This is a genomic window from Affinirhizobium capsici (assembly GCF_977018625.1).
Genome location: NZ_CDRNXD010000003.1, coordinates 113,826 through 163,583, shown reverse-complemented (window position 1 = coordinate 163,583; position 49,758 = coordinate 113,826). Strand labels below are relative to the sequence as shown.

48 protein-coding genes and 4 pseudogenes (1 of these 52 cut by a window edge) are annotated in these 49,758 nt (G+C 59.0%); 17 read left to right on the top strand and 35 right to left on the bottom strand.

Going from position 1 to position 49,758, the window contains the following annotated elements:
- Positions 1 to 257, bottom strand: a pseudogene (locus AC0JZ1_RS03460) (hypothetical protein); the annotation flags it as partial.
- On the opposite strand from AC0JZ1_RS03460, the gene AC0JZ1_RS03455 reads away from it, so the two are divergent.
- Positions 256 to 660, top strand: a complete 405-nt coding sequence (locus AC0JZ1_RS03455) for a hypothetical protein (RefSeq protein ID WP_471881039.1) — start codon at positions 256 to 258, stop codon at positions 658 to 660. The pseudogene AC0JZ1_RS03460 and the gene AC0JZ1_RS03455 sit on opposite strands and share 2 nt — an antisense overlap.
- Here the strand turns inward: AC0JZ1_RS03455 and AC0JZ1_RS03450 are convergent.
- From AC0JZ1_RS03450 to AC0JZ1_RS03435, 4 genes and pseudogenes are all read right to left on the bottom strand, one after another.
- Positions 645 to 1,115: a hypothetical protein gene (locus AC0JZ1_RS03450; protein ID WP_471881038.1), complete on the bottom strand. Its 471-nt coding sequence runs from the start codon at positions 1,113 to 1,115 to the stop codon at positions 645 to 647. The genes AC0JZ1_RS03455 and AC0JZ1_RS03450 overlap by 16 nt on opposite strands.
- Positions 1,112 to 2,880 (bottom strand): annotated as a pseudogene (locus AC0JZ1_RS03445) (ParB N-terminal domain-containing protein). Before AC0JZ1_RS03445 ends, AC0JZ1_RS03450 begins: the two are co-directional and overlap by 4 nt.
- A 337-nt stretch (positions 2,881 to 3,217) precedes the next feature.
- The gene (locus AC0JZ1_RS03440; RefSeq protein ID WP_173412787.1) at positions 3,218 to 3,532 is read right to left on the bottom strand and encodes a hypothetical protein; all 315 of its coding nucleotides are present in this window, start codon (positions 3,530 to 3,532) and stop codon (positions 3,218 to 3,220) included.
- Positions 3,533 to 3,826: 294 nt separating this feature from the next.
- Positions 3,827 to 4,624 (bottom strand): annotated as a pseudogene (locus AC0JZ1_RS03435) (AraC family transcriptional regulator); the annotation flags it as partial.
- 74 nt (positions 4,625 to 4,698) lie between these two features.
- Here AC0JZ1_RS03435 and AC0JZ1_RS03430 point away from each other — a divergent pair.
- The gene (locus AC0JZ1_RS03430) at positions 4,699 to 5,634 is read left to right on the top strand and encodes an NmrA family NAD(P)-binding protein (protein ID WP_471881037.1); all 936 of its coding nucleotides are present in this window, start codon (positions 4,699 to 4,701) and stop codon (positions 5,632 to 5,634) included.
- A 193-nt stretch (positions 5,635 to 5,827) separates the two neighbouring features.
- On the opposite strand, the gene AC0JZ1_RS03425 is transcribed toward AC0JZ1_RS03430, so the two are convergent.
- Positions 5,828 to 7,858: a helicase-related protein gene (locus AC0JZ1_RS03425; RefSeq protein ID WP_471881036.1), complete on the bottom strand. Its 2,031-nt coding sequence runs from the start codon at positions 7,856 to 7,858 to the stop codon at positions 5,828 to 5,830.
- Positions 7,859 to 7,963: 105 nt separating this feature from the next.
- On the opposite strand from AC0JZ1_RS03425, the gene AC0JZ1_RS03420 reads away from it, so the two are divergent.
- Positions 7,964 to 8,920, top strand: coding sequence for an IS481 family transposase (locus AC0JZ1_RS03420; protein WP_471881035.1), 957 nt, complete (start codon positions 7,964 to 7,966; stop codon positions 8,918 to 8,920).
- Here the strand turns inward: AC0JZ1_RS03420 and AC0JZ1_RS03415 are convergent.
- The 5 genes and pseudogenes from AC0JZ1_RS03415 to AC0JZ1_RS03395 form a co-directional block, all read right to left on the bottom strand.
- Positions 8,915 to 11,959: pseudogene (locus tag AC0JZ1_RS03415) on the bottom strand (DEAD/DEAH box helicase family protein); the annotation flags it as partial. The gene AC0JZ1_RS03420 and the pseudogene AC0JZ1_RS03415 sit on opposite strands and share 6 nt — an antisense overlap.
- 101 nt (positions 11,960 to 12,060) lie before the next feature.
- A complete protein-coding gene (locus tag AC0JZ1_RS03410; RefSeq protein WP_471881034.1) occupies positions 12,061 to 12,462 on the bottom strand; it encodes a DUF3085 domain-containing protein in 402 nt (133 codons plus the stop codon).
- 13 nt (positions 12,463 to 12,475) lie between these two features.
- On the bottom strand, positions 12,476 to 13,084 hold the full coding sequence (locus tag AC0JZ1_RS03405; RefSeq protein WP_471881033.1) for a DUF1419 domain-containing protein: 609 nt from the start codon (positions 13,082 to 13,084) through the stop codon (positions 12,476 to 12,478).
- A 141-nt stretch (positions 13,085 to 13,225) separates the two neighbouring features.
- Positions 13,226 to 14,191, bottom strand: a complete 966-nt coding sequence (locus tag AC0JZ1_RS03400; protein ID WP_471881032.1) for a DUF3991 and toprim domain-containing protein — start codon at positions 14,189 to 14,191, stop codon at positions 13,226 to 13,228.
- Between the two features lie 215 nt (positions 14,192 to 14,406).
- Positions 14,407 to 14,583 carry a hypothetical protein gene (locus AC0JZ1_RS03395; protein ID WP_025419229.1) on the bottom strand — a complete coding sequence of 59 codons (177 nt, stop codon included), beginning with the start codon at positions 14,581 to 14,583 and terminating at the stop codon, positions 14,407 to 14,409.
- Positions 14,584 to 15,078: 495 nt separating this feature from the next.
- Here AC0JZ1_RS03395 and AC0JZ1_RS03390 point away from each other — a divergent pair, with 495 nt between their 5' ends.
- Positions 15,079 to 15,930, top strand: coding sequence for a DUF3800 domain-containing protein (locus AC0JZ1_RS03390; protein WP_140831979.1), 852 nt, complete (start codon positions 15,079 to 15,081; stop codon positions 15,928 to 15,930).
- Positions 15,931 to 15,970: 40 nt separating this feature from the next.
- On the opposite strand, the gene AC0JZ1_RS03385 is transcribed toward AC0JZ1_RS03390, so the two are convergent.
- From AC0JZ1_RS03385 to AC0JZ1_RS03375, 3 genes are read right to left on the bottom strand one after another with little or no spacing between them, the layout of a single operon-like run.
- On the bottom strand, positions 15,971 to 19,228 hold the full coding sequence (locus tag AC0JZ1_RS03385; protein ID WP_471881031.1) for an error-prone DNA polymerase: 3,258 nt from the start codon (positions 19,226 to 19,228) through the stop codon (positions 15,971 to 15,973).
- The gene (locus AC0JZ1_RS03380) at positions 19,225 to 20,736 is read right to left on the bottom strand and encodes a Y-family DNA polymerase (RefSeq protein ID WP_471881030.1); all 1,512 of its coding nucleotides are present in this window, start codon (positions 20,734 to 20,736) and stop codon (positions 19,225 to 19,227) included. The genes AC0JZ1_RS03385 and AC0JZ1_RS03380 overlap by 4 nt, the downstream gene beginning before the upstream one ends.
- Positions 20,657 to 21,409 (bottom strand): ImuA family protein, encoded by a 753-nt coding sequence (locus AC0JZ1_RS03375; protein ID WP_471881029.1) that lies wholly within the window; start codon positions 21,407 to 21,409, stop codon positions 20,657 to 20,659. Before AC0JZ1_RS03375 ends, AC0JZ1_RS03380 begins: the two co-directional genes overlap by 80 nt.
- 282 nt (positions 21,410 to 21,691) lie before the next feature.
- Between AC0JZ1_RS03375 and ligD the strand changes: the two genes are divergently transcribed.
- From ligD to dinB, 3 genes are all read left to right on the top strand, one after another.
- A complete protein-coding gene (ligD, locus tag AC0JZ1_RS03370) occupies positions 21,692 to 22,759 on the top strand; it encodes a non-homologous end-joining DNA ligase (RefSeq protein WP_140831734.1) in 1,068 nt (355 codons plus the stop codon).
- Between the two features lie 60 nt (positions 22,760 to 22,819).
- The gene (locus tag AC0JZ1_RS03365) at positions 22,820 to 23,593 is read left to right on the top strand and encodes an SOS response-associated peptidase family protein (protein ID WP_140831736.1); all 774 of its coding nucleotides are present in this window, start codon (positions 22,820 to 22,822) and stop codon (positions 23,591 to 23,593) included.
- A gap of 118 nt (positions 23,594 to 23,711) precedes the next feature.
- Positions 23,712 to 24,812 carry a DNA polymerase IV gene (dinB, locus tag AC0JZ1_RS03360; RefSeq protein ID WP_167507777.1) on the top strand — a complete coding sequence of 367 codons (1,101 nt, stop codon included), beginning with the start codon at positions 23,712 to 23,714 and terminating at the stop codon, positions 24,810 to 24,812.
- A gap of 270 nt (positions 24,813 to 25,082) precedes the next feature.
- Here the strand turns inward: dinB and AC0JZ1_RS03355 are convergent, their stop codons facing one another.
- From AC0JZ1_RS03355 to AC0JZ1_RS03345, 3 genes are all read right to left on the bottom strand, one after another.
- Positions 25,083 to 25,991, bottom strand: coding sequence for a 3'-5' exonuclease (locus AC0JZ1_RS03355; RefSeq protein ID WP_246085229.1), 909 nt, complete (start codon positions 25,989 to 25,991; stop codon positions 25,083 to 25,085).
- A 225-nt stretch (positions 25,992 to 26,216) separates the two neighbouring features.
- The gene (locus tag AC0JZ1_RS03350; protein ID WP_471881028.1) at positions 26,217 to 26,984 is read right to left on the bottom strand and encodes a hypothetical protein; all 768 of its coding nucleotides are present in this window, start codon (positions 26,982 to 26,984) and stop codon (positions 26,217 to 26,219) included.
- A 110-nt stretch (positions 26,985 to 27,094) separates the two neighbouring features.
- Complete coding sequence (locus AC0JZ1_RS03345; protein WP_140831987.1) at positions 27,095 to 28,021, bottom strand: LysR substrate-binding domain-containing protein; 927 nt, start codon at positions 28,019 to 28,021, stop codon at positions 27,095 to 27,097.
- A gap of 151 nt (positions 28,022 to 28,172) precedes the next feature.
- On the opposite strand from AC0JZ1_RS03345, the gene AC0JZ1_RS03340 reads away from it, so the two are divergent.
- The 4 genes from AC0JZ1_RS03340 to AC0JZ1_RS03325 all read left to right on the top strand — a co-directional run bounded on the left by AC0JZ1_RS03340 (position 28,173) and on the right by AC0JZ1_RS03325 (position 30,612).
- On the top strand, positions 28,173 to 28,718 hold the full coding sequence (locus tag AC0JZ1_RS03340) for a sugar ABC transporter (protein ID WP_140831989.1): 546 nt from the start codon (positions 28,173 to 28,175) through the stop codon (positions 28,716 to 28,718).
- A 6-nt stretch (positions 28,719 to 28,724) separates the two neighbouring features.
- A complete protein-coding gene (locus tag AC0JZ1_RS03335) occupies positions 28,725 to 29,051 on the top strand; it encodes a hypothetical protein (protein ID WP_140831740.1) in 327 nt (108 codons plus the stop codon).
- A gap of 20 nt (positions 29,052 to 29,071) precedes the next feature.
- Positions 29,072 to 29,935 carry an MBL fold metallo-hydrolase gene (locus AC0JZ1_RS03330; RefSeq protein WP_140831743.1) on the top strand — a complete coding sequence of 288 codons (864 nt, stop codon included), beginning with the start codon at positions 29,072 to 29,074 and terminating at the stop codon, positions 29,933 to 29,935.
- Between the two features lie 101 nt (positions 29,936 to 30,036).
- Entirely contained in the window at positions 30,037 to 30,612 is a 576-nt protein-coding gene (locus AC0JZ1_RS03325; protein ID WP_471881043.1) for a winged helix-turn-helix transcriptional regulator, read from the top strand.
- Here the strand turns inward: AC0JZ1_RS03325 and AC0JZ1_RS03320 are convergent.
- The 3 genes from AC0JZ1_RS03320 to AC0JZ1_RS03310 are packed head-to-tail and all read right to left on the bottom strand — an operon-like array spanning position 30,503 to position 32,327.
- Positions 30,503 to 31,063 carry a GNAT family N-acetyltransferase gene (locus AC0JZ1_RS03320; protein ID WP_140831748.1) on the bottom strand — a complete coding sequence of 187 codons (561 nt, stop codon included), beginning with the start codon at positions 31,061 to 31,063 and terminating at the stop codon, positions 30,503 to 30,505. The genes AC0JZ1_RS03325 and AC0JZ1_RS03320 overlap by 110 nt on opposite strands.
- A 2-nt stretch (positions 31,064 to 31,065) precedes the next feature.
- Entirely contained in the window at positions 31,066 to 31,410 is a 345-nt protein-coding gene (locus tag AC0JZ1_RS03315; RefSeq protein ID WP_296069468.1) for a type 2 periplasmic-binding domain-containing protein, read from the bottom strand.
- Between the two features lie 50 nt (positions 31,411 to 31,460).
- Entirely contained in the window at positions 31,461 to 32,327 is an 867-nt protein-coding gene (locus tag AC0JZ1_RS03310) for a LysR family transcriptional regulator (protein ID WP_208758250.1), read from the bottom strand.
- A gap of 95 nt (positions 32,328 to 32,422) precedes the next feature.
- On the opposite strand from AC0JZ1_RS03310, the gene AC0JZ1_RS03305 reads away from it, so the two are divergent.
- On the top strand, positions 32,423 to 32,884 hold the full coding sequence (locus AC0JZ1_RS03305) for a cupin domain-containing protein (RefSeq protein ID WP_471881027.1): 462 nt from the start codon (positions 32,423 to 32,425) through the stop codon (positions 32,882 to 32,884).
- A gap of 64 nt (positions 32,885 to 32,948) precedes the next feature.
- Here AC0JZ1_RS03305 and AC0JZ1_RS03300 read toward each other — a convergent pair whose 3' ends face one another.
- From AC0JZ1_RS03300 to sdhC, 4 genes are all read right to left on the bottom strand, one after another.
- Positions 32,949 to 33,857, bottom strand: a complete 909-nt coding sequence (locus tag AC0JZ1_RS03300) for an alpha/beta fold hydrolase (protein WP_471881026.1) — start codon at positions 33,855 to 33,857, stop codon at positions 32,949 to 32,951.
- Positions 33,854 to 34,309, bottom strand: a complete 456-nt coding sequence (locus tag AC0JZ1_RS03295) for a DUF1330 domain-containing protein (protein ID WP_471881025.1) — start codon at positions 34,307 to 34,309, stop codon at positions 33,854 to 33,856. The genes AC0JZ1_RS03300 and AC0JZ1_RS03295 overlap by 4 nt, the downstream gene beginning before the upstream one ends.
- Before the next feature lie 22 nt (positions 34,310 to 34,331).
- Complete coding sequence (locus AC0JZ1_RS03290) at positions 34,332 to 34,973, bottom strand: DUF2239 family protein (protein ID WP_445543569.1); 642 nt, start codon at positions 34,971 to 34,973, stop codon at positions 34,332 to 34,334.
- 690 nt (positions 34,974 to 35,663) lie between these two features.
- Positions 35,664 to 36,053 (bottom strand): succinate dehydrogenase, cytochrome b556 subunit, encoded by a 390-nt coding sequence (gene sdhC, locus AC0JZ1_RS03285; RefSeq protein ID WP_140831762.1) that lies wholly within the window; start codon positions 36,051 to 36,053, stop codon positions 35,664 to 35,666.
- A gap of 79 nt (positions 36,054 to 36,132) precedes the next feature.
- On the opposite strand from sdhC, the gene AC0JZ1_RS03280 reads away from it, so the two are divergent.
- Positions 36,133 to 36,747 (top strand): TetR/AcrR family transcriptional regulator, encoded by a 615-nt coding sequence (locus AC0JZ1_RS03280; RefSeq protein WP_471881024.1) that lies wholly within the window; start codon positions 36,133 to 36,135, stop codon positions 36,745 to 36,747.
- 90 nt (positions 36,748 to 36,837) lie between these two features.
- Here the strand turns inward: AC0JZ1_RS03280 and AC0JZ1_RS03275 are convergent, their stop codons facing one another.
- Positions 36,838 to 37,731, bottom strand: coding sequence for a LysR family transcriptional regulator (locus AC0JZ1_RS03275; protein WP_428191314.1), 894 nt, complete (start codon positions 37,729 to 37,731; stop codon positions 36,838 to 36,840).
- A gap of 99 nt (positions 37,732 to 37,830) precedes the next feature.
- Here AC0JZ1_RS03275 and AC0JZ1_RS03270 point away from each other — a divergent pair, with 99 nt between their 5' ends.
- Together AC0JZ1_RS03270 and AC0JZ1_RS03265 are read left to right on the top strand one after the other, a co-directional pair.
- Positions 37,831 to 38,622 (top strand): alpha/beta fold hydrolase, encoded by a 792-nt coding sequence (locus AC0JZ1_RS03270; RefSeq protein ID WP_471881023.1) that lies wholly within the window; start codon positions 37,831 to 37,833, stop codon positions 38,620 to 38,622.
- A 287-nt stretch (positions 38,623 to 38,909) separates the two neighbouring features.
- Positions 38,910 to 39,482, top strand: coding sequence for an alpha/beta hydrolase (locus AC0JZ1_RS03265; protein WP_471881022.1), 573 nt, complete (start codon positions 38,910 to 38,912; stop codon positions 39,480 to 39,482).
- 166 nt (positions 39,483 to 39,648) lie between these two features.
- Here the strand turns inward: AC0JZ1_RS03265 and AC0JZ1_RS03260 are convergent, their stop codons facing one another.
- A complete protein-coding gene (locus AC0JZ1_RS03260; protein WP_471881021.1) occupies positions 39,649 to 40,476 on the bottom strand; it encodes an oxidoreductase in 828 nt (275 codons plus the stop codon).
- A 77-nt stretch (positions 40,477 to 40,553) separates the two neighbouring features.
- Between AC0JZ1_RS03260 and AC0JZ1_RS03255 the strand changes: the two genes are divergently transcribed.
- Entirely contained in the window at positions 40,554 to 41,498 is a 945-nt protein-coding gene (locus AC0JZ1_RS03255) for an AraC family transcriptional regulator (protein WP_445543575.1), read from the top strand.
- Between the two features lie 83 nt (positions 41,499 to 41,581).
- Here AC0JZ1_RS03255 and AC0JZ1_RS03250 read toward each other — a convergent pair whose 3' ends face one another.
- Positions 41,582 to 41,959 (bottom strand): hypothetical protein, encoded by a 378-nt coding sequence (locus AC0JZ1_RS03250; protein WP_471881020.1) that lies wholly within the window; start codon positions 41,957 to 41,959, stop codon positions 41,582 to 41,584.
- Between the two features lie 306 nt (positions 41,960 to 42,265).
- Between AC0JZ1_RS03250 and AC0JZ1_RS03245 the strand changes: the two genes are divergently transcribed.
- The gene (locus AC0JZ1_RS03245) at positions 42,266 to 42,871 is read left to right on the top strand and encodes a hypothetical protein (RefSeq protein WP_445543577.1); all 606 of its coding nucleotides are present in this window, start codon (positions 42,266 to 42,268) and stop codon (positions 42,869 to 42,871) included.
- Positions 42,872 to 43,072: 201 nt separating this feature from the next.
- Here AC0JZ1_RS03245 and AC0JZ1_RS03240 read toward each other — a convergent pair whose 3' ends face one another.
- From AC0JZ1_RS03240 to AC0JZ1_RS03205, 8 genes are all read right to left on the bottom strand, one after another.
- Positions 43,073 to 43,954 (bottom strand): LysR family transcriptional regulator, encoded by an 882-nt coding sequence (locus AC0JZ1_RS03240; RefSeq protein WP_471881019.1) that lies wholly within the window; start codon positions 43,952 to 43,954, stop codon positions 43,073 to 43,075.
- Between the two features lie 31 nt (positions 43,955 to 43,985).
- Positions 43,986 to 44,744, bottom strand: coding sequence for an amino acid ABC transporter ATP-binding protein (locus AC0JZ1_RS03235; RefSeq protein ID WP_471881018.1), 759 nt, complete (start codon positions 44,742 to 44,744; stop codon positions 43,986 to 43,988).
- Positions 44,741 to 45,430, bottom strand: coding sequence for an amino acid ABC transporter permease (locus tag AC0JZ1_RS03230; RefSeq protein WP_445543684.1), 690 nt, complete (start codon positions 45,428 to 45,430; stop codon positions 44,741 to 44,743). The genes AC0JZ1_RS03235 and AC0JZ1_RS03230 overlap by 4 nt, the downstream gene beginning before the upstream one ends.
- Complete coding sequence (locus AC0JZ1_RS03225) at positions 45,423 to 46,115, bottom strand: amino acid ABC transporter permease (RefSeq protein ID WP_471881017.1); 693 nt, start codon at positions 46,113 to 46,115, stop codon at positions 45,423 to 45,425. Before AC0JZ1_RS03225 ends, AC0JZ1_RS03230 begins: the two co-directional genes overlap by 8 nt.
- Before the next feature lie 69 nt (positions 46,116 to 46,184).
- A complete protein-coding gene (locus tag AC0JZ1_RS03220) occupies positions 46,185 to 47,009 on the bottom strand; it encodes an ABC transporter substrate-binding protein (RefSeq protein ID WP_445543682.1) in 825 nt (274 codons plus the stop codon).
- Between the two features lie 58 nt (positions 47,010 to 47,067).
- Positions 47,068 to 48,273: an aminotransferase class I/II-fold pyridoxal phosphate-dependent enzyme gene (locus tag AC0JZ1_RS03215; protein WP_471881016.1), complete on the bottom strand. Its 1,206-nt coding sequence runs from the start codon at positions 48,271 to 48,273 to the stop codon at positions 47,068 to 47,070.
- Positions 48,270 to 48,950 (bottom strand): RraA family protein, encoded by a 681-nt coding sequence (locus AC0JZ1_RS03210; protein WP_471881015.1) that lies wholly within the window; start codon positions 48,948 to 48,950, stop codon positions 48,270 to 48,272. The genes AC0JZ1_RS03215 and AC0JZ1_RS03210 overlap by 4 nt, the downstream gene beginning before the upstream one ends.
- A gap of 320 nt (positions 48,951 to 49,270) precedes the next feature.
- A protein-coding gene (locus tag AC0JZ1_RS03205; RefSeq protein WP_471881014.1) for a glutathione S-transferase family protein crosses the window boundary here: on the bottom strand, positions 49,271 to 49,758 show its 3' portion. 199 nt of this gene lie beyond the right edge of the window; 488 of the gene's 687 nt are visible here — the last part of the coding sequence; its start codon lies off the right edge, out of view — the gene reads right to left on this strand; its stop codon occupies positions 49,271 to 49,273.

The window sequence follows — 49,758 nt, the reverse complement described above, 5'->3', positions numbered from 1 at the left end:
CCGACGATGCGCTTCAGATGGATCTGCATGGCCCTCTCGCCCAACCCTTCGGAGAGGCTGTCGGCGGTCTCGACGATCAGCCGCTCATGCAGGCTGCGGATGCCGTCGCTGTCGACGACCCTGGTACCGAAGCTTTCGGCGATCTTGAGTGCCTGGATGGCGTCTGGGCAGGAGAGGCGGACCATTTCGAGGGTTGCTCCTTTGCGGAGTTGCGAGATCCGTGCGTTGGAGCGGTTGGGAGTCGCGGGCTTGGCCATGTCTGTTCCTTCCTTGGCTACCGAAGCGGTTCCGGCCCGTGCCGGTCTGCCCTTCGATGCGGACGACCAGAACCGGCAGAGGACGGGCGGCTTCACAGGTCAGATCCGGCTGAACCAGCAGGGCAGGTTTGAGGGCCAGCAGGTCTTGACCTGCTTGAGAACGCGGGCCTGCCCTCGCGCAGTGAGGTTGGGTCGGCCGCAACGCGGCGCGACAGCGGCCTTGAAACGACCGGCCGCCGGTTCAGACCGCAGCGAAGAAGAAGGGCAGTCCGGCACGGTCCGGATTTCTGTCTCGAGGGGCAAGGAACGGTTTATGGCCATGCCCGCCATCCCGCCGACATCGAAGCCCGGCAAGTTCAGCACCAACATCTCCGTTTCCGGGCGTACCTATGTCGCCGGATGATGCGTAGGCACATCGTCGCGATGCTGGAGTTCACTGATGACCTGCTCTTGCATCGCGTGCCTGCAGGTGATCATGTCGAGCTCGACCCAGCGCTCGAAGATGAGGCGGTCAATGAGCTCCCGATAGTAAGTACGAGGGCCGGATCTTCGACGCGTCCGGCTCTGGACGTTCACTGTCGTCGCCTGCCTACTCGCGCGCGCCATAATCTGCCGGGTCAGGCATTCCAGATGCCGCTGGGTCTCTCGCCGGGCGCCGATTGCTTGCGCCAGCGGTTTCGAAGCGCGGATGTCGATCATGTCACATCCCCGGGCTTCGGCAGCCGATGAAGAAGGATGGCCAGTCATTTTCAGCGTGTTGCGCGAGATTGACGACGAAGCCGTCCGCGCTGGTGGCAGCACCCACCCCCGAAAATCGGGGGTGGGTGCTGCCATGTTCGACTGGCAGGCGGCGGTCATGCTGCAGCCCTCTGATCGAAGTCAGCGTCGTGCTCTTCGTCGTCAGACAGATCCGGATCCTGCAGATCGTTCTGATCCGCAGCCTCATCGATTTGCCGTTCCTGATCCTCGGCGGGGTCGTCAACACGATCGCCTTCGTCATCATGCGGGGCCGTGCCGATGGTATCGGTGGGAGAGCTTGCCCGGATCCAGTCGAGCAACTCGTCGGCTGGTGGGGAAAAGCGCGCAGACTCATGAACGAAGTGTTCGTTAGCGAAATGCTCGACCAGCGCTGCGCGGGTCTCAAGAACCTTTGGCCGCGGCTGCAGGGACGCCTCGGCGCACGATGCTTCCAGCGCCTGGCGCGACAGGCACAAAAGGAACTCCTCCGAGCCCATGTTCGGCAAGAACTCGTCGGCGCCGATTGCCTCACCTGCAATACGGGACACCATGCCGCTGTTCGACATGCCCCGGCGGCAGGAGAGAACATCGATCAGCACCGAGCGAGCGGAGACGCGAAGCGTATCCTGATCGAAGGCGAGCTTGCCCTGCTCATCAAATAGGGAGGCGGCATGGCGCGAGAAGCGCTTGCCGCCATAGAAGGTCCCATCTGCACCGGAGTCGACACGGACATTCTGCCCGGCAAAGGCCAGCACCATCAGCGCCATCAGCATGTCATCCTCGATCGGCGCGCGGCCGAGCGCATCGTGCAGGGCGTCGGTGCGAAAATCGCCGATCATGTCGTGGCCCTTCTGGGTCACGTCGGGGCGAGCCTTCGGCGAGGCGATCGCATCGCCGTCATCGTTGCTCGCGGCGGATTCGCCTGCTCCAGCGCCCTTCGGTTTTGGCGCCTCGGGCATGCGGTAATGCACGGTCTGCACCTTGCCATCGCGATCGAGATAGAGTGCCGTGTGGTCGGACTTGGACGGCTTGCCGTAGACCTGAGACGCCTTCTTCGGCAGCTCCGGCTGGCCCCAGCTGTTGACCTCGACGATGGCACCACGCTTGGGAAGGTTGGCGGTCATCCACTCATGCTGGGCGCCGAGAAAGCCTTCGACATTGGTCGTGTAGCGACCGTCCTGGTCGGCTGGCGCGAAGAGGTCTTCGACCCACTCGATGCCATAGGCTTGAGCCAGATCGTCACCGAAGTTCGCATCCCGGGCATACATGCGCTTCTTGGTCAGCGCATTGGCGATCTGCCACCACGGAGCGGTGTCGCCCTTCTTCGGCTTATGCGCCTTCCAGACCTCCTTCTGGTCCACCTGACCGGCGGCGGCAATGATCCGCAACTGCTGCTCTGACGGCATGTCGCCCAACGCCATCTGTTCGAGCATGGCCGGCAGGACGTTGGCAAGCAGTCGCAGCTTTCGGATCTGGCGGACGGGAAGCGCGAGAGCGACTGCAATCGCCTCCTCGGTCCAGCCGAGAGCAACGAGACGTTCGATGCCGCGCCACTGATCGACCGGGTTAAGAGGCTCTCGCACCGAGTTCTCGCCATCGATCGCATCGCGCCCCAAGAACGAGGATTATCGTTGGCGGCATCCACGACGAGGATTTCGATTTCTTCCAGGCCGGCGGCGATGGCCAGTCGCACGCGGCGATGGCCGGCGTCGATGATATAGCCGTTGCCACCATCGGTTTCGGGTGCGACCACCGGTGGCTGGACGATGCCGACGGCCTTGATCGTCGCCAACATCAACGCATCGGCCTGCGGCGACGACTTCGTCTGGCGCATCCTGTCAGGGTTTTCCTTCAGAGCGCGCGGGTCAACCTTCATGATCTGCATGGGATTTGTCCTTGTCTAGAGGGTTCCGGACCGGCACCTTGCCAGCCCTTCCTGTCTTCATTTTTCGAAGACACCTCCCGGACCGCCGAGCGGCCGGACTGCCGCAACTGCGGCCGAGCATCCCTGCTGCGTAGGTCGAGCGGGGCTAACAGCCCTGCGAAGGACAAGCGGACGGTATGACGCAGGCGGCGGTTGAGCGAAAGCGGCGGCAGGAGGACCGATCTGCGACCGGTTCACCTTCCTGCTTTTCTTCTCAATCCCCTCTTATCAATTCGAACCGACGCTCGAAGGCGATGGAATGGTGGCAGCAGCCAAACTTCGAGCTTCGAGGGCGGGATTAGGTTCGGCGCCCCAGAAGGGCCAGCGCGTCCGCCTTCATGCGTTTCAGGATCAGTTTCCTGCTTTCTGGTGCAGTAGGACCGGCTTCGGGGATAGCAGCAGCAGGCGATGGATCGGCAGCCTCGGAGCGCGAAAGCGGGAGAGGCTCTTCGACCACTGCGGCCACGATAACGTGCGTGATCGTCGTTTCATCCGATTTTACCGAAACGGTAACCTGTCCTCCAGAGCGGAGGCGGTCGACGCCCGCTTGAGCGGCCTCCTGCTCGTCTTGAGCTTCGACCAGCGATGTCTGCGTCACCAGGAAATATGGCATGTGTCCCTGCGATGTGTTTTTATCGCTGATCTCATCGGCAAGCGGTTGCGGTCAAGATGCTGCACCTCCTGAGCGGCGGACGCCTCCGATAGAAAAAAGGCGCTCGACCCGTGAGGGGAGCGCCTTCTTCTGTATCCCGGGACAATGTCAAACGCCGCGGCGATTGCAGCGAGCAGGACATCGTCTCATCGGGAAGTGATGGTCAGATATTATCGGCGAAGAGCAATTTCGAGTCGAGATCATGGATGAGGGCTGATTGATTGAGCCAGACGCGCGTTCAGCGATCAAAAGCCGATCGGTAAAGTAACGCGATGGTGTGGTGCCAAGCACCTTCTTGAACATGACGATGAAGGCCGTCGTGGATTCGTATCCCAAGTCACCTGCCACCTGCTGGACTGTTGCGCCGCCGGCCAGTTCCCGCAGCGCGATGACCAGATGCAGCTGGCGCCGCCAACGGCCGAAACTTAATCCTGTTTGCTCGACCATAAGTCGTTTTAATGTTCGCTCACTGACGGCGACATGCTCAGCCCATTGGCCGAGGGTTCGGCGGTCGCTCGGATTTGCCAGGAGCGCCGCAGCGATCGAGGCGATCTTTGGATGAGTGGACACGGGCAGTTCCAACCTCTCACGCGGCATCAACGCGAGTTCATCGAGCATGACCCGCACGAGCCGATCGACATGAGCGTCGCGCGCGCCGCTTTCTGACAGGTCCGCCACTCGGTGGATCATCTCCCGAAGCATTGGCGATACCGAAAGCGTGCAACATTCGTCCGGAAGCATGGCCGCGCCGGGCTCGACGAAAAGGTATGTCAGACGAGCATTGGGTGTGACCTTATTGCTGTGAGGAACGCCGCCGGGCACCCAGAGTCCACAGTCGGGCGGAACGACCCACATCCCACTTTCCGCTGTGCAGGTCACCGCGCCATGCAGCGCCAGGATCAGCTGACCCTGCGGGTGCTGATGCTCCACCCCCTCGGCTTCATAGTCGGCGAAGTCCACCCTGAACGCCATCGCCGGGCCCTGCGATAGGCTCAGATCGATAGCGGTACTGCACAGTGGCTTATCCGAAGGTTGGCCCGATTTCGAGATCATATGGCATTATCTCCACTTTTGCCCGACAAGCAATCCGTTAAAAATCGGCTCACCAAATTTTAGGAGATATGACCATGCGCATTGCCGTGGTTGGCGCGACCGGCAGGATCGGCGCCAAACTTACAGAGAACCTCTTGGCCAAAGGCCATTCCGTCAAAGTTCTTTCGAGAGGAGGGCCTGCTCTCGACGCGCTTGTCGCGAAAGGCGCTGAACCGTTCTTGGGTAGCTTCGACACAGGGGATGGTGAGCTTTCCAGGTTCTTCGAAGACGCCGACGCTGCGTTCCTGATGGTCAAAACCCTTTGGGCGGCAGAGGACTTTCATGGGCACTACCCTGCGGTAGCGCTTCGGTTTTTCGACGCACTTCGGGATTCCCCCGTGAAATTTGCCGTGAGCCTGACCGCAATGGGGTCCGAGATCGGTGGAAACACCGGCCATTTCCAGGGCTTCCATATCCTGGATCAGATCCTCAATCGGTTACGCGACATCAAGCTTGTGCATCTGCAGGGTGGCTGGTTCATGGAGGACCTGTCCAGGTGGGCGAACGCGATCGCGCAATACGATAGGATCGGTTTCACGCTCGCTCCCGATGTCAAGGCGCCCTGGGTTTCCATTCAGGACCTCGCGGATTTTGCGGCAAAAGAGTTCGACACGCCGAGTGACCAGCACCGGACGGTAAAGCAACTGGGCATTGATTACACGATGCCCGAGATCGCCGCGATCGTCGGCCGGGTACTCGGTCAAGAGGTGGACTATCGCTTTGTCGATCCGATCGATCACGAGGTCGAAACGGTATTCCGGGAGAGGTTCGGAACGCTCGATCGGTGGGTCTATGACAAGAACACGGCGGCGGCTCTTAACGATGGGCGGGTCAAGTTCCGCGATGATCGTCCGGCTCTGCCCACAACAATGGAAAACTTCGCCAAGGACACCCTCAGACCGCTGATCGAGAAGGCGCGGATGGAAGGGCCCAAACCGGAGACTTTCCTGACGTGGAGCTCGCAAGGATAATGCTGCGTTAGATCTCAACGAAGAACGAAAAAAATGGGCCTGCGGAAACCGCGGCCCATGAAGTGTGGAGATCTATAACCTCCAGAGGGGAACAGCTGCTGCGACGGAACTGGGAGGTGACCGTCATATGCATCAGCTGGAGGCGTCATGCCTGATTTTTGACCAGCGGGGAAACATTTATTGTGCAACGCAGCTATGCAGCAGCCGCGATGGTCTCGTGGTCCAGATCTGCCGCCAGTTGAGCCTCGATTGCCCGTAGCGTCAGCCGCTTTTCCTTGAGGTCGTCTGCGAACGCGAAAGCGCCTCCGTCCCGGGAACGGTAGGAAACCAATCGTCGCTCGGCATCTTCAAGCCGCCGGCGATACTGGTACACTTCGTCGTCGAAGCCGCCGAGTGCGTGCTCCAGCCGTAAGATTGCCCCAAGTGGTGTGACCGTGATCGCCAGATCGATCTCGTAGTCTGCGCCAGTACGCTGGAGCAGCGTCTGGTATCGATAGCCATCGCCCTTGCCGAAGCGCTCGCCCTCGTAGACCAGATCGAAGCCGCCGATCGTGGCCAGATGCACCTCGCCTTCTCGCTGCAACTGCAGAAGCGTGAGGATCTCCTTCATCAACGCCCGACCGGCCTCCTTGCGCTCGGTATATTCCTGACCGAGCACCATCATCGCAAACGCATGACCACCGGTCGGCCGGAGTCGTGCAATGTCCTGCCCGATTTCGCAAATACGCCGGGTTGCTACCTCGATCTCGCGCTCCGCATCGCGCAGCTGCCGACGGACGGCATACTGATCGTCCTCATGGGCGGCCCTCAATCGTTCAAGCCGGGCAATATCGGCCTCCAAGCCTGCCTTTTGCATCAGCCGCTCGTCGCCAGAGGCGATGGCCTTTGCCATTGCAAACTGGTTGGCAGCGCCCTCACCGATATCCTCCAGTCGCCGGATCGACGTATCACCAGACAAAGCGGCAGCGATGAACCTGGCCTTGCGCTCATTATTTTGCCACATGGAGGCGTCGAGTGAGCCTTCGGTAGCATAGGCGAATATATCGACCTCCTCGTGCTGATTGCCCTGGCGAACGATCCGTCCCTCCCGCTGCTCGATCTGCGACGGCAGCCATGGCACATCGAGATGGTGGAGAGCCTTCAGGCGGAGCTGCGCGTTGACACCGGTGCCCATCGTCTCCGACGAACCGATCAGAAATCGAACCTTGCCGGCGCGGACATCACCGAACAGCCGCTGCTTCGCCTCGGTCTTCTTGTAATCCTGCATGAAGGCAATCTGAGATGCCGGTACGCCGAGCCGGATCAGCTCGTCGCGGATGAAGCGGTAGGCCGAGAAGCCGCGGGATTTCTCGACACTGATGGTGCCGAGATCGGAAAAGATCATCTGCGCCGCACCCGGCAGATCAAAATCCTTCCCGTCTGGGCGACGATAGATCGTGTCCCCATTCTCCTGCCAGATCCGATAAGCATTACGGATGAGCAGATTGAGCTTGTTATCCTCCTCATTCTCGGCCCCCGGCACGACGAAACGAAGATCGATCGCCGCGTGGCGACCATCGGTGATGACGGAGAGCAGAATATCGTCGCCGGGCTTGGTCGGCCCCTCACGCTTCTCGATCGCCTTGATCCGGCCATCGAGCATCTGCTGATAGGTCTTGAACAGGGCGGTCGGCTTGGCCGTCAGGATCTGCCGCCGCCCGGTCGAGATGTTGGGCACCTTCACATATTGCCGGAGATCCTCCGGCATGACGACGTCGGCGAACGACCGGAACATGGCGATCAGCTCGGGCACGTTGACGAAGGAGGCAAAGCGGCTGACCGGCTTGTATTTGCCCGACGGCTGGATTTCGAGTTCGGTCGTCGTGTCACCGAAGCAGGATGCCCAGGCGTCGAACTCGTGCAACCCGCGCTCGGCAAGCGCGGCATGGCCGAGCAGGCGCTGGATGGAAAACATTTCGCCGAGCGTGTTGGTGATCGGCGTGCCTGAGGCGAGAACCAGCGCGCGGCCGGGGTTCCTCGTTTCGATATAACGGGATTTGACATAGAGATCCCAGGCGCGCTGCGAGCCGTTTGGATCGATGCCCTTCAACGTCGACATATTGGTGGCAAAGGAAAGCTTTCGGAATTCCTGCGCTTCATCGACGACGATTTGGTCGACACCCATCTCCGAGATGGTCAGAAGATCGTCCTTGCGCATCGCCAGGCCTTGGAGCCGCTCCTGCAATCCTTCCTTCAACCGCTCTAGGTGTGAGCTTTCAGGAGGTTGTCCATTCGGAGCAGATTTAGGAGACTGGAGTTACCACACCTCAGTCTTCCAGGATCGCTCCGAATGAACATCCATAAGAATGCCCGACTGACGCCGCTGCGTCGAGCGGAAATGGCCATCGCCGTTCTTTCTGGCAAACTCACGAAGACGCAAGCTGCCCGCGCTTATGCCGTTTGCGCCAAGGTCGTGTCGCGCTGGGTCAAGCGATTTGAGCAGGGTGGACGTGCTGCGATGGCCGATCGCTCGTCGCGTCCCCAAACAAGCCCACGGCAGACGGATCAGGCGCTGGCGCAGCGCATCATCACGCTTCGCCGCCAGCGCCTGACCGGCAAGCACATCGCTCTGGAAACGCGGGTGTCACCCGCCACCGTCAGCCGCGTTCTCAAGCGCGCGGGTCTATCGCGCATGAAGGATATCGAACCGGCGCAACCGGTTGTTCGTTACGAATATGCAAAGCCAGGCGGACTGATCCATCTCGATATCAAACGTCTCGGTCGTTTCGAGCGCGTCGGCCACCGCATCACCGGCGACCGAACCGGACAGAGCAACTCACGCGGTGTCGGCTGGGAGTATGTCCACGTTTGTATCGACGACGCCTCTCGTATCGCCTTCACGGATATCTTCCCCGATGAGAAAGCCGTCAGCGCCATTGCCTTTCTCAAGGCGGCGGTTGCCTATTACGCCAGTCTCGGCGTCACCGTCACGCGCGTCATGACCGACAATGGCTCATGCTACAAAGCCAAGGACTTCGCAAAGGCCTGCAAGGCGCTCGGGCTCAAGCACATCCGCACCAAACCCTATACCCCCAAGACCAACGGCAAGGCCGAACGCTTCATCCAGACTGCCTTGCGCGAATGGGCCTATGCTTGCGCCTATCCTTCATCAGAACACCGCAAAGCACATCTTCCGCATTGGACCCACAAGTACAATTGGCATCGACCGCACGGCAGCCTAAAATCAAAAACACCCATCAGTCGCCTCAGTCTGAACCGGGACAACCTCTTGAGGCTCCACATCTAGGCGCTTGCGCGAGACGCGGTCTTCGCTATCGACCTTGGTCAGCAGATCCTCGTAGAGCTGCAACTCATCCTGGATCATCTTCTGTTCGAAGGCCAAGGGCACGGCGATGAAGCGAAACGCCGAATGGGTGATGATGATCGCATCCCAGGTGGCAGTTGCCGCCCGCGACAGGAAACGGGCACGCTTGTCCTTGGTAAAGTTCGTCTCGTCGGCGACAAGAATGCGAGCATTGGGGTAGAGCGCCAGAAACTCCCGGGCCGCCTGCGCCAGGCAATGGCCGGGTACGACCAGCATCGCCTTGGCGATCAGCCCAAGCCGGCGCTGTTCCATGATCGCCGCCGCCATGGTCATGGTCTTCCCGGCTCCGACGGCATGGGCGAGATAGGTAGAGCCATCGGCGATGATCCGCCAGATGCCGCGCTTCTGGTGGCCGTAAAGAACAAAGGCGCCTGAGGCGCCCGGTAGCTTCAGATGCGAGCCGTCAAATTTGCGCGGCGCGATATTGTTGAAGCGATCGTTGTAATCGCGCGCCAGCCGATCGGTGCGATCGGGATCGGTCCAGACCCAGTCCTGAAACGCCTGCTTGATCCTCTGCAGCTTGTCGCGGGCGGCCTCGGTATCGACGACATTGAGAACGCGCCGCTCACCATCGACATCCTTGAAGGTGTCGAAGATCTGCGGGACCCGGCTGTTGAGCGCATCGGCGAGCAATTCCCCGGCATGGCGTCGGCTGGTGCCCCATTCCGACGTGCCAGCGGCCGAAAGCCCAAGCTGCCGCGCGTCCACCGTCCAGGAACCGAGCGCCGGCATATGGTGAATGCGGATGTCGGCTTCCATCGTCTCCTTGACGAAGGCGACGACATCGGCGGCCGGGATCCAGGGGGCGCCGAGACGGGCGGTGATGTCGGAGGGTCGCAGATCGGCCGGCTGAACATCCTGAAGCGCTCGCACGTTGCGCTCATAGGCAGGATCCAGCTCGGCCGCGGCTTGTGCTGCCACGAGCTTGGTGCGCACCGCGCCGGAAAGATAGGCGTCGGCCGTCTGCCAGGATCCGTCAGTCGGGTCGCGAAACACCTCGTCGGCGAGATCGGCAATAACAGTGGAAACGTCGAGATGCAGCAGTTCGGCGATATGATCGAGATCGACATGACCGCGTTCGTTGAGTACGACCGCCAGCGCATCAGCCGCACTGGTGATGACAGGCGACATCGGCGGAGCGATCACGCGGGTAGCGAAGATCGGACCCGGCTTCGCCGTGTCGGTCTCCAGGTCATAGTCTTCGATCGACGCCACCAGCCAGCAATCGGGGTCGTCGCGGAAGGGCGCGAGGTTCGGCTGGCGATGGGTCTCTTTCACCTCGCCGGTCTCCGGGTCCTCCTGGATGGAGACGGTCGTGTGGTTGATCGGTCCGAAGTCGCGTACGAAGCTCGACCAGGCGATGCGCAGGCGGACTTGGCTGTCACGCCAGGGCCGACCGGTTTCCTGCGCCTTCAGAACCTCGCGCACGGCGTCGCGGATCGGGATCAGTTTCGAAATGATCCGGATATGCTTCTCTGAGACCCCGTCGCCCGAGCGACCCTTGCGCATGGTGACCGGCACGGCTGAGCCATCGAGCATCTGCATCAGACCCTTCGACCGGTCGAAGAAGAAACTGCCCTCGCGGACAAAACTGTCCTTCGGCTGCAGGTCGACGATCTCGCCGAGTTCGTCCTCCAGGTCGAAATCGTTGGGCGTCGGCTCGCCGTCATACAGATCGGCCGGCAGAAGTTCTATGGCAGAGGCGAGGACGGCCTCAAGATCCTCTCCTGCGCGCGGCAAGCAGGTGTAGGTCTCGCCAAATGGTCCCGACGTCAGCGAGTGGCGACCGAGCACGAAGTCGGGATGCCGGGCGAACCAACGATTGACGCGGATGGCGCCTTCATCGTCTGCAGCCGGCCTGATCTCATCGACATCGAGCCACAACTGATTGCCTTCCGGCTCACCGGCCTTCCGCTTGCGGAAGAACAGGATGTCGACGACAACATCCGCGCCGGCGTCGCGGCGAAAGCTGCCCTCAGGCAGCCGGATCGCCGCGATCAGGTCGGCGGATTTGGCAATATGCTCCCGCGCTGTCGCATCCGCCTTGTCCATCGTGCCATGGGAGGTGACGAAGGCTGCGAGAGCGCCCGGCTTCAAGAGGTCGATGGAGCGTGCGATGAAATAGTCATGCAGACGAAGACTGAGCGACCGATAAGCGCGGTCCGAGCGGACCATGCGATCGGAAAAGGGTGGATTGCCGATTGCAAGATCGTAGATCGGCGCCAGATCGGTGCGAGCAAAGTCACCATTGATGATCCGGGCCCTCGGCTGCAGCAGACCGACGATACGCGTGGTGACGGGGTCGAGTTCGATCCCGGTGACAAAGGTAGCGTCACGATAGGGCTCCGGCATCAGCGCGGGGAAGAGGCCAGTGCCGATGCCCGGTTCCAGCACGCGCCCGCCGCGCCAACCGAGCCTTTGGATGCCCGCCCAGATCGCCCGGATGATGAACTCCGGGGTAAAGTGGGCATATTGGGTGCAGCGTGCTAGCGACGCATAGTCGGCTTCGGAAACCGCAGTCTCGAGCGAGGAGCCGAGATCGTCCCAGCCCGGCCGGAAATCAACCTCGCCCGGACGGCGGAACATGCCGTTGGCGAGCTCGCCGGAGCCAAAGCCGGTAAAGCGGATTAACTGCGCCTGCTCCTTTGGTGTCGCCGGCCGGTCCTGCTTGGCAATGCCGTCGGCAACAAGGATCGCCGCAACATTCGCACGGGCGCGATCCTTCCAGGACGAAGGTAAGTCGCGGTCGCCGTGGAGATAGAAGTTTGCCCGAAGCCCGGCGCGCCGGGCAGATGCAGCTGCAATTGCCAGAGCAGGCGCAGGCGCCGGTGGCAAGGGATCCGGATCGTCGTCATTGGCGGCGTCAGGCGAGAAGCTGCCGAAGGCGGTGACGCCGAGCGCAAGGCCAGACGAGAGTGCGGTGTTACCAAACATGTCAAGCGTGAAAGGATCGTTGCTCATGTCAGATTCTCCTTGTGAAAGCGCGCGTCATCGTCCCGCCAGGACGATTGGCGGCGAACGGACGCTGATTGACGTTAGGAATCCTGCTGCGAGCCGGGACGTTACGACCACTCGATGATGAAGAGTTCCATCGAGTCTTCATCAAAGGTGATGCCGAGATGTCTCGCTTTGGGGGTGGCGGCGATCATGGTCTCCAGTTGCACGGCATCGATGAATTCGACGCCGTCATCTCCCCCGAACTTCCTGCGCTTGACCTCGAACCAGTCGTCGTTCGTGCGAGGATCGCATTCGAGTGCGTAAGCGACGAACGGCCTTCCGCCGTCCGGTAATTTGCCGTTCGAGCACAGGTAAACACCGTGATCACCGACCAACCAGACGCCAGGCTGCTCGTCACGACCGGGATGGAGACCGTAATGCGGATTGCGAAAGCCGCCATTGCCTTCCGCGTCAGCGCGACCGCGAGCGATCACCGCCCGCACGGTTTCAATCGGAAACGATAGCATGGAAAGCGCCTCCTCACGCTGCAACCGCCGCGGCGGGAAGATGGCGCAGTTGGACGGGCAGCTTGCTGGCGATCTCGTCGCCGGTCAGGTCGTCGAGAAGCTTTAACCTGGCAGATCCAGCCCCTGTGTAGAGAGCGATGACACGTTGACCCGGCAGATACTGCGCGGCAGTTTCATCGGAGTAGCCGCGATAGGCGTCCGCCGTGGCGCTCCAGATGTGCTCGAGGCGCTCGTCCCGCGTCATCGCGCGCACTGGGCGCGTTTCGCGTTCGACGATCGCTAGACGCATGTCCTCTACCGACCCACGGTCAGAGAGATCACAATATCCATGGAAGTGACGGATGACCCCGTCGATCCGCAGCGCAAAGAAAACCGATGTGACGGATCCGGTCAGGAATTCGCGCATGGCGAACATCGAGCCACGGATCCAAAGCGGCGGGAGGATCTCGAACATGTAATCATGTTCACGCTCGGTAATTTCAAACCACTCGCCAGCATAAAGCGAGCTCGCATCACCCTCGAAACGGTGAGGACGCTGTGCATGCCGATCGAACATGCGGAACATCTGATGGCGTTCGGCGGTGCCCTGGTAGACTTTACGGATTGCGGAAGGGGTGTTCATTGGCGGCTCCTTTGGCCCTGTCCGGACCGAAGTGCGGTGCTGCCCGACGGCTTACCATCCTCTTCAGTCCTTCATGACCCCTCCCCTCAGGCCGCCTCTCTGTCCGGACGGGTCAAGGGCCGCTCTCAAGCGGGCGAAGCTTCACCCTTGACGCGGGCGGCGGGCATGCGGCAGGCCTCTCCTTCGCGCCCTCGCTCTCCCTTCCTTCTTTTCTTCTTCCCGCGCTTTCTGCGCGTCATTCCAGTCCTCGGCCGGCGGCGTCAGCCGCAGCCAGTCACAGCCAACCTCCTCGGCAATGTCACGAAGCCGGCCGGCAAAGATCTCGCCCTGGCTGTTGGCATCGGTCGCCGCGGCCAGAACCGCACCAGGACGTGCGGCCAACCTGCGGACCGCCGCGTCCGTCGCCGGCGACCATCCACCGCCGGTACTGAGGTAGAGGCTCCCCTCACGCAGCCCCTCGAATGCCGCAAGGCTCATGGCGTCGATCGCCGCTTCGGTGACGCAAAGACGCAGGGCGTCGGAGGAGCCAAGGCGAAACAGAATTTTAGAACCGCCTGTCGAAAAGCCACGCCAATCTGGACCGCGCTCCTCCCAGCCAGTAACAACACCATCGTCATTGACATGCGCCGCCCACATGCTGCCATAAGGGCCTTCCCGGAGAATATCGCTGCGGAGGGCCTCCTCAATGATCGTTGCCGGTAGGCAGCGCTCGCTGCGCAGATAGCGCCAAGTCATGGATTCCTGCCACGGCCTACGTCGTGTTGCCCACCGTTCAGAGACGGAACTGCTATGAGCGGGCTTTCCGGCCGGTCGAGACCAGGCAGGATCCCTGGCGACGATGCCGACAAGAGCGGCCACCCGGTCGAGCGCCTCAACGAAGGTCACGCCGTCCAAATGCTCCGCCAGACCGAAGACATCGCCTTTTGCGTCGGACAGCGGATCGAACCATCCCCGCCCGCCATGGATGACGATGACGATTTCCGCATCGCGTCTGTACTTCAACGCTTTGACGGTGCTTTCCTTGACGTCGATGGCAAAACCGGCCTGTTCCAGCACTGCCGCGCACGGGACGCGGTCCCGAAGTTCCTCCAGTTTCTGTTTTTCCATTATTTTTCTCGGTGCTTGGCGCCGCCCTTCTCTCCAGATTCATGTCTCCCGCAATTTGCGGGACCGTTTCCGGCGGCCGCGAAGAGCAAAGGGGGCAAGGGCGCGGCTGGCAATCTGCAGATTTGCATTCCGCTCCGGATGACCTGCCAGCAGCGGCGCAGCTTCCCTTGCCGCCTGCCGCGCGCAAGCGGCATCAAGGAGCGGAGAATGCCGGCTCAATGAGCCGGCCAGGGATGGAATTCATGCACGATCTCCAGATCGTCTTCATCGTCGAGTTCGTCGCTCGGCAGAACGCCGAACTCGTCGCCGGACCTGAACAGTGTGACCGGAACCATGAGGGTGCGGGAAAGCTGGAAGGCGTGGTTCTGCGCAAGAGAAAGATCGGTGTTCATCTGAGGCTCCATCTTTGGAGCGGGCCATTCCCGCTCGATGGCTCCCGTCAGTGTCCGGAACCGGTCGCGATCACCGCGAAGGCAAAGCCGAAGCGGCCGCAGCTTGCTAGCGGACCCCGTCAGCGGGTTGATCGACGGAGATCCGGGGCCGGACCAGGAAGCCATCCATCAAGAGCGGGATTGGGACGCCTCGATGGACCTGCCTCCGACAAACAACGATCGTGCTGATGCGGAACTTTTTGTAGCCCTCGAGTACCTGATGCTATCTTCTTTTCGATCCGGTCATCAGGTCAGGCTCGATGCTCATCACTGCTGGAGGCGGATCACAGACGACGTGAGGCCGCAAATGCTGGACGTCTGCGATTGTGAGCCATGCGGAGCCGCCTCTTGAAAAGCCGACGCGTAACCGATATATATTTAGCATAGTCGAGAGCGCTGATCCGTCGGTGCGTTGAACGATTGTTTCACTCGGCTTACCGAATTGGAGCGGACCGCATGCGGTCCGCTTTTTCGTTTCAGGGGGATTCGTTGCATCTACTGTATCTCGACGAGTCTGGTCACTCGCATGATCCAAGCTCCGACTTCTTTGTCCTTGCAGGCTTTAGCATATTCGAGCGCCAAACGCATTGGCTGGAAGCCCAGATAGATCCTGTAGCGGCGCGCTTCAGCTCAACCAATCCTCGAGAAATCGAGTTCCATGGAAACCCAATGCGCTCGGGCAACGGTACCTGGAAAGGTGTGCCTCCCAACGACAGAGTTCAAGCCGTCGTCGATATCTTGTCGCTACTGGCAGACAAGCAATTGCAGTTGAAGGTCTATGCCTGCGTCATCGAAAAGAAGCTCTTCTCTCCGAACGACATTCTGGCTCGGAGCTTCGAAGAGGTGGCTTCGTGTTTTGATGACTATCTGAAGACGCTTTATAAGAAAAAGAACCCCCAGCGCGGCTTGGTCATCCTCGACAAGAGCAACTATGAGGAGAAAATCCAAACCCTCTCTCATGTGTTTAAGCACGTGGGGCATGCCAATGGCCAACTTCGCAACTTTGCTGAAGTCCCACTTTTTCTGGATTCGAGGGCATCGCGCCTGATTCAGATGGCGGATTTGATCGCCTACTGGATTTTCCGTCACTTCCAGTCAGGCGACCAGCGTGGCTACGACCTCATAAGGCCTTACTTTGCCCGGTATGGCATCGGGCCAGTCTCAGGTCTGCGCTGTCACGTCTCGCCGGAGACAGAGGCGCGTCTCGCTTCGCTTCCAGTTCCAGCTCACCCTTTTCCGAAGGCAACCCCGAAAACTATTGCCGCCGCATCCCAAGTCTCTACGCCTGAGGATCAAAGCGGTTTTTGAGGTGCATGCGCTCCCTCGACACACCCGGTTTGAAGATATTTCAGTGAAAATTCCGGCTCTTCACCTTCAGCGTATCGATATGAAGGTCGGGCACGAACATGTCGCGCGGAACGACCGGCTTTAGCCGATCGCGCGATTCCGGCCCGCCACCTCCATGCGCGAACTCATCGCCTCTCCCGGCCGGCAGCCTGAACTCCGTATCCCGATCGGCAAGGCCAACCAGATCGCCTGAGAGATCGAAGAGTTGCTGGGCGACGAGATGGACGACCTCCCCTTCCCGCTGGATCCGCCCGTTGATCGCCATCATCGACGATCCCAGCACGATGCGCCTACGCTTCTCGAACAGAGTGGGCCAGACAACGACGTTGGCCGGTCCAGTCTCGTCCTCGATGGTGATAAACATGACACCCTTGGCCGATCCCGGCTTCTGCCGCACCAGCACGAGTCCAGCGGTGTAAACCCATCGGCCATCGCGGGCGTTCATCGCCTCGGCACAGGTGATGATGTTTCGCTCCGAGAGATCCTTGCGGAGGAAGGCAACGGGATGCTGGCGCAGCGTCAGCCCAACATGACTGTAATCCTCTATAACGTTGTGTCCGTCAGTCATTTGCCGAAGCGCGACCTCCGGCTCCTGCTGTTCCGCAATGGCTGCCATCTCGCGCTCAGCCGCGGCTGCAAACAGGGGCAAGGGCTCGTCGCGCAGCGCCTTGATAGCCCAGAGCGCATCGCGTCGTTCGAGTTTGAGCGATGGCAGGAAGGCATCGGCCTCTGCCAGCTGGACAAGCGCTTCCGTCGGAACACTCGACCGGCGCCACATATCATCGACTGAGGCGAACGCATTGTCCATGCGCGCTGCAACGATCCGTGCTGCGTCAGCGACAGCCAGCCCTTTAACCTGCCGGAAACCCAACCGAACAGCATGTCGATCAGTGCTGCCGATCCTTTCCAGCGTGCAGTCCCATCGCGAGCGGTTGACGCAGACCGGCCGCACCTCGACGCCATGCTTGATCGCGTCCCCGACGATCTGGGCCGGAGCATAAAAACCCATTGGCTGGCTGTTGAGAAGGGCTGCGCAAAACACATCCGGATAATGGCACTTGATGTAGTTCGACGCGTAGGCAATCAACGCAAATGAGGCCGCATGACTTTCCGGAAAGCCGTAGGAGCCGAAACCTTCCAGCTGCGAAAAGGTCTTTTCGGCAAACTCGGGCGAATATCCGTTCTTTACCATGCCGGACACCAGCTTGTCCTTAAACCGCGAGACGCCGCCAGTGAACTTGAAGGTTGCCATCGACTTGCGCAGCTGGTCCGCCTCGCCGCCGGTAAAGCCGGCGCAGACCATCGCAACGCGCATGGCGCTCTCCTGAAACAGTGGCACGCCCAGCGTCTTGCCGAGCACCGCCTCCAACTCGGGTGTCGGATACTCGACCGGCTCCTTGCCTTCGCGACGGCGGAGATAGGGATGCACCATGTCACCCTGGATTGGGCCCGGCCGCACGATCGCCACCTGCACGACGAGATCATAGAAGGTGCGCGGCTTTAACCGTGGCAGCATCGCCATCTGCGCACGGCTTTCGATCTGAAAGGTGCCGAGCGTGTCAGCCTTGCGGATCATCGCATAGGTCGCGGCATCCTCTTGGCTGATGTTCGAGAGATCAATATCTTCCCCCTTGTACTCTCGAATGAGATCAAAGGCCTTGGCCATGCAGGTGAGCATCCCGAGCGCCAAGACATCCACCTTCATGAATTTCAGAGCCTCGACATCGTCCTTGTCCCATTCGATGATCTGCCGATCTTTCATCGTCGCCGGCTCGATCGGCACGAGGTCGTCCAGCCGGTCATGGGTGAGGACAAAACCGCCGGGGTGCTGCCCCAGATGCCGAGGCGCACCCATCAGCTGCTGCGCGAGTTTCAGGGTGAGCGTTAAGCGCCGGTCGTCGGGGTTGAGATTGAGTTCCCTGATGTTTCGGTCGGGAACCTCTTCCGACCAGGACCACATGCCTGACGATAGTGCCTTGATGACATCTTCAGGTAAGCCGAGTGCCTTGCCGACATCGCGGATTGCGCCCTTGGCCCGGTAACGGGTGACGGTTGCGCAGAGGGCCGCCTTGTCCTTGGTGTAGGTCTTGTAGATCCACTGGATGACCTCCTCGCGCCGTTCATGCTCGAAGTCGACATCAATATCCGGCGGCTCGTCGCGTTCCTGGCTGACGAAACGCTCGAAGAGAAGGTCATTGGTTGAGGGGTCGATCGATGTGATGCCGAGAATATAGCAGACAGCGCTATTGGCGGCGGACCCCCTGCCCTGGCAGAGAATGCCCTGGCTTCTGGCAAAACGTACGATCGAAAACACCGTCAGGAAGTAAGGCGCGTATTTCATCGTGCGGATGAGATCGAGCTCGTGCCGGACGGTCTTCAAAACATCCGGTGGCAGGCCTTCCGGATACCGGTCGGGTGCACATTCCCAGACATAATGCTCCAGCGAGGCCTGGGCATCCTTGCCCGGCACGATGGCTTCCTCCGGGTATTGGTAGGTCAGCTCCTCAAGCGAGAATTTGCAGCGACGCACGATTTCCAGGGTTCGCGCCAGTGCTTGCGCGTAGCGCGGAAACAGGCGTTCCATTTCCTCCGGTGGCTTGAGGTAGCGGTCGGCGTGACGTTCGCGCTCGAAGCCGACATCGTCGATCGTGGTGTTGTGCCGGATACAGGTGACGATGTCCTGCAATTGCCGGCGGCCCGGCTCATGAAACAGCACGTCATTGGTGACGACGGTTTTGACTTCGAACCGTGCCGCCATGTTGGAAATCTCATGCAGCCGCAACTGGTCGTTCGGTCGCCGACGCAGACAGAGCGAAACGTAGGCGCGATCGCCAAACAACTCAGCCATCTTGCGCAGCTGTGCGGCACAGTTAGCATCCGGCAGATCAGGCACCAGAATGCCGATCATGCTCTCGGAGTAAGCGACGATATCGTCCCAGTGCAGGATGCAGTTGTTCTTGCCGCCACGCGATTTGCCAAGCGTGATCAACCGCGTCAGACGCGAATAGGCGGCTCGATCCATCGGATAGACCAGCACGGACATTCCTTCCGCGAGATCGAGCCGGCAGCCGACGACCAGGCGCAGACCGGTTGCGCGGGATGCTTCCAGCGCCCGGACGATCCCGGCCAGCGAATTGCAATCGACGACGCCGAGTGCATCGATACCGAGCTGTTTCGCCGTCTCGAACAATTCCTGGGCAGAGGAGGCGCCGCGCAAGAAGGAAAAGTGGGTCGTGACCTGAAGCTCGGCATAGCTCATGCGAAAATCCCGTGGCAGAACCAGCGATGGGATCCGGTCTCAGGATCAACACCATCGCCTGAGCGAAACACCCACAGGCGTTCACCGGATTCGTCCTCAATAACAAAGTAATCGCGGACAGCTTCCATCTCCGCGTCGCGCTGCCACCACTCCCCGAAGATGCGTTCCGGGCCATCGGCGCGTTTGACCTTACGGCGCTTGCCGCGCCAGACGATGGAAACTGGTGGGCGGTCCGGCATCAGCGCGATCGCCTCGATCAGCTCGGGCCGCGGCAACAGCCGGACCGGCCGGCGCCAATGGCTGACCCAGGCAATAGCGATCGGTTCAGCAACGGGACTGATCCGCTTCACGGAGCGTTCCGGCACATCGGAGGCGACCGGTGCGACGCGATACACCCGCTGGCCCCGATTTCCATAGATATCGATGAGGGGCGTCACATCGGTGATGTCATCCTCGACCAAAGCAGAGACTTTCTGCGCCTCTTCCAATGGCTCGGCCAGAACGGCTACAAGGATGAGCTTCTCGATCCCGAAACCCGGCTCGATCTTTTCGGTCCGGTCCCTAAACAGTTTCGTCAGCCAGGCGACATCGCGGGCGGGTTTGGCGGTGCCTGCGCGAATGGCCTGCCTGGTACCGTCGACCTTCTCGACGATCAGGTCGGCACGGCGCACCCCAAGGCCGCGCTTCTGAAGCTCATCGACCAGCTGGACGACGAGGCGGCCGACATATTTGTTGATCGTTTCGGGAGCGCCAATCGGTTCAGCGAAGGCTTTCGAGACTTCGACCAGCTCAGGCGTCCGGATCGGCTCGATAGGCTCGGCGATACGGCAGAGCATCTGGTCGAGACGGCGGCCGACCTCTGGACCGAAGCGGAGGGTCAGCGGCGCTCGCGGGGTGTTGGCAAGCTCCCCGATCGTCTGGAAGCCGAGGATGCGGAGATCGCTAACGATCTTTGTCGGCAGACGCAGGAGCGAGATTGGCAGCTTCTCAACGGCACGGACCGTGTCGCGGGGTGGAACGACAACTGTCTCGCGATTGATGGCGCGGGCGCAGGCATGGGCGGCACCCCAGCTGTCGGCGACCGCCACACGGGCAGTCAGCTTCCTGCCCAGAAACTGGTTGGCGATCTTTGTCACCATGGCGAGCTCGCCACCCTGCAGGTGATCCGCACCTTCAGTATCCATCACGATGCCGTCGATCCCGTCGACGGCCACGATCGGCGAATACACGGTCAGTGCCCAGAGGGTGATCCGCTCCAGTGCCGCGGCGTCGAGCGCGGGGTCGGCCTCGACCATCATTAAGTCGCGGAAGATGGCCTGTGCTTTCGCGGCCGGCATCCCTGCTCTCACGCCCGCTTTGCGAGCGGCCGCATCGGCGGCAGAGACCCATCGCTTCGACCCGGACTTGGCGATCACAGCGATGGCCTGCTCAGGCGGAATGGAGGGATCTGCGCGCCGTATTCGATCGGTCGGCAGATCCGGAAGATAAATGGATACGACCCTTGTCATCACACGCTCTCACGAGAAACTCAGCACACTCACCCGCTTTCACGCGCATCAATTCCAGAAACCATTGAGGCCTGCCCACCCCCGGAACTGGCAGCTCCTCGGACGGCATCACACTCACCCGCCATCTGGTGGTTGACGCCGTCGGCTGGCCAAAATCATTCGCCTCCGTCTGCCTTCGCCATCGGCGGACAGCAAGCGCCATGGTCCCGGTTCGCTCGGCCGCCAGCTGCAGGCGTCGGGAACTGACCATCGGCAGGCGGACAAGTTCGCCGACGACCGCCCCGAGACCGCCAAACGACAGGCCCTCATCCATATTGGCCAGCACATCTTCTTCCCGGTCGGACTCGACGAAAATCACGCGATCGGGGTGAAGACCGACCTGGGCAAGCGCCGGAAAAAACAGATCCGGTCTCGTCAGACACCAGATGACGGGCCCTTTGGTTCGCGCGGCTATTCCGGCAACGAAGAGCGCGGCGGCCGCGCCATCGACGGTACCCGAACCTCCGCCCGCGAACTCATGCAGCGCCCCGAAGGCAAGCCCGCCGCCCGGCAGGACCGCATCGAGCTCAGCCAGCCCGAATGGAAGACAGCCGGCACGTCTGGCCTGTGCACCCTCCAGCGACGCGATGCGCTCGCGCAAATCACAGATTACCTTCTGGCGGGCAGCAGTCATCGTTCACGGCTCCCTTCAAGGTCGCGTTGGCGGGATCGACATCATGTCGGGCGGGCAATATGTTCACTATCTGTTCTTATGCGCATGAAGAGTCAAGACGCATTGAGCCTAGGAATATTCGCCTAGCATTAGCGATCTTGAAGATTCCGAGCGGAATCAATCGCGTAAGGCCGAAAAGAATTTTTAGCGCAGTTTACGGGCGATCAGGCCTTGTCGGTGGATAGCGCGGACAGACGTCAAGTCGTCTTAATGTTCTTAAGCTTTTTGTGCTGCACTTCAGGCATGACAAAGCCTCCCAGGTCAACGCCACCCAGATCGAAGCCGCTTCTTCGTGACAGCGAAGCCCCGATCCGTTCGAAGCCGCGCAGGAAACGCAATCCGGCGCAGCCACAGCTGCTTTTCGATCCGATGCCCGATCGGGTCGAGCCGGCGCTGGCTGAGCTGAAGGCGCATCCGCCAAAAGGCGACCAGTGGAGCTGGGAGCTGAAATGGGACGGGTATCGCCTGGCGGTCCATATCGAGCCGCAAGGCGTGCGCATCCTCACACGCGGTGGCCATGACTGGACGCATCGCTTTCCTGAAATCGCAGAGGCTGGCCGTGCACTCGGGCCGGCGACCATGATCATCGATGGCGAAGCTGTTGTCCTTGACGCAGAAGGCCGGCCAGATTTCGGGCTGCTGCAGCAATCGCTTGGCGCTTCCGGCAAGACGGCTGGCAATCGGGCCTCGGACGCTATCCTCTATGCCTTCGATCTCATGTACCTTGATGGGCATGATCTGCGCGGGGTCGAATACCGCTCCCGCCGGCATCTTCTTGAGGACACGCTGAACGGACATGACGGCGCCATTCGTCTTTCAGAGACGCTCGATGTGGATCCCACTGTCCTGCTCGAGAATGTCTGCCGCCTCGGCCTCGAAGGCATCGTCGGCAAGCATCTCGATCAGCCCTATCGCTCCGGCCGCACCGGCGACTGGGTGAAGGTCAAATGCGTGCAGAGCGAAGCCTTCATGATCGTCGGCTATGAGCCATCGACGGCATCGCCGGGTGGGTTTGGCTCACTGGTGCTTGCTGCCTACGGCGGCCACGATCTCGTCCATGTCGGGAACATCGGCACGGGCTTTAGGCAAGCCGAGATGACCAGACTGCGCAAGATGCTGGATAGGCTGCGCTGGAAGCGCAAACAGCCGCCGGTGCCCTATCCCGGGAAAGCCGACATTGTCTGGGTGGAGCCGACGCTGATCGCCGAGATCGAGTTTCGGGCCTGGACCGGGGATGGCAAACTGCGGCATGCTTCCTACAAAGGCTTGCGGGAACGGCAGGACAACGCGGACGTTTACAAGCTCGACTAGCAAGCGGACGGAACACGTCGGGAGAAACTGCATCCGGTCGCAACGGAGGGGATTGCTGCCATGTGTAACCTTTATCGCATGGAAGACAAGGACTGGGTCGCGAAATGGGCCCAGGATGCCGAGAGCCTGATCAACCTGATGCCGGCCTACCAGATGAACCCCGACCAGATGGGGCCCATCGTCCGCAACACGGCCGACGGAAAGAAGCAACTCGTGCACGCGCGCTGGGGCCTGCCCTCACCGTTCTTCGTACAGAAGAAGGCTGCGGAAGGTCGGGCAGAGAAACTGAAGGCCAAAGGTCAGACCGTCGATATGGATGAGCTCATCCGCATGGAACCAGACCGGGGCGTAACCAATGTCCGCAAACTCAACCTGCCCCACTGGACGCGCTGGTTCGGCGTCGAGCATCGATGCCTGGTTCCCGTGACGAGTTTTGCCGAGCCGGATCCTTCAAGCCAGGAACCCGGCGGCAAGGTTCCGAATGCCTGGTTTGCCCGCGACGAGGCGAAATCACTGATGTTCTTCGCCGGCATCCATGTGCCGCAGTGGAAAAGCGTCCGAAAAGTCCGGGACGGCCTCACGACGGACAACCTCTATGGCTTTCTGACCACGGATCCCAACGATCTCGTTAGGCCGATCCATGAGAAGGCCATGCCTGTCCTGCTGCAGACGAAGGAAGAAACCGACGTCTGGATGTGGGCGCCATGGGAAGAAGCGAAGCACCTCGCCCGACCGCTACCGAACGATGCTTTGATCATTCTGGCGCGTGAGCCTTATGGGTCATCGATCGTATCGAAGTCTGGCGAACTCGTTGAGCAGCCTACCCTTCTGTAGGCGGACCAGGCGTCGGCGAGTTTTGGACCCTAACGGAATGGTTTGCGATCGGTGAGAATGGCGATATGTTCACCTTCCGTTCTGAGAACCAACCTTTCGCTTTGCTGCCAGAAGGACGATGATAAATACCTTTTCCGAGACCATCCGCAAAATCATCCATGTGGACATGGATGCCTTCTACGCCTCGGTCGAGCAGCGCGATAATCCGGAGCTGCGCGGTAAACCGCTGGCCGTCGGCGGTGCTGCCGCCCGAGGTGTGGTGGCGGCCGCCAGCTATGAGGCTCGCAAGTTCGGGGTTCATTCCGCCATGCCGTCGGTCACGGCCGCTCGCAAGTGCCCGGATCTGATTTCCGTAAAGCCGCGCCTCGAAGTCTACCGGGCTGTCTCGCAGCAGATCCGGGAGATCTTTGCCGAATATACGCCGTTGATAGAACCCTTGTCGCTCGACGAGGCATATCTCGACGTCACCGAAAGTCTCAAAGGCATGCCGGTCGCCACCGAGATCGCGCTGGAAATACGTGAAAGGATCAAGTCAGTTACCGGCCTAAATGCCTCTGCCGGTATCTCCTACAACAAGTTTCTGGCCAAAATGGCGTCCGACCTCAACAAGCCCAACGGCCAGGCGGTCATCACGCCGAAGAACGGGCCAGCGTTCGTCGAGCAGCTGGCGGTCAAGAAATTCCATGGCGTCGGCCCGGCCACGGCCGAGAAGATGCACCGGCTTGGCATTGAGACCGGCGCAGATCTGAAGGCAAAGTCCTTGCAGTTTCTCATCGAGCATTTCGGGAAATCGGGTCCATACTTCTATGGCATTGCCCGAGGCCTCGATGAGCGGCAGGTCAAGCCGGACCGAGTGCGGAAGTCGGTCGGCGCCGAGGATACGTTCAACGAGGATATCAACGATCTTGATCTCGCGACGAGCGAGCTGAGGCCTCTGGCGGACAAGGTCTGGAGTTATTGCGAAGCCAAGGCGTTGAGCGGCAAGACCGTCACCGTCAAAATCAAATACTCCGACTTCACGCAGGCGACGCGCAGCAGGACCATCGGCCTGCCCTTTGCCAACGGCAATCAGATTTTCGAGGTAGCAACCGGGCTGCTGGCGACGGTTTATCCATTCAAGCGGCCGGTGCGCCTGCTGGGCGTAACGCTATCGTCGCTCACCCAGGATCGTCACGGAGATAACGATCAGGATCAGTCGCAGCTGGATTTCGGGATGTAAGCAGAAACCAAAAAAGCCTGCCGCGGGAGGAGGTGCAGCAGGCTTTCGAAAGAGTTGAACAACGGCTGGGAGGAGGAGGGCCGCTGTTCCGTCAGGCAACCCTTGGGAGGAGGAGTGGGTTACCTGAGTGACGAAGCTTTGCGGGAGGAGGTGCATCGCTTCGTTGGGATTTCTTATACAAGTATTCTGCCAGCCGCGTTAGGGGCTTCACCGCAGTTCAGCTATGCCCTGAATGCACCCCTGGTAGAAAGCTCGCCCAATTTTTCGCCATTAGGCGCGAAAGCGGTCAAAGGCGGTCAGGTACTTGGTGGGCGGGTCCGCTTCCGGGTGGCGGTAGATCTCTCGTCGGAGGTAGTCGATTTCATCAGCCAAAGCGGCCTCATCCACTTCAATCCACCAGGATTTCGGGCGCCCCTCGCTGCCATCCGACCAACGATAGCCCCGCGCTTTCAGGTGATCTTTGAGGTCGTAAGGGCTGTTCTCGGCAAAAATGCGCACCCGCGATCGCTGGCTTGCCCTGTAGAGTTCAGCAAACGGGGACGGGTAATGCCCGTCAACGTTGCGATCCAGGACTTCAAGCAAGGCAAAACAGTCGTCCACGGCACGATGGCCGTCATGGAAATAGCCGCCCTGACCAACGAGGTAGCCGAGCTTTGTTCCTTCGAATCCTCTGGCCGACCAATCGATCTCTGCATTCGAACACGCCCAAGCCTTGTTGCAGAACACACGGGAAAATGCTTCGCAGAAGGGTCTGTCGAAGCCGGCATTGTGGGCGATGATCAGGTCTGCTGGCGCGACAAGGGTCTCGACGGCCTCGATGTCGATCTTCTGGCCGGCGACCATGTCATCGGTGATCCCGGTCAGCTTGACGATTTCAGGGGGGATTGGTTTGCCGGGCTGCTGCAGACCGCCATAAATTCCCGTCACGTCTCCGATCGAACCTTGGTCGTCAAAGGTGAAGGCGATCAAGCCGATCTCGATGATCTCCTCCTTGCGATGATTAAGACCAGTGGTTTCGGTATCGAGAATAATTCCTTTGTGCGGGAATTCCGGGCGTAGGCTACGGACAACGGGACGGGACTCGAGCTTTCGCAAGATCCGGTAGCGACCAGTTGCCGCCAGATGATCGACCATCTCCTGCTCGGACAAGGCGACATTTGCCGTGCGCGCGGCCGACATTTTCACCGGAGACTTGGCCGGAGCCGCCGGCGGTCCGTCCGAAAACATATCGAACTGGGCAAGGTGCGCTGCACGATCATTCTGCGTCATGGAACAGGATTAGCACGTTGCTCTCCTGCGGTCATGAACCGGGGATGTCAGGTCTAGGCACGGTCCACAGTCTTCGACGGCGATTGACCGATAGTGGCATCGTCGATCCATCCGCTCGAACACCGCTATCGGGCATCAATGCACGCCGATTGCCCGGATGTCGTTCGGGAGCGTAATCTTGATGACCTTGTCGAAAATCTCCGACTTGCGGAACTGCCTGTCGGTCACTGCCAAGCCGGGCGTATTCTGAGGAGAATTTTGCAACAGGCCAAGCCAAGTCAAAGGCCGTATGAAATTATACGCAATGAAGAAGCTTGCCTCGTGTCGCGGTCCGAGTGGTCCCCTGCCCGGAAAGAGCTCGACCGGCAGGGCCCATTCGGTAAATGTACCGAGCGTCACCCATTCGCCCATTCGGTTTGAAACGACGCCGAGCATATGCCGCAAATCCCAGAACAAGGCCGCGCCCGCCGGCGACAGACTTTCCTGCAGTGGGGCGGCCAAGATCCATTCAATGAGAAATGCCTGAAGCGCACCATGATCGCCGAGAATAGACCTGCCGGCTTTCGTCAGAACAGCTTTGCCCTTGTAATGGCGGATGAGACGCAAGTCCTGCAACCCATGATGCAGGATAGATAATGGCGGGAAGTCCGGTTCGTTGAGAACCTTGTTTACCGAATAGAGTACTTCGGGTTCGAAACCAGGCCAGTAGAATTCCTGTGCCGCCCATTCAACGCATTTGCGATGGAATGCTCCCAAAGACTGGGTCAAAGGGATTCCGCCGGACTGCTCCGCGTAGCGAAGGAGTTTCATGCCGTTAATGGCGAGCGGGCTGTCCGCCAGCTCCTGTTCCGAAAGATCGGATGAAATGAAGATCAACGGCGAAAGTGTCGACTGTCTGAACATGCTTGCATGATGACCAAATTCATCGACGCCGTCATCGTGAAATATCTTCTCCGTCGGTGCGGATCTGGGCTCTTGATGCAAATCGGACCAGCGACCATGCTTTCGCTCCGCTAAGTGATTGAACGCCTTGTGTCATGGCGCGCGAAGGAATCAAATCGATGAGTTTCGGAAAGCAGCCAGTCTGCAAAAGCCTGTATTGGAGCGTCACTCAACCGGATGGGCTCCGGGAGGATCAGGCTGAACGTCTTGGAAATGGCTTGGCTTTCGGGCCAAGGAGCGATTAGACGCCCTTCCGCCAACTCCGTCTCGACATATAGCCGCGGCACCAGCGCAACGCCAAGTCCCGCCAGTGCGGCCTCGATCAGCATAATATGGAGGTCGTAGTATGGACCGATCGCAGGATTGGTGAGCGTGATCCCTGTCTCCTGCGCATAACGTTGCCACGCATCCGAGTTCTGGCGACGATGCAGACGTGGCAGATGGTCGAGCGACACCACGTCTGCGCCTTTGTCGAGAAGTGCCGGATGACAGACAGGCATCAGCGTCTCGTGCAGCAACCGGTGCGTCCTCATTCCGGTCCATGCGGGATGCTCGTAATGGATGGCGGCGTCGAAACCGCTTCCGGCGAGCACGAATGGTTCCATTCGTTCGGCAAGATGCACGATGATGTTAGGGTGGCGCTCCTGAAATCGTCCAAGGCGGGGAATGAGCCATCGCGTGGCGAAAGTCGGGATCGTCGCGATATCGATGCTGGCGCCATCGCTGGGCTGTCCCATCAGATACTGGCTGTCACGCTCCAGCCGATCAAGAGACTCGCGAACCTGGGCGGCATACCGCTCCCCGCTTGGCAGAAGCCTGACGCGATTGCCGACGCGCTCGAACAGCGTCACGCCGAGAAAAGCCTCTAGCCGGCCGATCTGGCGACTGATCGCTCCTTCGGTCAGTGCCAGCTCGTCCGCTGCGCGCGCGAAGCTGCCATGACGCGCCGATGCCTCGAACGCCATGAGAGCGGTATTGCTGGGAATTTTACGGCGCATCCGCGGTCTCCGCAGGTTTGATCGACTCCAGCTTGACATTAGATCATTGAAGGGTGACGCAATATCGATATTCAATGGATTTCTCGCCTCTTACAATGATAAAATATCAATGACTAACGGAGGCGCTGCGCGGCCGGCCGGAGGCGATAAGATGATCTATACAGTTGAATGCAGCTTTGCTGACCCGCACAGCGAGGCGGAGTGGAACGCGTTTTACAGCCTGGACAAGCTGCCGGCCCTGATTTCTGTGAGCGGCTTTCACACCTCACAGCGTTTCAAGGCGTTGAGCGGCGGCTGTCCCGTCTACCTCGCTCTCCATTCGATCGAGGGCCTCGATATTCTGACCGGCGAGGAATATCGCCAGAAGGGCGGCGGCAACTTCGCCCGTTGGCAGCAACACATCACCGATTGGCACCGAAACCTGTACGAGGGCGTCGAGCGCGCCCCGGCCGTCGGCGAAACCGAATATCTGGTGCTGAGCACAACAGGGCCTCAGCCGCTGCGCGAATTGGGCCTGAAGCCGTCTGCGATGCGCGCGGTCGCCATGGAGAAGTTCCCGGAACATCGCTGGCTCGCGAAAGCAGGTCGCGACGTGATCGGAGATATCGGACATCTGCCGGACGATGTTCACGTCTATGCGCCGATGACGCCGCAATTGACGAACGGCGATGACGTCGCCTCCGCCAGCGCGCGGTGAACGCCGATGCCCAATGTCACCCTCTACATCTCGCAAGACAGGATACCGCCGGAGGAGACGCTTGTGGCGCTCACGGAGCGATGCACAGCGCTCTGCACCGGCATCCTTCGGGCGGCCTTGGAGAATGTGCATGTCATTTTTGTCACCGTTCGGCATGGCCGGGGGCATCCGGCCTTTGTCGAGATCCAGTATCGCCTCGAACCTTTCCGGACAGCGGCCGTGATGAACCAGTTCATGATGGAATTGGACGACGTCATTCAGAGCAGCACCGATTTGACCGCGCGCATTCGCTGCTTCGGCTACGAAGCGTCCAGCATCCACGCACGCAACTGAACTCACGCCAGAGAAGAACCATGACGATGACCGATTTTCCCAGCCAGACGGTTGGCGACCTGACCCTCACAGCCATCAGTGACGGCTATCTCCACGCCAGTTTCGGCCTCCTCTCGAATATCGATGCTGACGATGCCTCTCAAATGCAGGAGAATGCGGGGATACGTGATCACACTGCTATCCACATTAACTGCTATCTGGTGCGCGGAGGTGGTCGCACAGTCCTGATCGATGCCGGCGCGGGCGGTTTCAAACAATGGGGCGGCCGGCTGAAGGACAACCTCGCCCAGGTGGGCATCCAGCCTGCCGCCGTTGACGCCATCCTGTTGACGCACGCCCATCCCGACCATGTCGGCGGCCTGATCGACTCCTCCGGCGCAGCCGCATTCCCGAATGCCGAGCTCATCGTGTCTCAACAGGAAGTCGCGTTCTGGCAGGATGACGGTAATCTGAGCCGCGCGCCCGAGCGTGCCCATGGCAACTTCATCTTCGCCCGTCAGGCGTTTGCCGCTTATCGTGGCAGGTTGCGCATGTTCGAGACCGTAGACGTGCTTCCCGGCATGACGGCAGTTCCGCTCCCTGGTCATACGGCAGGACATACCGGCTACCGCCTTGAGTCCGGTGGCCAGAACCTGTTGGTCTGGGGCGACATAGTCCATTTCCCCCAGATCCAGATCTCACGGCCGGATGTGTCGATCGCGTTCGATCAGGATACACATCTCGCCGCAGAGACGCGATCGAGATTGCTGGATATGGTCAGTTCGGAACGGCTTCTGATCGCCGGGATGCATCTTGGTGAGCTCGGTTTCGCGCGCATCGAGCGAACGGGGGGAAATTACCACATCGCCTATGAGGAACGAGCACGGTATTCTCCCCATGCGTGACAGAAGGTGTTCACGCTCTTTGGGTATTTGGGAACGTGAGACCAACTTTTTGCCTAAGTCCTCCAGATCGCCCAGAAACCAGCACGACGATCCCTGATTTGATTCATACACGAAGTCCTTCAGCGCTCTGCTTCGGCATTCGCCGTTTTGACGACCTGCGCCAATCGAGCGGTGTCACCAACGCCACCCTGTCGGACCGGCTGAAACTGCTGGAGGAAAACGGGTTCGTCGAGCGACGGCAGTATCAGACACGGCCCGATCGGTTCGAATATCAGCCGACCGGAAGATGTCGCCATCTCGGCCTCCTCATGCAGGCAATGGTGCAGATCGGCGACCAGTGGAACCTGTCCAACCTCGAAGGACCGCCCCTCGACTTCATCGACAGGCGAACGGGCCAAGGCGTCAAATTGATTACCGTCAATCGGGAAACGAGCGAGCCAGTCGAGAGGGATCATCTCGGCGTGCGGCCAGGCCGCAGCGCAGACGCATTAATGACCTGGCGGCTCTCACGGGGATCCGAAAGCGCAGAGACCTCTGCAGTCCGTTCCGGCCAAAGTAGGGCGCGGACTATCCAGCAGTCCGGGATGACCATTCCTCCACCAGAAGCCCGTAAATCAGAGAATCCCGAACGCCGATATGCGTCTGCCATTCGGCCCGCAGGCGCCCCTCCAGCGTGAAGCCGAGCCTCGTCAACAGCGCGATCGACGGCTGGTTGTCCGGATCGGTATCGGCGAAAATGCGCCGTTGTCCCTCGGCGAATAATTGGTCGATCAGCATGGCGACAGCTTCGCGCGCATACCCATGCCCCTGTGCTTCGCGCGCAAGCAGATAGCCGATCTCGGAAACACCTTCGCGTTTCTTTCCTGCCGCCACAAAGCCAACGGCAAGCTCTTCATCTGCCCGTACAATCGCCCATGAGCGCCAGTTCGATTGATCGTCGTTGGCGAAATACTCCCTCAGATCCTTGACACGCTCAAAGGGTGCGCGAGACCACCACCGCATCATCTCTGGATCGGCCATCGTCAAAAACAAGGCGTCAGCGTCGGACGGACGGCGTGGGCGCAGTGTCAGGCGATGCGGCTTTGACGTGTCGCCGATCAAAGTCAGTGCTGCTTCTGGGAATACCATTCTTAATTCCTTTCCGAATGCGTATGCGGTGCAAGACGGCTAGACTCGATCAGGCTTGGCAGCTCACGCTCGAACAGGGTCGCAAGCGTCCGGATTCGAGATGGGATCGGTCGGGTCGCCGAATAAAGACTATGAAGGTCAAAGCCGGTCAACTCGAAGTCCGGCAGAATGCGCCTGAGGCGCTCGGCGGCGAGGTCATCGGAGCAAACGGGTCCCTGGAAGACACCAATTGCCCCGCCGTCGAGCAGTATAGCGTACAAAGGCCGCCAGTTGCTCATGGTCATGACGATGTCGACCGGCACCGACGTCAGTCGGGCATCGTCGGCAAAGGCGGTGCGTTGCCCCAATAATGTGCTCCTGAATTGCAATGAATGTCGGTCGCGTTGACGACTTCTGTTCAGCGAAAGTGAGCGCATATGTGATCAGCGAAGGCGCGCACCCTTGGCACCATGTCCGCTCGATTTGGGAACGTTAGATTGAGCCGCGTCGGACGGAGTCCGGCGTGCGGGAGGAGCGGTTCGGCGTTGCCGCTCATAACGGCATCCTGGCACAAGCCCTGCGGCAATAGAGCGACACCAAAGCCGTTCAACATCAGATCCCGGGCCAAGGCATGGCTATCGACCTCGATCGCACCGGCAGGCAGGGAAACACCACCAAGCACATGCTTTTCCAGATATCCGCGCAAGACTGGTTGCGGGGAGATGAAATCCTCCACCTCGCTGATATTTTCCGGCCGCCCCTTTCGCTCCAGCCACGATGTGCTCGCATAGAAAGCCCATTCGATGTCGAGCAACCGTCGTTCGATTGCAGTCTGGGTAGGATTCACGCCGACTCTGACCCCAATGTCGATGTTGTCCTCGACAAGATCCATCACGGCATTTGTCGACATGATCTGGAAGCGGACTGCGGTGTGAGCCTGCGTGAAGCTGGTGATTGCGCTCGCCAGCAACGCGGTGGGGAAATCCGCCGGGACGGTCAGCCTGATCAGACCGCCCAATACGCCATCTCCCGCTTGCAGGTCATCAAGCGCCCGGACGAGAACATCTACCGGATCCGACGCCTTGTCATAGAGGCGCTGTCCCTCGTCCGTCAGGGCAAAGGAACGGGTCGAGCGCTTGAGCAACCGAACCCCTAACGTTTCTTCGAGCACCCTGACCTGAAGGCTCACCGTCGAACGCGGCGTGCCCGTGCGCCGGGCCGCTGCGGTAAACCCGCCCGCACGAACCACTTCGACAAAGGTCTGGATCGGATCAAGCTTCATCATTGTCCAGAATACTAGATGATGATGGCAGAACTTGCCAGATAATCGTGCTTGCTCTGATGGGATACCGTGGGTCCGGATCATAAGGAGACCACATCATGGACATCACCCCTCATCCCGCTTCGCCTGCAAGCGGCGTACTCTCCTCTCACGCAACCGCACGCTTCTCGGGTATCGATGCCGAAATCCTGCTCGGTGGTGAAGCAGCTCCCATGACCGTCATGGCGATGACGGTCCAACCGGATCAGGGCGCACCGGCGCACATTTCGTTTGAGGAGGATAAGGTCTTCTGCATCAGCGAAGGGCGGTTGCTGTTCCTGATCGGCGCGCAGAAGATTGAGGTAAAGGCGGGAGATCGGCTCTTCGTTGCGAAGGGCGTCACCCATGGCTTTTCCGCGATGGGAGGCGTGGCGCGCGTGATGTTGGTATCGACACCCGCACGCCATGACCGCTTTTTCCAGGCCATGGATGCTCTGCCGGTTCCGCATGACCTCAACGACGTCCAGTCCGTCTGCGAAACATTTGGCCAGGCCATTGTTGGCCCGGTTGTGACCTCGTAGAGTCTACTGTCACAGGGAATGGAAGGTGACGGCCGGCGTCATCCTTCCATTCCCTGTGACATGGTCAGATGCCTTCAGCCGACGATTGGCCTGCCATCACCTTGCGGATCGCGTTGATGGTCCGTTCTTCAACGTCTCGTGGCAAATCATGACCCATGCCCTCGATGGGCAGGTAGACCGCGTTCGGTATGGAGCGCGCCGTGTCCTGACCGCAGGCGGGCGGGATCAATGGATCATCGACGCCGTGGATGACGAGTGTCGGGACCGTGATGTTTGCGAGGTGTGCTCGCCGGTCTCCAGCCACCGCCATGGCAGCGATCTGCCGCGCAGTGCCTCCCGGATCGTAGCTACGCCTTACTTCATCAAGGAGCATTGCGCGATGGGCCTCTTCATCGAAGGGATAACCCGTCCCGGCGATTCTGCGCGCGAACGCGAGGCGCACCGCGAGAAAGCCTTCCGGATCGATCATAGGATCAGGCGCAGGGCGCATCATCATCGCCATGACATCGGGCGCCGCCTGCGGCAGGACCGGATTGCCGGTGCTCGACATGATCGACGTCAGCGAAAGGACCCGATCCGCATGTTCGCTCGCGAGAACCTGCGCGATCATTCCCCCCATTGAGCGCCCGACGACATGCGCCTTGGCAATCCCGAGCGCATCAAGCAGGCCGATCGCATCCGCTGCCATGTCGTCAAGCGTATACGGCACATCAGGTCTGCGCCCGGCCATCAGGGAAGTTGCGAGCGCGCCGAAATCCGGAGCGGGCGAAGCGCTGAAATGCGTCGAGCGGCCCGCATCGCGGTTGTCGAAACGGATCACGCGATAGCCTCGTGCGGCCAGCCCTCTACAGAAAGGCTCGGACCAGCGGATCATCTGCGTTCCAAGCCCCGAAATCAGCAGGATCGTTTCCGCATCGGCATAGCCGAAACTGTCCCACGCGAGCTCGATGCCATTGGCCTTTGCAATATTCATGACCTCGCTCCTCCGGCGGGTAGCTCCATTTCGGACAATGGCAGAAGTCGAGAATCCATCACCGCCGCTGTACGGTGACCAAGTCCAGCGAGATAGCCCTTATGGCTGGCGAAGGAGAGGAAGGACGCAGCACTGGTCTGCCTGATCATCATCGTCAGATCCCAATGTTCATCGGCCGGGCCGATCAGGAAGGGACCGCCATGGCCGAGAAAGAGGAGATCGCCGCCGGTTTCTCGTAAGAAGGGCAGTGTGTGCTCAACATAGAGATTGAAGGCCTCAGCACCGCTGATCGGCCTGGCAGGTGCCAGCTCAGGGTGGCCCGAATAATCGGCGACACCCCTGACGCGCAGCAGGTTGAGCATCACGACGGGACCGGCAAGGTTGCGGTGTACGAACCTGCGGCCAGCCTCCTGTGTCGGTTCGAGGTAGGAAATGGAGTCGGCTCTGGTCATCGGTGTTCCGTTGAATGGCGGGTTAAGCGCTTTGGTTCTCCCCAGCGCCGAAGGCGAGACGCAGCGCATAGGTGCGGATGTCTTCAGGCCAAGTAGCGATCTGTTGTTCCAATGATGTCCGATCGTCGGCGAAGAGGGCCCGGGTCGCTTCTTCGTATCCGGGCAGATCTCCCGCGATCGCCTGCATGAATTGATACGCAGCCTCTTGCGCCGCCTGCCTCTGCTGGCGGGGGCTCGCTGTCTTACGCGCTTCGTCGACGATACGCCTCAGTGTCGCCGACGCCCCGCCGGGCTGGTTCGTCAGCCAGTCCCACTGCCGGGGCAGCAAGGTCACCTCTCGGGCGACGACACCGAGCTTCGGTCGGCCACGCGGCGCGAGGCTCCGAATTTCCTCCGACTCCGTCGGGCCCGGCGCGACCTCGGTTTTGGGGCGGTAGCGTCCTGGGTACGCCTTCGGAGGTTGCGATAACCTTTCAAGAACTTCTTCATCGCTTCCGCGCAAATCAAGGTCGATGGGACGCCCCGTCGTGTCATCGAAGACGAGGACTGCGCCAACCTCATCTGGAGAGCGCTTCACCGCCAAAGCAACCTCGGATAACGGCGCGCTCAGCAGGAATCTTTCCCCGGCAAACGCCGTACAGGTCTTTGTAGCGGGATCGAACATTGCGCACTCCCTTTGATAGAGAAGCGATTAATACCCGGACAAAATTGACACGTCAATTATATCCGGGTAAAAATATGCCGCTGTTGCGCCCGCGCGGCGAATGGCGGCTCCGACGAGGCCATTAGTGTCAGCCTCCGGAGAAACTTGCGCGCAGTTCATATCAGAGGCAGCACTCGTAAATTTCTAAGGCATACAATGACGTCGCTCACAAAATGGGTCCTCGAAGGAATAACCCTGGACGGGCGAGCGGTTGGTTTGCTCTTAAAAGGAGTCGAACACCGGTATACTTTCATTCCGAATGCGTGCCGGCAGATAGACGGGGCAGATCAAGCACCTGGTTCATTGGTAATGTCCGCAAAGGGGCCGTGAGGGGACTGTCCGCTATTGCGGAGCCGACTGGCGATAGCGGACATCCAGGCATGAGGCGATACGGTCCGAGTTCAGCCCAAACCGGTCATTGTGGGCTGGGATCCGACAGACTGTTGCCTTCGTTCCGCACGTAGAGCCTTCGTTGAAAAAGTCTGACAGCAGACATCGCTCACTTTGAAGTCTACTTTTCTCAATGCACCCATTTCAATTGATTGGGAGTGGCGCAAAACCTCCGCCGCTGAGTGTCGAGAAGGCGCAAAGACAACTAACTTCAATGCGTCTTCAGGCGCTCTTAGCCGGTCCTATGTGATTGAATGCAAGCTAGGTGAGCCAGATATAGAGCCACAATGCGACGGTGAAGGACGCGGAGACAAGAAAAGTGAGGGAGGCTGAGCGACGGGAGGCGGATCGCTCAAATCCCTTTGCCGTATCCATGAAGAGGTGGCGCATGCCAGAGGCCATGTGCTGGAACAGTGTCCATGTCAGGCCGATCAAGATGAACTGTCCCACCCAGCTTCCCGCGAACCCGCAGAAGGTTTCGTATGCTTCGGGTCCCGTCGCAAGCGATGTCAGGTACCACGTCAACATCACCGTGCCCGCGAAGTAGAGACCCACTCCCGTTATTCGATGGGTGATGGAGGCAATGGCCCAAATCTGCCAACGCCATACTGTTAGATGTGGTGAAACGGGTCTGGGGCGACGGGCTGACATGAGATTTTCTAACTCGACTCTGGAGAATTCAAATACGTTTTGAATTCAAATACACTATGTATCTGAAAACGGCAATGCTATGCCACTCTTTATGAAGCAGGCTAAGATCACAAAACCACGCCTGACGCGGGTAGAGAGCCGAGCGCTGACGCGGCAAAAACTGCTCGACTGTGCCCAAAGCGTCTTTCTGCGGGAAGGATATTCCGGAGCGACAATTGAGGAAATTTCCGAGGAGGCAGGCTACACGCGTGGCGCTTTCTATGCGCATTTCAAGTCAAAGGAAGATGTGCTTCTGGAAATCATCTCCTCGCAGGCCGATAAAGTCACGCCGATCCTGATCGAGCGCATCGAGGCGGCTTCATCTCCGTCGGACATGGTGGAGTTCCTGTCGGAATGGGCGCAAGAGCGAAGTCAGACCCAGAGTTTGTCTTTCATGATGTTGGAGGCGATGCAGCAGGCACAGCGCAGCGGCGCTCTGGATGAGCGATACGCGGCTCTCTTCAACAGGAACTGGCGTAGCGTTGGCGAAGCAATGCGACCGTTTTTTCCCGACCAGCGGCTACCCTGCACAGCCGAGGAACTCGTGGCGATCATTGTTGCGCTGTCCTACAATCCTGTTGTCAGCGGTGCGAGCGGACACAAGGCAGGCAGATTGGTGGAATTGGTTCTGGCAGCATTTTTGAAGGACGCCTGACCGGGGAGTTCAGCCCCGTTCGCTTCCCGTGTTGAAGGCCTGCGCATTTGAATTCCGTAGGTGCCGTAGAACAAGATTGCGTGTGCGCTATCAAGTCCGAAACCATTCGGACATGAAGTCGACGAAGCTGCGGGTGGTTGAGGGAACGAGGGAACGGCTTGGAAGGATTGCGTTCAACGGCAGCGATCGCGCAGACCACATCGGCAAAATCCGCTGCAATCGTCCTTCGCGAAGGTCATCCTCTACCAAAAAGGAAGGCGCCAGTAGAGGCCCGCGGCCTCGCCGCGCAAGGTCGAGTAGAAAGGCGATATCCGAAGCACTCACCCTGCCGCTGAGGCGTATGCTAACTTGTTGGCCGTCAGCGTTTACTAATGTTATCTGGTTCGGACGGGCCGTTTGCGTGTAGATCAGAACGTCGTGACCTTCTAGGTCCTCTGGCTTCGAAAGCCCTGGTATGCTGGCGAGATACTCGGGTGACGCAACAAGCAAAAGTGCAAACTCTGCCAGCCGCCGTGCCGTTAGAGCACTATCTGGGAGCGTTCCGAGGCGGAGGGCCACATCAATGCCTTCTCCAATTACATCTGCGACGCGTTCCGTCAGGTCGAGTGAAAGCGACACACCGGGATACGCGTCCAAGTAGCGATCAAGCGCGGGTAAGAGAACAGCATTGGCGAATGCGAGCGGGGCGGTGAGACGTAGCAGTCCCGTTGGCTTGATCTGCAATGTCGCAGCTTCGGCCTCGGTGCTAGCAATCTCGTCTAAAATTGTTGCGCATCGGTTCAGATAAGCTTGCCCAGCCGGAGTAAGGGCAAGCTTTCGAGTTGAGCGGTTCAGCAGTCGCACACCAAGGCGATCTTCAAGTGATTTAAGGTGCCGGCTTGCCATTTCGGCTGACATCCCCTGCCTACGGGCAGCCGCAGCGAGGCTTCCCTGCTCAGCCGCCTCACGGAAAATCGTCATACTGGTCAGCTTGTCCAATGCCATTATCCACTCCGGTGCAGGAATGTTTCAATTCTTAACATGATTATCACATTAGCGTTCATGCCGTACAACGTGAGCGTCAACTTTGAAACGGAGGTAAGCATGTCCAGGTTCATTACCACCAGCAACGCGAGGATCCACGTCATTGACGAAGGACATGGAGATATCGTTTTCGTATTTCTTCATTATTGGGGTGGCAGCGCGCGCACCTGGCACCAGGTTGTCAACGGTCTTTGCGACAAGGCCCGATGCATTCGGATCGACCTCCGCGGATGGGGCAGATCCGTGGCCCGAAATGAATGCTACGATCTCGAGACGATGGCAGGGGACGTGTCCGAGGTTATCGCGGCCCTTGGACTGAAGCGGGTGGTCCTTGTCGGCCATTCCATGGGAGGCAAGATCGCGCAGATCTTAGCTTCGGAGGAAGGTCTGAACCCCGAGGCTCTCATACTCGTTGCCCCATCTCCGCCAACCGGCATGCCCGTACCACGAGATATCCGCGATCAGATGCTCACATCTTACCAGTCCCCAGAGGGGGTTGCCCAAGCACTCACGATTCTTGCCCATAAATCGCTCTCTTCCCAAGACCGCGCGATAGTGCTTGAGGATACGCTTGCAGGTGCTGAAGGCGCAAAACGCGAATGGATTGAACGTGGGATGGTCGAGGCGCTGAAGGCGGACGTGTCCACCATAATTGCACCGGTCCAAATCCTCGTGGGCGACGAAGACAAGGTTGAGCGAGTGGAAGCTTTGCGCAGCATCTACTCCAGCTTTCTGCCGGAGGCGCAAATCGAAGTGTTAGCCGACACGGGTCACCTCTCACCCCTTGAAAACCCCAAGGCTATCGTTCTTGCTTGTGAGCGCGAACTTGCAAGATTGGCCACGGCCTTCTGACCAACGCGTTGGTTTGTCAGAAGGCTTTGTGAAGCCGAGGTTTCATTCAGCAGGTTCGACGTTCGCTAGGAACTCAATTGTGCCGAAATCAAGGGGCGACTATCGGGTTGATAGTCGCTCTTGCGCCTTCGGGTCACAGCTATCGCCACCTTCCAGCCTCCAAGCTCAGAGCAGCTTATGTCTCCTTTTGGCGCTTCTGCGCCGTGACGACGTCCGGCCCAATGCGGTCATACGTTTGTTGTGACGGGATGCAAGAGAGTGGCGGCCATTCCTCGCGGAAAGAAATCATGTTGACACTTCTGGCCTTCCACGGCTCGGGGCGAGACGAAACCGATTTGTTTGAGTTTTGCCGCAAGCTCGCACCTAACGCCCACTTACATGCTCCTCGCGGTCAGTTTGCACAGGCGGATGGGTTCACCTTCTTCAGACGCCAGCCTGATCGGAGCATTGCTGCTGCCGAAGTCGTGAGCCTGGCAATGGATTGGATTGCGCAAGAGATCGAGGCGGATCGCCCGACCTCAGGCGATATCATTGCGGTGGGATATTCTAGCGGTGCAATATTTGCTGAAGCGCTGCTCTCTGTTGCTCCTGAGATGTTTGCAGGGGCAATTCTCTTGCGCCCCGAACCCCTATCACCGGGCTTCGGTTTTCCGCGGATGCCGGAGAAACCAATTCTTATTGTGGCCGGTGAGCGCGACGAGCGACGCCGCCCCGACGACGCTGCCGTTCTTGCTGGGCAATTGCACAGAGCTGGGGCCATCGTTTCACTGCATATCATCGATGCTGGTCATGGATGGGCCCGGGACGACGTAGATCTTATATTAGGGCGCTCCTGGCTAGCGACCCTTCCCGCGAAATGACGTCTGCTGTGGCGCGAGGCGGAAGACGCCTGGCGGCCCTTAGCCGACGTCTGACCTGCTTGCGCCGCAGCGAAACCGACCTGGACTGGTTGGCGCATATGCAATTCAGCGGCGAGCCGCGCCGCACGGATGGCGCCGCGGTCTGACATAGTCGTTCCTGCACATTTCAGCCGTCAGTCGAGACCGTGATGGCTTTCCAGGTTTCGATCTCCTGCTGCATGCGCTTAATCCTGTCAGAGACGAGTTTGAGGGCGTCGCTGCCAAGCAAGAGCTGCGGCGGCGGATTTTCGGACGCGACAAGATCCAGGACAGCCTCTGCAAGCTTCGCAGGATCACCGAGCTGCTTGCCGCTCTTTTCCTGACGTGCCGCTCGGATCGGATCAAACAACGCGTCGTAGTCCGAAATAGATCTTTCCGTGCGGATCATCGAACGCCCGGCCCAGTCTGTTCGAAACGAGCCTGGGCAGAGTGTGGTGACGTGCACCCCAAAGGGCGCCATTTCTGAGCGCATGACCTCGGAGATTCCCTGGAGGGCGAACTTGCTGCCACAATAGTAGCCAATGCCGGGCATGGTGATCATTCCGCCCATTGAGGTGACGTTGACGATAAAACCGTGACGTCTTTGACGGAAACGCGGCAGAAAAGCCTTCGCCACTGCGACCGCTCCGAATACGTTCACTTCGAACTGGTGCCGCATCTCTTCCAGCGGCGACTCTTCCAGGATGCCCTCATGGCCGTAGCCGGCATTGTTGATCAGGACGTCCACTGGCCCGTAGTCTGCCTCAACTTGTTCGACGACATCGGGTATCCGGTCGAATTCGGTGACGTCACATAGAACGGAACGGATGGCAGGCAGGCGTTCTGCAAAGCTTGCCCGCGAAGCTTCGGAGCGAATGGTACCGACAACCGTGTGGCCTTGTTTGCTGGCTGCCGTAGCTATTGCAAGACCGAAGCCCGAATTGGCACCGGTGATGAAAAAGGTCTTCTTAGACATGCGCGACATCCTCTTATTGTTTGATCGTTGCCGTTGACTGATAATCTCCCCGTCGCAGCCTGATGAGAGCAATTTCTATGACTTCATTGCCAAATCCTATGAATTTCGAAAGCCAGAGGCTTGTTCGTCGGCGGCTGCTGGAGTTGGCAGGACTGCTCGCCTCAGATGAGGGTTACAATCTGACGAGACTTCCCGGCCTTCGCATTCTGAAGACGGAAATGGTGCTTCATGACGTCCCGGTGCTCTACAAGCCGGGGGCCGTCTTCGTGTTGCAAGGACGGAAGCAGGGCATTCTGGAAGGCGACGTCTATCTCTACGACGAGGAGCACTATCTCTCGGTCTCCGTGCCCGTTCCGTTCCGTATGGAATCCGTCGCCAGCGTGGATCGACCGCTGCTGGCGATCTATGTGGAATTCGACATGCAGTTAGCGGCCGAGATCGCCTCCGTCATCGAGACTCGGTCCTCCGGGACGTCGGCCGCCAGGGCAAGAAGTCTCGTATCCAGCAAGATGGGACCCGATATCCTGGACGTTTTGCTGCGACTGCTGAATGCCCTGACTGATCCTGTAGAGACTGCGGTGCTGGGCAAGGGCATCTTGCGCGAGCTACACTATCGGGTTCTCGTCGGCCCACAGGGTGGGGCGATGATCTCAGCCCTACAGCAGAGAGGTACGCTCGGAAAAATCGTGCAAAGCCTTGCACGGCTGCGTGAGACGTACCGCTCAGACGTCTCCGTCGCAGATCTGGCAAGCGAGGCTGGCATGAGCGTTCCGTCCTATCACGCCCATTTCAAAGCCCTGACCGGCAGTAGCCCGATGCAATACGTCAAGGCCATGCGGCTTCATGAGGCCAGATTGATGATTGCGCGCCAGGACATGGCGATCGCGGAAGTCGCTCTCTCGGTTGGCTATGTCAGCCCCGCTCAGTTCAGCCGCGACTTCAAACGGCACTTCCGCCGCACAGCTTCGGAAGAGGCGAGATGGGTCCGACAGCATCTTGGCGCGCTGGCGTTTGGAGCATAGAGCGTTGGTCCACTCTTGGCGCTTCGGCGCCATGCGGCCGCCGGCGTAACCAAGTTCGTTACCGTGACAAATAAGCCAATTAATTAGCGAACAGCTCCAACGGGAGTGTCACTGACGCGAACCGATAGTTCCCCCAACAATAGCGAGGCGGCACCCGCCAGGAAGACGCCACCTGCCAGAACGCTTACAGTTCCGTCATAGAGCGGACCCAGCCCGATAGCAAAGAGCGACGCAACCAAGCTCGATCCCGATGCGATTAGGGAAGCCCCGAGGCCGGCGACCTGTCCGAGCGAGCGCATCGCCATTGCGTTGAGATTCCCGAACAGGATGCCGATCGCGAAGAAGGCTGCGAACCCGAAGAGCAGAAGGAGCGTGAGTGGTGGTCGGCCGTCGAAGGCGATCGATGCGGCCAGCATTAGCAATCCGGCAAGCGTAAGGCCGAGGAACCCGCACCGCGCCATCGTGTCCATCCCGAAGCGCCCGACAAGCCGACCGTTAAGGTAGGAGGCAAGCCCGATTCCGCCGGCGAGCAGGGCAAAGTGAAATGGATGTCGTTTTGCATTTAATCGCGAGACACCGCATGCAATAATTTCAACAAGATAGCGCGGCACTTAAATTGAGATTGGGCATTTAATTTGAGATTCTGGCTTCGATTTTGGCACTTAATGTGAGATTACCCGCCGAGGAAAACATGGCTGGCTGCGGCCAAGCTTCATCAGAAAATCCCAGATGTCACAAACGGTTATGGAAGGTCCGGATGGCGTCAAGTGCCGAAAATCGCGCCAAAAAATCTCAAATTAAGTGCCATAACCTGCCGGAACGGGCGCATTCTTACGGTTAAATGCCAAGCGACAGATGGAGCCCGCCTTGGTCAGCAGATGGCATGCCGCCAGATTCAGACTTTCAGGCCGAGCCGTGACGGGCAATATCTCAAGATGTGCGGCATGACATATCCAGTTGCCAATCTCGTGGATGCCCAGCCGCGCAACGCCAGCAGTACTCTGGGCGAATGGCAGCAGATAGAGAACGATCGCGTCTTAAACCATAATGGTTCCGCAATGCGGGTTTTGCCGAAGGAGGGCAAGATCATCTATCTCGAACCGCGAAAAGAGCTCTCCTCCATCAAATCCGGACAAGTGCTGTTCGAAGGCAAACCATGGGAACCGGGCGGTCCTTTCTCAGGGACAGCTTATACTTTCCGCAAGGGATGTCCGCCGGCACCTTACCGTGTCGAAGCCTTTTATGAAGGATGGACCGAGACTTTGACGCTGCGAGGCGCAGCGCCGGTACGTAAAAAAAGTGGCTGCGATATCGTCGGTTACTCCCTTGAAAGCGACAACGCCGCGCTGACATTCGACACCACATTCGATTAAATTTCGTGGCATCAGGAGGGAAGATGGACTCAAGCACTTCCGATACCACGTTAAGACAGGCAAGCCATTAATTTGGGGCAACCATAGATCCGTTGAGACAATCCGCGCGCTAGGCTGACTGCTGACTGCTGACTGCTGACTGCTGACTGCTGACTGCTGACTGAATATGGGCTGGATCAACAGACCATTTTATCACAAGCCCTAGAAGCTAATGACCTCGCTGATAATTACCAAGACTTCCTCGATCAGTCGTGGAGCGTTTTCACGCTTGTAGAATGCGAAATACTGGACTTGCGGCAATCGAGGCTCGACCTCGACGATCATCAATTCACCGGCTCCCACCGCCGGAGTAAAGTAGTTTTTTGGAAGGTAGCTGAGACCAAGTCCGTAGGTCGTAAGCTTGGCCACCATTCCAAGGCTATTGCAAGATAGAACCTTTTGAATGTTGAAGCCATTTTCAGCGAACCATTTGCGATAGAGCAGCGTCAACGCCGAATTGTCAGGTTGTCCGATAACCGGCAGTTCAGAAACATCTTGGGCTGAAAGCGTGCCCGATTTTAGTTTAAAGCTCGGCGCTGCCATCCAGACATTCTCGACCTCACCGATCTGACACGATTCGATCGTAGGACTGGAAAATGGACCGGGCATCAGAGCAATATCTATCTCGTTGCGATCAAGCCGCTCGTAAAGCCTGACACCCCCATCGATCTCCGGCTCGATCCTCACCTTTGGGAAATGGGTCCTGATCGACTGAATCAATGCAGGAAGCCAAGTTAAACCGATAATGTCGGTAGCGCCGATGCGCAGGCGACCGTGGAATTGAGAAACATCTGATAGCGTTCCAGTTATCCGCTCATGCAGTGCCATCATTTCCTGTGCATGCACAAGAAGCTGTTCGCCAACAGGAGTGAGGTGCAAGGTTCTACCGGCGCGATGGAAAAGCGGCGCACCGACGCTACTCTCTAGCTCACCGACGCGCTTGGCGATCGTCGACTGGGTGAGGACCAAGCGCTTGGAGGCCTCCGTAAAGCTACTGAATGCAGCTGTAGCGCAAAATGCTTCAAGCTGCTTGAGAGTGTACACGCCTGGAAGTCCCCGGTTCTTTTGAGCGGTCTTAGTGTTGTCCCTTGATGTCGGAAAGGAAACGCTGCACTCGCGGATGTTCGCGATTGTTAAAGAACATCTCTGGCGTCGTATCAACGACGGTGCGGCCTTGATCCATGAAAATTACCCGATCCCCAACGTCGCGGGCAAAACCCATTTCGTGGGTGACGCAGACCATAGTCATGCCTTCGCTGGCAAGAGACTTCATGACGGCAAGCACCTCACCCACCATCTCAGGATCGAGCGCGCTTGTCGGCTCATCGAAGAGGATGACGGGCGGACGCAGTGCAAGCGCACGTGCAATCGCCACACGCTGCTGCTGACCGCCAGACAAAAAGCCGGGAAAACTATCCGCTTTTTCTGACAGACCGACACGGGCAAGAAGCTCGCGGGCAAATGCTTCGGCATCGGCACGCGGACGCTTCTGAATTTTGATCGGAGCAAAAGTGATGTTGTCCAGCACACTCATGTGCGGAAAGAGGTTGAACTGCTGGAAAACGAACCCGACCCTTTGGCGTAACTGGTTGAGATCGGTTTTCGGCCCGTGGACCTCGACGCCATCGAGAACAATCTTACCTTTCTGAATCGGCTCCAGGCTGTTGATGGTACGGATCAGCGTCGATTTGCCAGAGCCTGACGGGCCACATACGACAACAACTTGGCCCTTCGGAATCTCAAAAGTGATATCGGTCAGCACCTGGTGGGTTCCATACCACTTGTTGACCTTGTCGAAAGAGACCATGGCATTTGAATTGTTCTGATCGGTCATGCGAGGCCCCTCTTGCGTCGGATGGAGGTTTCGAGCGCTGTCAGGCCGCGGGTGAGCACGAAGCAGACGACGAAATAAGTGATGGCGAGAATAGTGAAGACCTGCAACGGCTTGGTCAGCAGCAGGCTGTTTACCTGATTGGCCGCGAAGGTGAGTTCGTTGACAGCAATAACGTAACCAAGCGACGTCTCCTTGATCGTGGAGATGAACTGGCTGGTCATGCTCGGCAAGACATTGAAGAGAGCCTGCGGCAGAACTACGCTGCGTATTGTCAGGGCATAGCTGGCGCCCAGCGACCGCGAGGCTTCGACCTGCCCCTTGGGCAAAGACGCTATCCCGGCGCGGATGACCTCAGACAGGTAAGCCGCCTCGTAGATCGTCAGCGCGCAGACAAGCGTCCAGAAACCGGACACCGCGTAGCCCGTGGCAATTGGGATGACGAAGTAACACCAGAAGATCAGCATCAACAGCGGAATGCCGCGCACCAGGTTAACCAGTGCCATGCTGGTGACACGCAGCCATCGGAAGGTCGACAAACGCGACAGCGCAAGCCCGATGGCAATCGGGAAGGAAAACAGGATCGACAGAACCGCCACGATCAGCGTCATGGCAAGGCCGCCGAGCGGGCCGTTTGGATACTGGCCGATTAGAAAGCTCAGCCAGTATTCGCGAATGATATCAAGCATTGGAGGCCTCCCGGGCGCCAATACGCATCCGTTTCTCAAGCCATGCGCCGAAAGCCATGATCAGTAGTGTTCCGATGAGGTAAAGGACGGTGGAAATACCGAAAACGGTGAAGCTCTTGAAGGTCAGGTTTTCGATCTCGCGTGTCTGGTAGGTTAGCTCTGCAACACCGATCGCCATCGCGATACTGGTATTCTTGAACAAAAGCAGCGCGCGGCCGACGAGCGGCGGGAGTGAAATGCGCAACGCCTGCGGCACCACGATGTAGCGCATCGTCTGCATATAGCTGCAGCCGAGTGAACGCGCAGCCTCAAACTGTGTATGGGGAATGGCACGCAGGCCACTTCGGATGTCTTCGGCGAGATATGCGGAGTTGCCAAGCGCAAGAGCGATCGCGGCAAAACAGAACTCGGCGTTGTGGTCGTAAAGCCAGTAGCGGAAATCTTCCGGGAGCAATTCCGGCATGCCGAAATACCAGAACATGACTTGCACCAGCAGCGGCACGTTGCGGTGATAGGCGACGAAGGCGTCAACGATCCATCTGCAGGCTGTGATTTCCGTCGCCCTGACCACCACAAGGATAAGCGCAACGGTGAAAGCCATCAGCCAGCAAACTGCAAATAGCAGGGTCGTAGTCTTCAGCCCCCATAGCAACTGCTGAATCTGGTCAGCTGTAAGTAGTTCCATTCTCGCCTCTTAAAGAAGGCAGGCCGCGCAACCTTTCCAAGACGGCGCGACCTGTTGGTTGTGGCAGGATTATTCGACGGAGATCGGACCGATGGTGAAGGAGCGCTTCAGCTTGTAGGCCGTCGCATCACCGAACCACTTGTCGTAGATCTTCACAGCCTCGCCGGAGGTCTCAGCCTCTTCGAGCGCACTGTTGACGGCCTTCAGGAGAGTGGTCTCACCCTTCTTGATCCCGAGACCCCACGGCTCATCAACCACTGCCTTTTCCAAGATGCGGGTCGGAGAGCTGTCCGGGCTCTGGTTGACGAGACGAACCAGAACCAATTCGGACGCGAACTGGGCGTCGACCTTGCGCTGCTGCAGCGACAGGAATGCAGCTGGGCTATCAGCATAACCGATGACGCGAGCCTTCGGCAGGCGCTCCTGGATGACACGTTCAGAGCTCGAGCCTTTGGTGGCACCGATGCGCTTTTCCGCCAGATCTTCGATCGTCTTGATATCGCTATCTGCACGAACCAGAAGCTTCTGAGGAGTTGTGTAGTAACGATGGCTGAATTCAATCTGCTCGGCACGATCGTTCGACCAGCCGAGATTGGCGGCAACGACATCCACACGACCGCTCTGCAGTTCCGGAATACGGGCGGCGACAGCAAGCAGCTTGTATTCGACCTTCACGCCCAACTTGTCCGCAACATACTTGCAGAAATCGACGTCATAGCCGACGAGCGAGCGCGTTGCGCTGTCTTGGAAGCTGAAGGGCTCGGATGTACCAAGCGTGCCGCAAACCAGCGTGCCGCGCGCCTTAATCTCCTCCAGTTGATCAGCTTTGGCAGCAAATGCCGAAATCGCCAGGGGCAGAGCGATAGCCAGACCTGCCAGGATTGTTCTTTTCATATCATTCCCTCTCTTCTTGTTTTTGAGGCCGACATATGGTCGGTTGGTTGGATTGCTGTCAGTCAGCCAGTGCTGTACAAAGCCCCTTAATGGCTTCACACCCTTCGCGTACCTCATCAATGGCCGAGGCAAAAGAAAGACGAAACGTCCCCGGAATGCCGTAAGAGCCGCCGTCGAGCAGCGCGACGCCACTCTCCTTTAGGATATACTGAACAAGATCGGCATCACTCTTTATGGTTGTGCCGTCAGGAGCCGTTTTACCTATCAACGCTGTGCAGTCCGGGAAGATGTAAAAGCCTCCATCGGGCGAAACCGCATTAAGTCCGGGCGCATCCGATAGGATGGCAAGCGCCGCATCCCGGCGCTCGCGAAACGAACTCGCGAATTCGGTGACACAATCCTGGGGACCGGTCAGAGCTGCAAGAGCTGCTGCCTGACTAATGGAGCAAGCGCCCGACGTGCTTTGCGACTGAACGACGGCCATGGCCTTGATCAGGTCCTTGGGGCCAGCTCCGTAACCAATGCGCCAGCCGGTCATCGCATAGGCCTTGGATACCCCGTTGACTACAAGGATACGGTCGGCAAGATCCGGGGCGACTTGCAGTATATGCAATGCCGGGCGACCGTTGAAGGTCAGCCGCGCATAGATGTCGTCGGTCATAACCCAAACATGCGGATTGGCGCGCAGTACCTCGGCCAGACCCAGCAGCTCTGCCTCGTCGTAAACCGCGCCAGAGGGATTGCTGGGAGCGTTCATCATCAGCCATTTGGTTTTAGGCGTGATTGCTCTGGCCAGCGCTTCCGGTTCGATCTTGTAACGTTTTCCGGCGTCGGTAGACAGGGTGACCGGTGTGCCACCGGCAAGCTCGACCATATCGGGATAGGACACCCAATAGGGTGCCGGAATGATGACTTCGTCACCATCTTCGAGCGACGACATCAGCGCGTTGTAGAGAACCTGCTTGGCGCCTGTACTGACAATGATCTGGTCGACCGGATAGGTAACACCAGTATCGAGAATTAGACGATTGGCAACCGCGCGGCGCAACGGCATTGTACCCTGCGACAATGGGTATTTGGTCTCACCGCGTTCCATCGCCTCAACAGCAGCCTTGCAGATATGGGCCGGCGTTGCAAAATCGGGCTCGCCGATCGTCAGATCGATGATACGGCGACCTTCTTCGCGGAGACGATTGAGGATGATGCGCGCGGCTACACTCGGCGACAACTTGACCTGCCGCATGCGTTCAGCAACGATGCTCATGCATACTCCTCGGCAAGCTTGGACAAAGTCTTGGCAAGCCAGGGTTTCTGATAGGTACCGGCAGCAATCATTTCCATCCGCTTCTGTTCGCTCGTCTCGGTAGCTTGCGCCATGGCAAGCACATCGGCCGCGTGGCTGGCCGGGATCGAAAGCAGGCCGTCGCAATCACCGATGATCACGTCTCCTGCCTGAACGACAAGACCGCCGACGGCGACAGGCACGTTCATTTCGCCCGGGCCATCTTTGTACGGACCTCGATGTGAGAGCCCCCGGGCAAAGCAGGGAAATTTCTCGCGTCTGAAAGCTTCGGCATCACGAACCATGCCGTCGATGACAAAACCTGCGATACCGCGGGCCTGCGCCTGCTTTAGCATGAGCTCACCAACCAGCGCATTTGTCGTGCAGCCGCCACCGTCGACAACGATGACATCGCCGTGTTGCGCCGTCGCTATTGCCTGATGGATGAGGAGGTTATCGCCAGGACGGGTCTTTACGGTCAGAGCGATGCCTGCCATGCGTAAGCCGGCCCCGTGTACAGGCGTAAGGTTGTGTGAGCCGTAGAGGCGACCCATGCAGTCGCTCACTTGGGCGACGCCGATATCGAGAAATGCCTTGATCACGTTTTGGGATACACGCTCACCTGCGCGCTCCAACATTCTAAATCCGATTTTAGTCACGGTGTCCTCGCATAGTTGCCCAAGCAAGGAACTAATTTCCTGTAATTTCGTCAAACGATATGATTTCTTATCATCGAGCGAAGAAAATTCGTATACAGAGTGACTTGCCTGCGTTTAGACCAAGTGCGGATCTTTTATGCGACTTCCCGTCAAAAGCACAACGGGAGCCTCCTTTATCGGTTTCGGGTGCGGCTAAACTCTTTGCTCGCGCTGACTTTTTCATGCTCTTGAAGAGAATCGAACCGATGTCCGGTCACCATAAACGACTGCTTGCATAGTGTTTTCAGCCGCCTAAGCATATCCTAAGGACGGGACGCTCGTTAAAACCGGACACCGGTCTGGTCCATCAAGCCGAATGCCTTCCCCCGCTGCTCCTCGGGATAGGATGGCCGCTTGGCGCTAGGGCGCTGACTGAAACGATCGAACCAAGTCTGGAGCTTAACGCACTCGGGCGGGATCGGTACGGCGTAAAAATCGCTCGCGTATTGCAGCGTCGCCATGGCCACGCAGTCAGCCAGCGTGACGTATTGACCGGCAATGAACCGCTCTTCGGGTATCAAGCTTTCGACAAGCCGCAACTGCCCGACATACCGGTCGGCGCAGATTTCGGCGACCTCCCGGCTCGATCGTACCACCCCTTGTCCAAGCACACTGCCGTGGCGCGCCCAAAGACCGAAGAATGTCAGGGCCTCATCGAACATGTAAACGCATTGGCGCACCTTGGCCCGCACAGCCGGCGTTTTCCCGCGCATATCGGGATCCGGAATTGTGTCCTCGATATAGTCGAGGATCGCCAGCGATTGGCCGA

Bases quoted from the DNA above. Each gene is read 5' to 3' on its own strand.
- AC0JZ1_RS03455 (WP_471881039.1), top strand. From the start codon at position 256: ATGTCTGTTCCTTCCTTGGCTACCGAAGCGGTTCCGGCCCGTGCCGGT.
- AC0JZ1_RS03450 (WP_471881038.1), bottom strand. From the start codon at position 1,115: ATGACCGCCGCCTGCCAGTCGAACATGGCAGCACCCACCCCCGATTTT.
- AC0JZ1_RS03440 (WP_173412787.1), bottom strand. From the start codon at position 3,532: ATGCCATATTTCCTGGTGACGCAGACATCGCTGGTCGAAGCTCAAGAC.
- AC0JZ1_RS03430 (WP_471881037.1), top strand. From the start codon at position 4,699: ATGCGCATTGCCGTGGTTGGCGCGACCGGCAGGATCGGCGCCAAACTT.
- AC0JZ1_RS03420 (WP_471881035.1), top strand. From the start codon at position 7,964: ATGAACATCCATAAGAATGCCCGACTGACGCCGCTGCGTCGAGCGGAA.
- AC0JZ1_RS03410 (WP_471881034.1), bottom strand. From the start codon at position 12,462: ATGCTATCGTTTCCGATTGAAACCGTGCGGGCGGTGATCGCTCGCGGT.
- AC0JZ1_RS03405 (WP_471881033.1), bottom strand. From the start codon at position 13,084: ATGAACACCCCTTCCGCAATCCGTAAAGTCTACCAGGGCACCGCCGAA.
- AC0JZ1_RS03400 (WP_471881032.1), bottom strand. From the start codon at position 14,191: ATGGAAAAACAGAAACTGGAGGAACTTCGGGACCGCGTCCCGTGCGCG.
- AC0JZ1_RS03395 (WP_025419229.1), bottom strand. From the start codon at position 14,583: ATGAACACCGATCTTTCTCTTGCGCAGAACCACGCCTTCCAGCTTTCC.
- AC0JZ1_RS03390 (WP_140831979.1), top strand. From the start codon at position 15,079: ATGCGGTCCGCTTTTTCGTTTCAGGGGGATTCGTTGCATCTACTGTAT.
- AC0JZ1_RS03385 (WP_471881031.1), bottom strand. From the start codon at position 19,228: ATGAGCTATGCCGAGCTTCAGGTCACGACCCACTTTTCCTTCTTGCGC.
- AC0JZ1_RS03380 (WP_471881030.1), bottom strand. From the start codon at position 20,736: ATGACAAGGGTCGTATCCATTTATCTTCCGGATCTGCCGACCGATCGA.
- AC0JZ1_RS03375 (WP_471881029.1), bottom strand. From the start codon at position 21,409: ATGACTGCTGCCCGCCAGAAGGTAATCTGTGATTTGCGCGAGCGCATC.
- ligD (WP_140831734.1), top strand. From the start codon at position 21,692: ATGACAAAGCCTCCCAGGTCAACGCCACCCAGATCGAAGCCGCTTCTT.
- AC0JZ1_RS03365 (WP_140831736.1), top strand. From the start codon at position 22,820: ATGTGTAACCTTTATCGCATGGAAGACAAGGACTGGGTCGCGAAATGG.
- dinB (WP_167507777.1), top strand. From the start codon at position 23,712: ATGATAAATACCTTTTCCGAGACCATCCGCAAAATCATCCATGTGGAC.
- AC0JZ1_RS03355 (WP_246085229.1), bottom strand. From the start codon at position 25,991: ATGTCGGCCGCGCGCACGGCAAATGTCGCCTTGTCCGAGCAGGAGATG.
- AC0JZ1_RS03350 (WP_471881028.1), bottom strand. From the start codon at position 26,984: ATGTTCAGACAGTCGACACTTTCGCCGTTGATCTTCATTTCATCCGAT.
- AC0JZ1_RS03345 (WP_140831987.1), bottom strand. From the start codon at position 28,021: ATGCGCCGTAAAATTCCCAGCAATACCGCTCTCATGGCGTTCGAGGCA.
- AC0JZ1_RS03340 (WP_140831989.1), top strand. From the start codon at position 28,173: ATGATCTATACAGTTGAATGCAGCTTTGCTGACCCGCACAGCGAGGCG.
- AC0JZ1_RS03335 (WP_140831740.1), top strand. From the start codon at position 28,725: ATGCCCAATGTCACCCTCTACATCTCGCAAGACAGGATACCGCCGGAG.
- AC0JZ1_RS03330 (WP_140831743.1), top strand. From the start codon at position 29,072: ATGACGATGACCGATTTTCCCAGCCAGACGGTTGGCGACCTGACCCTC.
- AC0JZ1_RS03320 (WP_140831748.1), bottom strand. From the start codon at position 31,063: ATGGTATTCCCAGAAGCAGCACTGACTTTGATCGGCGACACGTCAAAG.
- AC0JZ1_RS03310 (WP_208758250.1), bottom strand. From the start codon at position 32,327: ATGATGAAGCTTGATCCGATCCAGACCTTTGTCGAAGTGGTTCGTGCG.
- AC0JZ1_RS03305 (WP_471881027.1), top strand. From the start codon at position 32,423: ATGGACATCACCCCTCATCCCGCTTCGCCTGCAAGCGGCGTACTCTCC.
- AC0JZ1_RS03300 (WP_471881026.1), bottom strand. From the start codon at position 33,857: ATGAATATTGCAAAGGCCAATGGCATCGAGCTCGCGTGGGACAGTTTC.
- AC0JZ1_RS03295 (WP_471881025.1), bottom strand. From the start codon at position 34,309: ATGACCAGAGCCGACTCCATTTCCTACCTCGAACCGACACAGGAGGCT.
- AC0JZ1_RS03290 (WP_445543569.1), bottom strand. From the start codon at position 34,973: ATGTTCGATCCCGCTACAAAGACCTGTACGGCGTTTGCCGGGGAAAGA.
- sdhC (WP_140831762.1), bottom strand. From the start codon at position 36,053: ATGTCAGCCCGTCGCCCCAGACCCGTTTCACCACATCTAACAGTATGG.
- AC0JZ1_RS03280 (WP_471881024.1), top strand. From the start codon at position 36,133: ATGCCACTCTTTATGAAGCAGGCTAAGATCACAAAACCACGCCTGACG.
- AC0JZ1_RS03275 (WP_428191314.1), bottom strand. From the start codon at position 37,731: ATGGCATTGGACAAGCTGACCAGTATGACGATTTTCCGTGAGGCGGCT.
- AC0JZ1_RS03270 (WP_471881023.1), top strand. From the start codon at position 37,831: ATGTCCAGGTTCATTACCACCAGCAACGCGAGGATCCACGTCATTGAC.
- AC0JZ1_RS03265 (WP_471881022.1), top strand. From the start codon at position 38,910: ATGTTGACACTTCTGGCCTTCCACGGCTCGGGGCGAGACGAAACCGAT.
- AC0JZ1_RS03260 (WP_471881021.1), bottom strand. From the start codon at position 40,476: ATGTCTAAGAAGACCTTTTTCATCACCGGTGCCAATTCGGGCTTCGGT.
- AC0JZ1_RS03255 (WP_445543575.1), top strand. From the start codon at position 40,554: ATGACTTCATTGCCAAATCCTATGAATTTCGAAAGCCAGAGGCTTGTT.
- AC0JZ1_RS03250 (WP_471881020.1), bottom strand. From the start codon at position 41,959: ATGGCGCGGTGCGGGTTCCTCGGCCTTACGCTTGCCGGATTGCTAATG.
- AC0JZ1_RS03235 (WP_471881018.1), bottom strand. From the start codon at position 44,744: ATGACCGATCAGAACAATTCAAATGCCATGGTCTCTTTCGACAAGGTC.
- AC0JZ1_RS03230 (WP_445543684.1), bottom strand. From the start codon at position 45,430: ATGCTTGATATCATTCGCGAATACTGGCTGAGCTTTCTAATCGGCCAG.
- AC0JZ1_RS03225 (WP_471881017.1), bottom strand. From the start codon at position 46,115: ATGGAACTACTTACAGCTGACCAGATTCAGCAGTTGCTATGGGGGCTG.
- AC0JZ1_RS03220 (WP_445543682.1), bottom strand. From the start codon at position 47,009: ATGAAAAGAACAATCCTGGCAGGTCTGGCTATCGCTCTGCCCCTGGCG.
- AC0JZ1_RS03215 (WP_471881016.1), bottom strand. From the start codon at position 48,273: ATGAGCATCGTTGCTGAACGCATGCGGCAGGTCAAGTTGTCGCCGAGT.